This window comes from Actinoplanes sp. NPDC049118, assembly GCF_040648555.1.
Classification (GTDB): domain Bacteria; phylum Actinomycetota; class Actinomycetes; order Mycobacteriales; family Micromonosporaceae; genus Actinoplanes.
Window position 1 is genome coordinate 57,672 of the sequence record NZ_JBEZDY010000006.1, and the last position, 55,905, is coordinate 113,576.

A 55,905-nucleotide genomic window follows, 5' to 3' on the forward strand; every position below is an offset into this window, starting at 1 on the left:
CGCCGGTGGCCGGCATCGCCGCGATGGTCACCTACGGATTCGCCGGATTCATGTATTCCAGCCAGCAGTTCCCCTCTCCGGTCCTGCTGCGCCCGTTCCAGTGGGCGATTCTGCTGGCGACCCCGGTGGCGGCGTTCGCCGTGGCGGCCGCCGGGCTCAACCGCTGGGAGCGGCTCAGCGCGCTGGTCGAGCTGGGCCGCGGAGCCGAGAAGGCCTGACGGTTCAGTCGCCGTCCAGTTCCGGTCCAGTAGGCGTCGACACCGTTGCGGGGACGAACAACCTCGCAGAGGGGACGACATGCGATCACTGAGAACGTTGCGTATCGGCGGCACGCTGGCGCTGACGATGACTATCGCCGTGGCGCTCACGGGTGGTACGGCACAGGCCGGCGCGGCCGGTGACCAGGGCGCGCCGGCGCTGCCCGGCCGTGCCGCGAAGGCCACACCCGGAGTGTCCACCATGACTCCGGCGAAGGGCATGCGCACGAACAACGGGCGCTCGTTGGCCGGCCTGCCGGCCGGCCAGGGGATCACGCTCGGCAAGCAGCGCAACGGCCCCGCCCCGCGCATGGTCAACGCCGGGCCGGACGACCCTCCGGCCGGTCCGGTCTGTGTGCCCTACATCAGCCGGGTGGTCACCCCGAACGGCACCGCGTTGTCACGGGTCGACTACCTGGCCGAGATCCTGTGCAACTTCTATCTCGCGGGGGCCGGCCAGGCCTACCTGATCGACCGGACCGGCGGGGTGCGGTCCAGCAACCAGGTCATCGCCGCGGCGCCGGCGTTCTCCTTCTACAACTCCTACTACGGCGGCAGCCAGGGCGCTGTGTTGATCGACGGGCGGCTCTTCGACGGCGGCCGGGTGCTGGAGATCGGATTCGACCTGGTGCTGCAGACGCTGAACGGTGCGCCGTGGGGCGGTTGCTTCGCCCTTGCCGCGCCGCAGCGCTACCTGTCCGCGTGCAACGGTCTCGGCACTCCCACGCTGCAGGTCTCGGTGGGGTCGGGAGAGTTCGGCAGCGGCCTTCCGGCCTACAACCCGGCGGCCTTCATCCGGGACATCCCCGGGATCGGCCTGCTGACCTTCCACGTGGGCGGCCAACCCGATCCGCTGTCGACGGCCCGGCAGAACATCGTCGATGTCGCGAACGGCCTGCCCGCCAAGACCAGCGACTTCAGTGACGTCGGCCGGACGGACGTGACCCTGCGACCTGCCATGTTGAACGCCATCCTCAGCATCCACCTGATCAACGGCTTCAGTTTCCGGATCACCGCGATCGCCGGCAGTGACCACAGCTCGACCTCACCGCACTACTTCGGGAGAGCCTTCGACATCGACCGGATCAACAACATCCCGGTCAACACCTCCAACTCGCTCAACCAGGCCTTCCGGAACGCCTGTGCTTCGTACGGCGCGACCGATATCAGGGGCCCGGGCGACGACGCGGGCCACGCGACACACATTCACTGCGCCTGGAACTAGGCGGGGGAGTGCGGGCGTCCAGCCGGGCGCCCGCACTTCTAGGGGGTCCGGGCTCGATCCGAGGGTGGGTCAGGTCGTGAAGATGGTGAAGGCCACCTGGTGGACGGCGCCGCCGGCGCGGAACTGCAAAAACATCCGCTTGTCGCCGCGTTCGGCGAAGGCGGCGTGGAAGGCGAGGACGGCGTCGGCCGGCGGGTCGCCGGTGGCGTTGGCCGGCAGCGGGTGCAGGTGTTTGAGGCCCTGGGTGCGCACCTCGAAGTTGGACAGGTGGGCGTACGCGCCGAGGTACGGCTCGAGCGCCGCGGGGCGGCCGTCGCGCAACACCTGGAACCGCAGCGCCGTCTGGGTGCCGGAGGTCAGGTCGGCGGTGCCGTCGAGGCGGCGCACGGTGTACGGCCCGGACCGGGCCCGCGCCTGCGGGGCGGGGACCGGGATCATGGTGGTGTCCCCGGCGATGACGAACGGCACGCCGAGAACGGTGGGGTCGGCACCCGCGGGACGCCCGTGCGGGACGAACTCGAGGTACACCCGGTAGGCGCCGCCGTCGGTGATGGTCACCGGCGCGGTCCACGCGCCGTCGACGACCTCGGGGTGCAGGTGCTGGTAGCCGGACAGGTCGTCGCGCAGCACGTACATGTGTATCGGTCTGGTGTGGACGTGTTGGAAGTCGGTGACCGGCCCGGCGGTGCCGGTGACGCGCAGGGACACGAGGCCCGGGCCGCGGCCTGTGGGCAGCGCCAGCGGCTCCGCGCGGAAGCCGTCGTAGGCGTCGGAGAGCCCGTCGCTGTGGTAGCTGATCGGCGAGCGGGCCGCGGGCGGGGCCGCGGCCGGGCCGCGGCTGTCCGCGAACAGGTAGGCGGCACCGAGGAACCCCGCGAGCGTCGCCGCCGCCATCAGGCGGCGGCGACGAGGGTCGGGCCCGCCGCTCAGCGTACGGCCGCCGAGCCGGTGGGGCGGACGAGGAACAGGCCGACCCCGATGCTCTGAACGGCGACCACTCCGTTCTTCAGGTACGGCAGGACCATCCAGCTGCCGCTGTAGCCGCTGGCGTTGGAGGCCGGGTCGACGTCGAAGTAGCCCACCTCGGGCAGCCGGGCCGAGGCGGCGGAGGTGGTGTCGAGGATCCGCAGGCCGCCGCGGTAGGACGCCTGGAAGTGCCGGTTGCCGACCGTGTAGCCGTTGTGGTTGACGAACTCGCCGCGCGTGGAGACGTCCTTGCCCACGTACCGTGCGGCGTCGAGCCGTTCGATGTCGTAGACGAAGTCCGGGCTGCCGCCCCGGGTGCTGATCGTCTCGTCGTTGACGATCATGTGCTTGTAGTCGCTGGTGGCGAAGCCCTGGTGAATGAAGCTGGCACCCGGGTGGGTGACGCTGGACAGGACCCTGATGTTCGCCTTGTCGGTGACGTCGAGGATCTGGAATCTCCTGCCCTGTCCGGTGTAGTTGAACGCGATCTCCCGCCCGGTGAAACGGGTGTCCGGACCGGCGTAGTTCACCACGACGGACTCGTGCGAATAGACCTCGCGGTCGTAGCACGCCGCCAGTTTGAGGGACAGTGGCGTCTTGATGTCGTAGATGGTCAGGCCCTTGCGGCAGGTGTTCGCGCCGGAGACGTACAGGAAGCCGGTGCTCTGATTGATCCAGAGAGTGTGGCTGTTCGTCAGGCCGGTGAAGCGGGCGTCCGCGGTGAACGTCTGTGGGGTCGTCACGCCGCGCAATTTGTTGAGGTCGAAGACCTGGATACCGTGCGAGACCGAATCCTTGCCGATGTAGGCGTAATTGTTGTACGTGCGGATGTCGCACCAGGACGAGCTGAGGCCATTAGCGGCGGGCAGGTTCCCGAGGTATTTCGGGTCGACCGGGTCGGTGACGTTGACGAAGGAAACGCCGTTGGAGCGGCAGTACAGGATGTACTCGTTGCTGTCGCGGGCATCGGTCCAGTACCACATGCTCGACGAGCCGCCGCCGCCCAGCGCGGACTGTGGCAGGAAGCTGAGCAGGTCGACGTTCTTGCACGGGTACCTGTCGGCCATGCCGTTGACGCAGTTCAGCGGCGCGCCGGCGAGGCGTTCGCCGCTGCGCCAGGTGGGCTGGTAGATGCGGAGCAGCTCCGCCTGCTCGGTCCGGCCCTCCGGGGTGTCCGGGTCGTGCGCCGTTGCCGGCGGGCCCGCGAAGGCGAGCAGCAGCAGAAGCGTGGTGACGGCAAGCGTCGTGCGACGTACTCCTCGGAGCATGGTCAACGCCCTTTCGCGCGGAGGAGTCGGCGCGGGCAGGGTGTGGCACGCGCCGGGTGCGTGCCTGAACGCTAGGGACGAATATGACGTTCGTCAATATTTGGATGACGACTGAGCGTCATCCGAAACCGTATTCCCGGTCGAATGCACCGTCATATCGCGAGACAGATAGGAGCGGTGTTATGCGCCGATCCAGGCGCCACGACATCGATCCGTTACGCGAGGTGCCGGTTGCCGGGTGGTGTCCGTCTATCCTGTACGCACCGGCATGGATCCGCCACGAGGAGATCATGTGACTGAACGCACTGCGCACGGGTCGGCGGATCGCTCTCGGTCCTCCACGGGCGGGACGGTGACCGTCGAGTTGGGACGGTTGGGGCACGCGGCGGTGATCGCCGTGGCGCCGGACCAGCTCGACCTGTACACGGCGGCCACGGCGCGATGGGATGCCGGTGCCGGGCGCCGGCGCCGCGGCTGGACCGGCGGATCGGTCGGATCCGGGATCGAGCCGGTGTTGCTCGCCGAGGTGGTGGGACCGGTCCTGCTGGGTGCCGCGGCGGAGGTGCTGGGTGCCGCGACGGTCGCCGCGTGGGGCCGGCGGCGCCGGTGGTTTCGGCGCGGGTGGTGGTCGCGGCGCCGGCGCGATGCGGAGGCCCTGCCACGGACGCGTGTGACGCTCGACGCGGAACAGGCGGAAGCGCTGCGGTCGGCGTGCGTGCGGCACGGAACGACGCTCGGGCTCAGCCCGGCGGAGGCGGCGATGCTCGCCGACGCCGTGCACGGCGCCGTGTGCCAGGCGCTGGCGGAGGCCGAACGGGTCGATGAGTGACACGGCCGCACTCCCGCGGCCGTCGCCCGCCGTCACCGGTTCGCCGGCGGTCGCGGCGCCACGCCGCCTCGCGTCGATGTACGTTCTGGTGGCGGTCGCACTGGTGTTGCTCGGTGGCGGCGCCGCGTCGGCGTTGCGCGACTCGTACAGCGCGCAATACCCGGCCGCCGCGGTCCGCTGCCTGAGCGAGCAGGGTATCGACTGGAGGGCCCTGCAGCGGCTCGATTCGCCGTGGCAGCGCAGCCCTGAGATCAGAGAGCGGATTCGCACCTGCATCGCGCCGAACGACCGCGACCAGGGCCTCTTCATGCTGGCCGGTGGCGTCCTGCTGCCGGCGGCCGCCGTGCTGCTGATGATCGGCGGGGTGGTGCTGGTGCGGTTGCGGCTGTCGCGCGTCGCGGTGCCTCCGGCGCGCACCGCGGCGGCCGGGCTGGCGGCGGAACGCTTCGAGGCCTGGTGCGACCTGCTCGGCCTCACCGGCCGTCGGCGTCCCCGACTCGTTCTCACCGCACCGTACGCGTCCGGGCGGCAGGCGTTCACCACCGGCCTGCCCTTCGCGGCGCCGCGGGTCGTGCTGCCGCTGGGCCACGCGTACCTGGAGCCTGCCCGGTTCGACGTGCTGGTGCTGCACGAACTCGCCCACGTGCGGTCCCGGGACGTGTCCTGGGCCGCGGCGGTGTGGTGGACCGGTTGGCTGAGCGTGCCGGTTCTGCTGGTGGCGCTGAGCCCTCTGGCGCGGTGGCCTCAGCAGCGATCGGGGCTGCTGGTCGCGTACCTGCCGTCGCTCGTGCTGGCGGTCACGCTTTCGGTGCTGGCGCTCGGCCTGCGGGCGGCATTGCTGCGCCGGCGGGAGTTCGCGGCGGACCGCTACGCACGCGAGGTTCTCGGTGACCCGGACGCGCTGCCCGGGGTGCTCGGCGACGACGCCTCGGCGGGCGCGGCACCGGCCGGGCCCGGCCGGTGGCTCCGGCGGGTACGAGCGCTGCACCCGCCGCCGGAGGTGCGGGCCGGCCTCGACCCGACCGCGCCGGACCGGTGGGAAGGCGGGTTCGCCGTCAGCGCCGTCACCGGAGTGTTGGCGATGTCGACGGTGCAGACCGTCTACACCGCCCTGGGGGTCCCCGGCCTGGCCGGGCACGCCCGGCTGCCGCTGAACCTCGCGACGGCCGCCGGGAGTCTGCTGTGGGCGGGTGTGATCGTCCCGGCGTGGTGGCGCCGGGCGCGACAGGCCACCGCGGCGGGTGGCACGCCGACCTGGTGGGGCCCCGTGGCCGGCGCGGTGCTCGGCATCGTCGCGGGTTTCGTCGTCCAGGTTCCCGGACGATCGACCAGGGGCGCCCTCGGGGTATGGCAGGCCCAGTTCGCCGACGACTTCACCCTCGGCGTCGCGACCGTGGCCGTGGTCGCGGCCGGCGTAGCGGTTCTGACAGCCGGGCTCGCCGTATCGGCGGACCGGGCCGGCCGGGCGGTGGGTGCGGTCCTCGCCGTTGCGGCCGCGTGGACCACCGCGTTCACCGCCTCCATCTGGGTCCTGATCGGATATTCGCAGGGCGGCGGCCCGGGTCACATTCGGACCATGCTGATGGGCGCCGGACTGTGGGAGTGGCGGTGGGCCCCGCCGCTCGTCCTGGCCGGCTGCGTACTCGCCGCGCTCGGTCGCCGTGCCGTGCCGGTGCCGGTCGCGGTGCGGGTGATCGGTGCCGCGGCGGTCGCCGGCGGCGTCGCCGCCGGGTTGACCTGGCGACTCCGGATCGACTCCGCCGACTCCGACGACCTGCTGTTCGTACTGATGAGCCAGCGATCCATGATCTGCGCCTTCGCCGGGTGGGTGGTCCTGGCGGCCCTGCTGTCCGGCCGCGGAGGCGGTCCGGTGGTGCCCGCGATCCCTGGCGCGCTGGCCGGCGGGTTCGCCGCCGCGGCCGGGGCGGGCGTGGTGACGTTCGGGATCGCCGCCGCCGGTGGCCGCGGGCGCAGCGTGGACGTGCTGCTCGACGCGATCGCCTGGCCGGTGTGGCAGCTCTTCGTCGTGGCCGTCCTGGCCCTGCCGGCGCTGCTTGCCGGCGTGCTGCTCGTGGAACGGTATCGGCGGCGGGCGGAGCGGCGGGTCACCGGCCGCGCTGCCGCGCTCACCACGGGCGTGCTCGTCGGGCTCTTCAGCGTGGCGCTGGTCGGCGGCGCCCTGCCGCCGCTGGCCGTCGGCCCGCACGACTGGTCGGACTACGTGGCCGCCCTCGACACGACGCCCGTCCGCGACCCGGCCGCCGCTCTCGGGGTCCCGTCCGTGCCGTCCGTGCCCACCACCGAGGCCGGCGGCGACCCGGGCCGTCCCCTCGACGCCGCCGCGGCCGCCGCGGCGCTCGCCGTCGCCGACCAGCTGCTGCCGGCCGGCCATCGCCGCGTCGAGACGGACGCCGTCGGTGATGGCACGGTGCCGGACGTGCGGCCCGAGACCTGCCGCGCGGCGCTGGTCCGCCACGCGGACGCGGAGCGGGCGCGGCCCCGCGGCGCGGAAGCCGCGCGGAAGTACAAGATGTCCGTGGGCCCTCACCGGGAGGTGACCGTTACCCTCGGCATCAAGTCGTACGTGACGCCGGTCCGCGACTTCCGGATCGATCGGGAATTGACCGACCGGTGCAGGCACCTCACGATCCCGTCGCCGGTGAGCGACACCGGCGTGATGGATGGGGGATACGAGCAGGCGACGGCCCCGGCCGTGTCGTACCCGGCGTACCGCACCGACTTCACCCTCACCGGCCTGGTCCGCACCTTGCCCGTGGTGTCGACGGTGCTCTCGGAGCGGGTACTCGTCGGGCACAACGTGGTGTCCGTCGACATCCTGCTCAGCAGTTCCGGCGGGCCGCCCTCGGGGGAGGTGCTCGGCTACCGCGAACGCCTCGCCGAGGCGCTCTTGATCGCGGTCGTCGGCAGCCTCCGGCTCGATCGATGACCGCGCGTTACATCTCATGGTGACGATCCGTAGCTACTGGAACCTCGTTTACGCTACGTGATGTTCGCCATTCGAGTGAAGGTCCGCTTTCCCGGTACGAATGCCCGAACTTCCCCTTTTGCATGGCCATCTGTAACGCCAGCAGAGGGTGTGTCTTACCTTCTGTAGTCATATGCTTGGTTACGAGACTCGCACCCAGGCGGCGCTGTTGACTCAGAGTGATGTCTGTTCGTAGGCTCTGGCCGCCATCCAGCGATCCGCTTCGGTGGCGCAGGAGGTGCTGACGCCCAAGGGGGCAACGCAGACAACGGGAGATCGCCGCTTCATGTCCATGCACCGAGCCGGCTCGGCGAACTCCGCGGCAGCGGTGCTGGCCAGGGACGAACGAAAGCCCGCCGGGAGCACGGAATCGCCGGCCCGGCTGTCGGCCACCGTCATGCTGCCGGCCCCGGACCTCACCCTCCGGCACCCGGGCAGAGCCGCCGCCACGCCGCAGCGGCGCCCGCGCCGCCGGCTCACCTGGCTGCCGCTGCTCGTCGTCCTGGTCGCACAGAGCGCCTGCATGGTGGCGCTGCACAACACCACGCACGTCGACGAGGCCGCCTACCTCTACGCCGGCCACCAGCTGATCGGTGACGCGCTGGGCCGGACCGTCAACAACGACGACTATGCCGCGTACTTCTCCGGTGCGCCGTTCCTGTACCCGGTACTGGCCGGGGTCTTCGACAGCATCGGGGGGCTGGCCGCCGCCCGGGTGCTCAGCCTGCTCTGCATGCTCGGCGCCACCTCCCTGCTGTACGCCGCGGTGCGCAAGCTGTTCGACGACACCCGTGCCGGCTTCTTCGCGGCCGCGCTGTTCGGCCTCTGCGGACCGGCGTTGTTCATGAGTCACCTCGCCACCTTCGACGCTCCGGCGGTGACGGCGCTGGCCGGCAGCCTGTACTTCGCGGTCGGCTCGGCCGACCGGCGGGCTCTGCTGCTCGAGGTCGCGGCCGTCGCGGTCGCCGCGGTCGCCCTCAAGTACGCCGCCATGGTCTTCCTGTTGCCGGTCATCGCCGTTACCGTGCTCGTGGCGGTGCCGAAGGTGGGCTGGCGCTGGGCGCTGATGCGCGGCGCGGTGCTCAGCGCGGTGACCGTCCTGTTCGCAGTCGTCGCCCTGCTGCTCGCCGGTCCCGGCGTGCTCGCCGGCGTCACCTCCACCACCACGAGTCGCACCGAGGGCGCCGTCGCGACCCTCGACGTGCTGTCGCGTGCCGCGGTGTGGGTGGGACCCGTCCTCGTGCTGGCCTGCCTGGGAACCTTGGCCTACGCGATCTCGTCCGGTCGCTCCCCGGCCCGTGGCCCGCTGATCCGGCTGCTGCTCGGCTTGGTGCTCACGGGGGCGGCCCTGATCGCGCCGATGGGTTCGGCGCGCCTGCACACGCTGGTCTCGCTGCAGAAGCACGCCGGCTACGGCCTGCTGTTCGCGGCGGCGATGGCCGGCCTCGTGCTGAGCCGCCTCGCCGGCCGCTCGTCGTGGCGTACCGGGCTGGCCTGCCTGCTCGTCCTGCCGATCGCCGCGTCCGGGCTGAGGCAGGCCGTCGACATGTTCGTCTGGCCCGATTCGAGCCGGCTGGTGGCCACCCTGGACCGCCTGATCACCCGCGACGATCAGCTGATCATGGCCGAGGAAGCCCAGGTGCCGCGCTACTACCTGCAGGCGCGGGTGCGGCAGGCCCAGTGGCGGGACACGTACTACTTCGACTACGTCGACCGCGGCGGTAAGCACCTGGTCGGCCTGCCCGCGTACCAGGCGGCGATCCGCGAACGCCACTTCGCGCTGTTCGTCTTCACCCACGACGCCACCGCGGACCTGGACGCGCAGCTGGAGCCCCTGCTGCCCCGCAACGGCTATCGGCGCCTGCCGGCCGTGCCGGCCCCGTCCGGGGCCGACCCCGCGCACACCTACACGATTTGGCAGCTCACGCCTGACCGGCGCTGATCTCGAAGCACACAGAGACGAGACCGACCAGATGGCAGCCCATCCGACGCCACCCGGACACCATCCGCACTCCTTCCCGCGGCAGCGCCCGGTACCGCAGGAGCCGGAGACCGTCGTCCTGCGGCGCCCGTACCTCCCGGCCACCGGCTACGCCGGGCACCCCGGCCCCGCACCGCGTCGGGCGGCGCGCCCGGGTGCCGTTCCGCCGCGACCCGGCGCCCGGCTCGTACCGCCGCAGTCGCGGGCCGCCGCACCGCCTTCGCCCCAGGTGCCCGGTACACAGCATCACCCGCGGGCTTTACCGCCGGCACCACGGTCTGCGCACGGTCGCCCCCGGTCCCGGGCCGTGCCGACGGTCCCCGGCCAGCAGCGTCACCCGCGGATCGTGCCGCCGGCATCCCCGACGGTGCCCGGTCCGCAGCGTCAGTCGCGGGCCGTGCCGCCGGCTCCGCAGGCCCAGCCGGGAGCATGGGCCGTCCCGACGAGGGCGCCGGGCCCGCAGGCCCGCCCGCGTACCTGGCCAGCGCCATCACCTGGGCCGCGGCAGATGACGCGGCCCACCGCTCGCCCGCGACCCCAACACCCACGGATCGGATTCCCCGCCGCCCCGCCCCGGCCGCCGTCGGCGCCGGCAGCGCGCCGGCCGGCCGTGCCACCGATCGCGGCCTCCGGGATGCGGCTGCCGGAGCCACCCAGCCGCCGGCAGGAGAAGTTCAGCTACGCCAAGCGCAACCTGTGGATTCTGGTCGTCGGGTCGCTGGTGAGCCTGCCGTTCCTGATCGCCAGCCTCGTCGGCTTCGTGGCGATGTCGCCCCGGCTCTGGGTGCTGGCGCCGCTGCTGGCGCTCGGGCCGCTGCTGACCGTGATTCGGTTGCTGCTGGAGACCTTCACCCGCGGCTTCGACCTGGACGGGCACACCGAGCTGGTCGAGGCGTGGGCCCCGAGGACCTTTCCCAGCGTGGACGTCATGTTGCCGACCTGCGGCGAACCGCTGGAGGTGCTGCAGAACACCTGGCAGTACGTCGCGGACATGCGCGACCACTACCAGGGCACGGTCAACGGCTACGTACTGGACGACTCCAGCCGGCCCGAGGTCGCGGCGCTGGCCGCGGAGTTCGGTTTCCGCTGCTTCACCCGCCCGCACCGCGGCTGGTTCAAGAAGGCCGGCAACCTCTACCACGGCATCTGCAACTCCAGCGGCGACTTCGTGTTGATCCTGGACGCCGACTTCGTACCCCGTCACGACATGCTGAACGAGACACTGCCCTACTTCGGCGCCGACCCGCGGCTGGGCATCCTCCAGACACCGCAGCACTTCCGGGCCACCGAACACCAGACGTGGGTGGAGCGGGGCGCGGCGGCCGTACAGGAGCTGTTCTACCGCTCGATCCAGGTCGCCCGGGACCAGCACGGCGCCGTGGTGTGCTGCGGGACCAACGCCATCTACCGGCGGGCCGCGCTGGAGGACAACGGCGGCATCGCACTCATCGCCCACTCCGAGGACATCCACACCGGACTGGACCTGACCCGCCTCGGATGGCGGGTGCGCTACATCCCGGTGGTGCTCGCCTCCGGCATGTGCCCCGCCGAGGTGGAGCCGTTCTTCAACCAGCAGTACCGCTGGTGCATGGGCACGCTCAGCATCGTCGCCTCCCGCAAGTTCTGGGGGACGAAAATGTCGCCGGCCGCGCGGCTGTGCTACCTGTCCGGCTTCCTCTTCTACCTGGAGACCGCCGGGATGGTCTTCCTCGCCCCACTGATCCCGGTGGTGCTGTGCACCGGTGCCGTCGGCTCGGTCAACGCCCGCAACTACCTGCTGATCGTGCCCAGCCTGGTGTTCTCCTTCGTCATCACCCCGCTGTGGCACCGCACCCGGTATCGCGTCGAAACCTGGTCGATCTCACTGGCGTACGGCTGGGCCCACGTCTTCGCCGTCTGGGACTGGATTCGCGGCAAGGAGATGGGCTGGAACCCGACGGGCGGCGGCGCGGCGAAGAAGAAGAACGAACTGGCCCGGTTCTGGACGGGTCTGTGGATCGTCAGCGGCGGCGGCGCTGCCGCCTGGGTCGGACTGGCCGCCTGGCGAACCCTGACCTACGACACGCTGGCGTTCGCGCCGCTGCTGCTCTCCGGGCTGTTCTACGCCGTAACGGTGGCCCGGATCCTCCTCCCGTCGAGCCAGGAGCCTGCCGATGCGTGACCGGACCCGCACCCGGCTGCTGCACGGCACCGCCGTACTGAGCGCCGCGGTGTTCCTCACCTACGCCTTCACGCATCCGGTGAAGCAACTCGGCTCGCCGGAACCGGCCGTGGCCGCGCCGGGCCGGCCCGGCACGAGCGCCGTGGCGTCGAGCCACCCGGCGGCCCCGCCGACGTACGACCTGGCCGCATTGCGGAAACCGGCGAAGAAGTACCTCGGCGTGACGGTCGAGGGGGTGCCTCGGTCACTGGGCAGACTCACGGCGTTCTCCGAGTCCATCGAGAACAGCCCGAACCTGGTGGGCTACTTCCACCCGTACGGGGATCGCCTCGACGTCGCCGGCGTGGCGGCCGTGCACGCCACCGGCGCGCTGCCCTTCGTGCAGATCGAACCGCACCGGGACACGATCGCCGAGATCGCCGCCGGCAAGACCGACGACTTCCTGGCCGACTTCGCCGCGGACCTGCGCGCCGTCGACGCGCCGGTCGCGCTCTCCTTCGGGCACGAGATGAACGGCGACTGGTACCCGTGGGGGACCCAGGACACCTCCGCCGAGGAGTTCGTGGCCGCCTGGCGCCACATCCACAAGGCATTCCGGAAGGCCGGGGTCACCTCGGTGCTGTGGGTGTGGAACCCCAACGTCACCTATCCGAGGCCCAATGTGGACATCGCCGAGCTCTACCCCGGCGACAAGTACGTCGACTGGGTTGGCGTGACCGGTTACTACAACACCGGCCCCGGCGGGCGGGGGACCTTCGAGACTCTCTTCCAGCCCACCATCGCGAAGGTGCGCACCTTCACCGACAAACCGGTGCTGATCGCGGAGACCGGCGCCTCGCCGAGCGGCGAGAAGCCCACCCAGATCAAGAACCTGTTCACCGCGGTACGCGCCCGGCGCGACGTCGTGGGTTTCGTGTGGTTCAACTACCACAAGAGCGGCAAGCACGAGACCAACTGGAGAATCGACTCCGACACGCGTTCCAGGAGCACCTTCGCAACGCAGGCCCAGCACGACGCCTTCGACTTCCGGGTGCCGTAGCCAGTCGATCCCTATCGGCCGTTCACGTTCCCAACCTGGGAGGGGCCCGTGTCGGTCAGCCGTTGGGCCGGGACTCGATCGCCTGCAGCGACCAACTGTTGCCGTCCGGGTCACGGAAGTAGACGAAGGTCCCCCAGGGCTGCACGTCGATGTCGCTGGCCTGCACGCCGGCGTCCAGCAGCTGTTGCCGGGCGGCGTGGGCGTCGGCCACCACGACCTGGATCTCCTGGGTACCCGGAACCTTCGCGGTGATGCCGGCGCCGATCACGATCGAGCAGGCCGAACCGGGCGGCGTGAGTTGCACGAACCGCAGGCCGTCCTGCACCTGGTGGTCGTGGTCGGCGTTGAAGCCGATCTGCTGGTAGAACAGCTTGGCCCGGTCGACGTCGGTGACCGGCACGGGGATGAGTTCGATCTTCCATGTCGATGTCATGCGCCCATCCTTCCCGCCATTGCGGCCACAATCTGACCGTTGCCCGACGGAAAGCTTCCCGGCCTTCGTTGGTTCCTGCAGACCGGTATGGCTGATCTTGATGTGCCGGACTGTCGCTAGCATCGTCGGCATGGCAACGCGGCTTGTTCAAATCAACATGAAGGCCCGGAACGATTCCGCACTGGGCGGTTTCTGGGCGGAAGCGCTCGGCTGGGGACTCTCCAGCGAGGGACCCGGCGTGACCAACCTCGAACCCGAGGGCTTCGTCTACCCCGACCCGGTCGCCGTCTGCATCGACCTCGTCGCCTCCCAGGAACCCAAGACGGTGAAGAACCGCGTGCACGTCGACCTCGCCACCACCTCGGCGGCCCATCAGGCGCAGTTGGTGGCGCGCCTGAAGGATCTCGGCGCGACCCCCGCCGACGTGGGCCAGGGCGACGTCCCATGGACGGTCATGGCCGACCCGGAGGGCAACGAGTTCTGCGTGCTGGACTCGCTCTACCAGGACACCGGACCGATCGCCTCGGTAGTGGTCGACTGCGCGGATCCGCGCGCCACGGCCCGCTTCTGGGGCGAGGCCATGGACTGGACCCTGCACAAGGTGACCGACCACAACGCGGTACTGCGCTCCGCCAAGGGTGTCGGCCCATATCTGCGGTTCGTCCGCACCCCGGACGTGAAGACCGTGTGGAATCGAGTCCACCTCGACATCCGCCCGTACCCAGGCGACGACCTGGAGGCCGAGGCGGCCAGACTGCAGACTCTCGGCGCCACCGCCATCGACCTAGGCCCGGGCGACATTCCGTGGACGGTCCTCGCCGACCCGGAAGGCAACGAGTTCTGCCTCCTCACGCCAGGCTGACCCGAACCCTCTTCATCCGCCCGGTACCGCCCTGAACCGGGTTCTGCAACGCACGCGACTCGACGAAACCGCCCCGCTACCGCAAACTCGCCCAGACAGACCCGGAGGGAATCGGATGGCTCCGAGCGCTGTAGAGACGCTGGAGGAACCGGAGTATGGGCGCTTATGGGACCGATTCCGTCGGCAGTTCGCGTTCCGCCCGGGAATGACAAGGGCAACCTGGCCCGCCATCAAGGAGCCGGTCGCCTCGGTGACCTGGAGCCTCGGCGCGCTGGATGACGACGCGGGCTATCAGCGGCTCGACGCCATGGTGGCTGCCGTGAACGCCGGGCTGTGGGCGTGTACTCCGCCGGACGGCACACTGTTGGTCCTGGACTGGCACCATGTGTGCTACCGAATCCGGCCGCATCGCATCACCGCGGAACACTCGCCGGCATGGTCGGCGAGCATGATGCCCGATGGCGACTACAACATCCACCTGGCCGAGGATTTCAGCTTCGGTACCTTTGGGCACCCCTGGGAATACACAATCTGCGTCATGGGTAAGCCCCTGATCGCCGAAGTCGCCGACGCCCTGGACCGGACCTTACTGCGACGAGTCCGGGAGTCAGGAACGCCAGTGGTTCGACCCGAACAAACCCGGTAGAGGCGATCTCGTCTGCCGCAGCTGGAGCGGTTGCCGCGATCGTGGATCGTTCAGGATGATTGGCCGCTCTCGGCCCTGCCTGCGGACTCGACGGGCGGCCGGTGCGTCCGCAGCCCGGCGGGGTCCGGCCGGCCAACGGGCAGAGGCAGCGGCCACGTCGCGTCGGTTAGCCTGCCGTCATGGCGAGCGCCGAGCTGGATGAGTTGATCGTCGCGGACGCCGAGGCGCTGCGCGCGTGGTTGTCGGCCAACCACGCCACATCGCCCGGCGTCTGGCTGGCCCTGACCAAGAAGGGCGGCATGGTCACCACGCTGACCTGGCAGCAGGCGGTCGACGAGGCCCTGTGCTTCGGCTGGATCGACGGGCAGGCCCGGAAACGGGATCAGGAGACCTCTTGGATCCGGTTCACCCCTCGTCGACCCCACAGCTCCTGGTCGCAACGCAACACCGCCAACGTGGCCCGGCTCGAAGCACAGGGGCGAATGCTGCCCCCAGGCCGCGCCGCGGTAGACGCCGCGAAAGCGGACGGGCGGTGGGCGGCGGCCTACGCCCCGCCGTCGGAAGCCGAGGCACCGGCCGATCTCCTCGCCGCCATCGCCGCCGTCCCGGCCGCCCAAGCCATGTTCGACGTACTCACCAAGACCAACCGGTTCGCTCTCATCTACCGCGTCAATGCCGTCAAACGGGCGCAGACCCGCGAGCGGAAGATCGGCGAGTTCGTCGCCATGCTGGCCCGCCACGAGACGATCAACCCGCAGAAGGCCAAGCCTCCGAACTCGCCGTAATCGGCACCTTCACAAGTGCCATGCGGCCGGCGGCCGCGGCTCCTGGTACGCGTACTTCGCGGGGTTGGGGTTGGGGGAGTGGGTCAGGCAGGCTATAGACGATCTTGGTTGTGGGCAGTCACCATGCGCCCCTTGCCCGGCCGGGCCAGGCAGGGCTGGGCGGATGGCTTGCCGACGCGGGCGACGTCACGAACGGCGACATCGGGCGTCCCCGGGGGCCCACCGCAGTCCGCGCGTTAGCGAGGCGTGCCGCTGACCGAGCGGGGCAGCAGACGCCCATCTCGATACGGCTGACGCTAGGGAGCATCGGTGGTGGCCTGCCGCTCGTCGCCGGTGTCAAAGAACGCGTCGAGGTATGCACGCGGCTCGAGTGCGCTCTCGCGTAGCAGCGAGAACAGCTCAGCCCCATGGCCGGGCTGGTCGGACATGGAGTAGACCTGCACCAAGCCGAGGTATTCGCCGGCTACGTCGGCTGCGTACTCGCCCGCCTCGGTTTCGGCCAGGGCCACTGCCTCACCGGGCGATGACGCACGCCAGAGCGTAATCCGCTCCTCGTACGTCGCGCGCACCCCCTTTGCCAGCCTGAACAGGCACCGAGCCGAGAACCAGGTTTCCCGAGTATCCACACTCGAAGTGTGCCTTACCGACCGGGCAACGCATTCTGAGTGCGTCGTACGGTGCTGACAGCGAACCTCAGCCGTCATGTCCTCAAGGCTGCGCGGCAATGACCGAGGGTTCCGCCGCTCCTTCGATCAGCAGAAGGTCATCCAAGCCGCGGGTGTCCGGGACAACACCGGTCGACGTTGCGGCGGCCTGCGTTGTCGGTCTTACCTGAGGGCGGTTGCGGGAGGGTGTACCCGCAGGTCGCCGTGGCGGGACAACGCGCCGGGTAGGTCGACGGGTCGGTCGCGCAGCGTGGCGTCGAGAAACGCGGCGCAGGTCGCGGTGGTCATCCGTACGCTTTCGGTCCGGCCGAGGGAGCCCGCGACGGCGGGGACGGGTGGCAGATAGAGCGGGGCGTCGGTGAAGGTCAGGTGTGCGCTGCCGGGCACCGTGAGGCGGTAGCCGGTCGCGGTGCCGCGGTCCAGGAGCCTGGACAGGAGCGCCAGGTAGTCGGCGTCGGCACGGTCCTCGATGGTGTGTGTGAGGGCGAGCACCGGTTGGTGCAGCGGACCCTGGCCCGGATCGGGGCCGCCGTCGAGGTTGACGACGGCGGTGAATCGCGGGTCCTGCTGGGCGGCGCGCATGGCGGCGGCCCCGCCGAGGGAGTGGCCGGTCGCTGCCGACCTTGCGGTGTCGAGCCGCCCGGTGAGGGGCCCGGTGAGCTCGCCCCGGTCGAGGCGGCCGAGCTGGGTGAGGACGAAGCTGAGGTCCGCGGCCCGCACCGCGATCCAGCCGCTCCTCCTTCGCTCGTCCTCGTCCGGGTCACCGCTTGCGGCGACCCGGGTCCGAACGGTACGGCCGTCGGCGAGCACGACCGCTGCCGAGTCGTACGGGTGGTCGACGCCCGCGACGACGTAGCCGCGGCTGGCCAGGTCCTCGGCCCACGCGGTGTTCTGGGTGCGCACGCCGCCGAGTCCGGGGGAGAACAGCACGACCGGGAACCGGCCGGCCGCCGGCAACGCATCGAACGCCGCGTGGCTGCGGGCGCGCGGCGGGCCGGCCAGCAGCAAGGCCGGTGCTCCAAGGTAGTCGGCGGCCGCGGCGGCGACGGCGTCCGCCTCTTGCCGGTTACGGCCGAGGTACTGCGCCCGCGGCGTACCGGGGGTGACCGAACGCGCCGGGTACCAGAGTTGCACGACCACGGTACGGCGGTCGCCGGCCTCCGCCGTGGCCGTCTCGTCGCGGCCGGCGTCGGTCCACTGCAGTACCGTGGTGCCGACCGCGGACGGCCCGGACGGCCGCGGGAAGTCCGGCACCGGCAACGCCCAGGCCGCGCCCGTGCCCGCGGCGACGAGGCCGAGACACGTCAGGGAGCCGGGCAGGGCCAGCCACCAGGGGGCCCGCCGGCCGGCGGGACCGCCGCGCGGGCGTAGCAGCAGGCCCGCGCCGGCCAGCATGGCGGCAGCCAGCACCGGCAGCAGCTGCCAGCGAATTTCGCGTACGGTCAAGGCGGCGCCGACCGTCACCACGCCGACCGCGCCGAGGGCGGTACGGCGGCGAACGGGTGGCGGCAGCCACCGGCTCAGGACGAGGGCCACCGTGCCCAGCACGACAAGGAGTTCCCGCGCGGACAGGTGAAGGCCGGGGACCATGTCAGCCACGACAAGATCGTCCTATGCGCGCACTGAGAGCACGCTGAGGATTCCGCTGGATCGGGCGTCAGAGGCCTCGGCGGTAGGCGCTCGGGGTGAAGCCCAGCCGGTCGCGGAACTCGCGGGTCAGGTGGGCGTGGTCGGCGTACCCGAGCTCGGTGGCGATCTGCGCCAGGGAAGCGTCCGCGTCCAGGCGGACCCGCTCCGCGGCCTCCTGGAGGCGCCGGCGCCGGATCATCTCGACCGGGGCGAGGCCGATATGACGGATGGCCAGCCGCTGCAGCGTACGCGGGGAGACGTGCAGCCGGGTGGCCGCGTCGGGAAGGGTTCGCACGTCGGGGTCGCCGTCCATGAGGTCGGCCATGGCGTTGGCCAACAGGCCCTCGCCGGAGGCGGGCCGGACCCGTTTCGCCAGCCATCCGGCGAAGGCGTCGACGGCTTCGTGGTGGCGGGCGTCGCGCTCGGCGATCCGCATGGCCGCGACGACCGGCCGGTGCAGCTCCGGCGCGTCGAGGAGGCGCTCGGAGTCTCGAAGTTCGGCGGGCGCGTCGATCAACGAAGGCACCGCGGCCGGGCGCAGCAGCGCACCGACGGCCCAGCCGCGTCCGGTCAGGTCGCGGTATGACAGCCGGGTGGTGGGCCCGGAGAGGGTGACCCGCTCCGGCTCGACCACGAGATTGCAGGCGGGGTACGCGACCACATACTGGCGCGACGAGCGACCCGCGGCGATGTCCCACTCCGGGATCCAGAACCACCGGACCAGATCCTCCAGGTGTGCCGGCGCGGGTACCCGGCGAAACGACGGCAGCCGGGCCGGGTAGAGGATCCCTCGGCTGTCGGTGCTCATCCCGTGAGCCTACGGCCAGGATGGCGCGAATCTCCAAGCCCCGCGGCCGACGGCGGCCGTAGCGTCGAGCACATGAACAGCCAATACACCACCAACGGCGTACCGCACGGCTTCACGAGCCTCACCCCCTTCCTGGCGATCCCGAACGCGGCCCAGGCCGTCGACTTCTACCGGGACGTCTTCGGCGCCCGCGTTGTCGACGTGACCGAGATGGGTGGCGTCGTCGTCCACGCCGACCTCGACTTCGGTCAGGGACACCTGCAGATCGGCGAGCCCAGCCCCGCGTACCACCTCGTCGCGGCGGCGACCGGCGACGACGACTGCTACTCGGTGGGTCTGTACTGCGCCGACGCCGACGAGCTGGTCGCCCGGGCCGAGAAGGCCGGCGCGACCGTGCGCGAGCCCCTCGCCACGTTCGTGTCGGGCGACCGGTTCGCCTCGATCCGCGATCCGTTCGGCGTCCGCTGGACGATCATGACGAGGGTCGAGGACCTGTCACCCGAGGAAAGCGCCCGGCGGGTAGCCGAGTGGGCCGCTCAGCAGAGCTGACCACTCGGCCGGCGAAGGCCGCCAGGCGAGGTCCGGCGGCCCGGTCCCTCCAGCGCGGCTGTTGCATGCCGGAGGGACCAGGCCGCCGGACCGCCGCCCCTTCTGTGGCCGTTCAGGGTCGATGATCCGCTTTGAGCCGGTGAAAGTCGGTGCTGTTGCGGCCTGGAACGCAAATGACCAAGCGATTCTTCTCAGGTTCGCCGCCGGACTGCCGAGGTCAGGGGACCCGACGAAAGGCCCCGCAATGATCGAAGACGGCCGCAGCACCCTGCCCGGAAAGCCCTGGCGGGAACGCCGCCTGGCGCCGCAGAGTGCGGGCTCCCGCAACCGCCGCAGCACGCCGCGGGGCGCGCCCCGCCGGGCTCCGCTGGTCAGCGTGGTCATCCCGACCCTGAACGAGGCCCGGAACCTGCCGCACGTGTTCGGCGCGCTGCCGGAGACGCTGCACGAGGTCGTCCTGGTCGACGGCGGTTCGATCGATGACACCGTCGAGGTCGCCCGACGCCTTCGGCCCGACGTGGTTGTCGTGCGCCAGACGCGTACGGGAAAGGGGAACGCGCTCGCCAGCGGGTTCGACGCCTGCACCGGCGACGCGATCGTGATGATCGACGCGGACGGGTCGACCGACCCGGCCGAAATCACCAAGTTCGTCGCGGCGCTGACCAGCGGCGCCGAGTTCGCCAAGGGCTCGCGGTTCGCCCTGGGCGGCCACAGCAAGGACATCACCCCGTTGCGCCGGGTCGGCAACGAGGGGCTGAACCTGGTCGTCAACACGCTGTTCAAGACCAGGTTCACCGACCTCTGCTACGGCTACAACGCCTTCTGGCGGCGGGTGGTGCCGGTGATGGACCTGCCCTCGACCGAGCTGCCGGCCCGGCCCGACGGCAAGAAGCTGTGGGGCGACGGCTTCGAGATCGAGACCCTGATCAACATCCGGGTGGCCAGCAGCGGCATGCGGGTCAAGGAGGTCTCCAGCATCGAGCACCTGCGCATCCACGGAACCAGCAACCTCAACACGTTCCGCGACGGGATGCGGGTGCTGCGCACCATTCTCAGCGAGTTCCACCGCCGGACGGTGCAGCGGCGTGCCGCCGCGAACGCCGCCGCGCCGTCGAAGCGCCGCACGCTCAGCAAGACGGTGCCGGTGCTCGCCGTGCCCGGCGGCAAATGGTACGGGCAGGTGGACGCGCTGCTGACCGCGGAGCAGGCAGCGGAGCAGGCAGAAGCCGCCTGATGGCCGACACCGCCCAGGTCAGCGTCGTCATTCCGTGCCACACCGAGCGCAACTGGGACACCCTGGTCCGCGCCGTCGCGGCGGCGCTCGGCCAGCGCCCGCTCCCGCCGGCCGAGGTGGTCGTGGTGGTGGACCACAACCCGGCCCTCCTCGAACGCGCCCGCCGCCATCTGGCCGGCGTCACCGTGCTGGAGAACCGCTTCGAGCCGGGCGCCTCGGGCAACCGCAACACCGGCGCCCGGCACACCACCACCCCGCTGATCGCCTTCCTTGACGGCGACATCACGGCGGGCCCGGACTGGCTCGCCCAGCTCATCGACCCCTTCGCGGACCCGGAGGTGGTCGGCACCGGCGGCGCCATCGCGGCCGCGTGGAGCCGCTCACGCCCGAACTGGCTGCCCGACGAGCTGCTCTGGGCGTTCGGCGCGTCGTACACCGGCATGCCCACCACCACCGCTGCGGTGCGCAACGTCTGGTCGGCCAGCATGGCCGTACGCCGGGACGTGTTCACCGCCGTCGGCGGGTTCCGCGACGGCTTCGGCAAGATCGGCAACCGGAACCGGCCCGAGGACACCGAACTGTGCCTGCGGATGAGCGAGGGCGGTGGCCGCTGGATGTACGTGCCGGATGCCGTGGTCGAGCACGACGTGCCGCCGGAGCGGTCCACGTTCCGCTTCCTGATGCGGCGCTGCTACGCCGAGGGCCGCGGCAAGGTGCAGATGGCCCGGCTGCTCCGCGGGTCGCGCACCCTCGGCGCCGAGCGGTCGTATCTGACCCGTACCCTGCCGCGCGCGGTGCTGCGCGAGGTGTCCGGCACGGTGCGCGCCGGAGGGCCGGGCCGGGCACAGCACGCCTCCCGGGCCGGGACGGTGATGGCGGCGGTGGCCGCCGCCGCTGTCGGTGGCGCGGTGGAGACCCTCGGCGCGACCCGGCGGTAACGCCGTGTGGGCCGCCCACGCCCTCGACAAGGCTCTGCCCGGGCGCCGAAGCGCCCGGGCAGGGAAGATCAGACCTGGCCGGCCTTCTCCAGCGCGGTGCAGCAGGTGTCGACGAGCAGGCGGGTCACGACGTACGGATCGACGTTGGCGTTGGGGCGGCGGTCCTCGATGTAGCCCTTGCGGTCCTTCTCGACCTGCCACGGGATGCGAACCGATGCGCCGCGGTCCGAGACGCCGTAGCTGTACTCGTTCCACGGGGCGGTCTCGTGCAGGCCCGTCAGGCGGTCGTCGATGCCAGCGCCGTAGTTCTTGACGTGGTCCAGCGGCTTGGAGCCCTCACCGAGCGCCTCGCAGGCGGTGATGATCGCCTCGTAGCCCTCGCGCATCGCCTTGGTGGAGAAGTTGGTGTGCGCGCCGGCACCGTTCCAGTCACCCTTGACCGGCTTGGGGTTGAGGGTGGCGGAGATCTTGAAGTCCTCAGCGGTGCGGTAGAGCAGCCAGCGGGCCACCCAGAGCTGGTCGGCGACCTCCAGCGGGGCGAGCGGGCCGACCTGGAACTCCCACTGGCCGGGCATGACCTCGGCGTTGATGCCGGAGATGCCCAGGCCCGCCTTGAGGCAGTTGTCCAGGTGAGCCTCGACGATGTCGCGACCGAAGATCTCGTCGGCGCCGACGCCGCAGTAGTAGCCGCCCTGCGGGGCCGGGAAACCGCCCGCGGGGAAGCCGAGCGGGCGTACGCCGTCGAAGAAGGTGTACTCCTGCTCGATGCCGAAGATCGGCTCCTGCTCGGCGAACCTCTCCGCAAGCTCGGCCAGGGCGGCGCGGGTGTTGGACTCGTGCGGCGTCATGTCGATGTTGAGGACCTCGCACAGCACGAGGATGTCGTCACCGCCGCGGATCGGGTCGGGGCAGTTGAAGACCGGCTTGAGCACGCGGTCGGAGGAGTGCCCGACGGCCTGGTTCGTCGAGGACCCGTCGAAGCCCCAGATCGGCAGCTCGGCACCCTTGGCGCTGTCCTCCAGGATCTTCGTCTTGGAACGGAGCTTGGGCGTCGGCTCGGTGCCGTCGATCCAGATGTACTCAGCCTTGAAGCTCACGATCCACATCCTTCGGTGTTTCCAGACTGCGGCACTGGGACGCCGCGGTGACAACAGGGAGCCTGTCTACGGGCGGTTTCCCGGCCGTTGCCCGTGTGTGAACCCGGTGTTACTCGGGTGTGTCAGGTGTCACCGGCGGGAAGCGCCGGCACGACACGACACGGGCGGCGGCGCGTCCCGCCGAGCCCTGGCCGTGGACCTCCGACCGACGATTGGGACTCATCTCTTATCCAGCGGCCGCCAAGAAGTCCGAGTAGAACAGGCCCAGGCCTACCGCCACGCAGACGCCGGCGACGATCCAGAACCGGACCACGATGTTGACCTCGCTCCAACCGGCCAGCTCGAAGTGGTGGTGCAGCGGCACCATCCGGAAGACACGTCTCCCGGTGGTCCGGAACGAGACGATCTGGATCACCCAGGTCGTCGTGACGATGACGAAGAGCCCGCCGATCATGATCGAGAGCAGCGTGGTGCGGGTCGCCACCGCGAGCCCGCCGATCAGGGCGCCGAGCGCGAGCGCGCCCACGTCGCCCATGAAGATCCGCGCCGGGGAGGTGTTCCACCACAGGAAGCCCACGCAGGCGGCGGCCGCGGCGGCCGCGATCATGGCGATCTCCAGCGGATCCCGGACCTGGTAGCAGTAGTCGTTCACGCGGGCGTACGTTTCGTCGGCGCACCAGTGCCGGTACTGCCAGAACCCGATCAGCCCGTACGCGCCGAGCACCAGGATCGATGCGCCGGTGGCCAGGCCGTCGAGGCCGTCGGTGAGGTTCACGCCGTTCGACATCGCCGTGATGACGAGGACGAACACGATCACCGAGCCGACCTTGCCGACGTTCAGCCAGCTGATGTCGCGGATGAACGATATGTGCTCGCTGGCCACGGTCTGGCCGTTGGTGCTCGCCACATAGAGCGCGGCGATACCGAACCCGCTGCCGACAATCGCCTGGCCGAGCAGCTTGCCCCTGGCGGACAGGCCGTCGGAGTTACGCTTTCGGACCTTGAGGAAGTCGTCGAGGAACCCGACGGCGCCGCAGAACACGAAGAGGCCGAGCAGGACGAGGGCGGTCATGGTCGGCCGCTCCTGCGCGACCTGCCGATCGGGCAGCGTGGTCAGCGCCACGTGCCCGGCGACGTACCCGAAAAGGGTCGCCACGATGAACGCGACGCCGCCCATCGCGGGGGTGCCCGTCTTGCCCTGGTTCGAGGCAAGCCCGAGGGAGCGGATCGGCTGTCCGGCCTTGAGCGCGGTGAAGACACGGATCGCCACCGGCGTGCCGAAGAGGGAGATGATGAACGCGACCGCCGCCGCGACGATGACCGCCCTCACGGGCGAGCGTCCAAAGGATCCGGTTCTCTCACAGCGCGATCCCCACTGCGCAATGCGTTCCGGCAGCTCGGCATGATGCGAACCGCCGGCCGCCTCCTGCGCCGCCCGCTCGATCTTCGCCGCGCAAGGCGTCCTTGACGAGATCATCGATCATGGGACACGAGCTTGCCATCCGACAGCAAGCGGGCAGCCTGTGGACCCAGGCTGGGTCCCGAAGACATGACCACAGAACCGGCGAACGCGGCCTGGGCCCGAAACTCGCGCCTTACGGGACCATCCCTCGTGCTCAGAACCACTTCCAAGGGCAAGCGGCGGGCGTGCTCAATCGCAGATCGCGCCTCGCCCTCAGCGCGCAGACCAGAGCGACCAGCGGTGCACCTCGATGCGCAGGAACGGCCCGGCCGGCGGTACGGCCGTGTACTGCGGGTACCGGGCCGTGAGGGCCGCGAGCCCCTCAGCCGAGTCGGGCAGTACGGCGGCGGTGCCGTCGGCACGGACCCACCACAGTCGGGTCCAGTCGTCGTCGTAGTGGTCGGCGAGCACGCTGACCCGCGGCTCGTGCGCGACGTTGGCGAGCCGACGCAGCCGGCGATGCCGTTTCGGCTTGTCGTCGACCGCGCTGTAGATGACGTCGCCGACCAGGGCGAAGACGATCGGCACCAGGTGCGGCGCGCCGGTGTCGTCGACCGTGGCCAGGCGGGCGACCCGCGCGCCGGCGAACAGCTCGGCGGGCGTCACCGACCGGTGAACTTCGTGATCGCCGGCACCGTGTTCCCGCCGGCCCAGGCCGGCACCACCATCGCCCGCGGTAATCGGATCGGTGAACCAGAGCCTCGACGGGTGACACGTGGCGGCTGCTGACCTTCCTGGTCATGAAGCCGCCGTACGCGAACGGGATCTGCCACCGTCACAGCCTGAAGCCCGTACCGCCGCCCACCCGACAAGCCAGACGGCGTGTCGACCAACACCGTGAACATTCGTGGTCAGTCAGCCGCCCCCTTAGACGGAGACCGTCGACGTAGCTGCCGTCAATCTCGGCGCCCCGCCAGGCCGTAGGAGTGTGGGCCCTGCAGCCATCGACTGAGATATTCGGAGCGAATCGTGCCGGTGAGCAGACCCGTGAGGGCTGCGGCGAATCCACCGGCGAAGCGTTCGAAGTAGGGCCCACGTTCACGAAGGACCACTGGATGGTCTGCGGGAGCGGCGCCGGGCTTTATGTGCCAGAAGAGAAAGTCGCCGTTAGGGGTTCCGCCCCAGGAAATCAGGTCGTCGCCAGGCTGGAACCAGTCGGGAACGTCGTCACCTTCCCAGCGGGAGGAGTCACCCAGCAGCCAAGGCTGTTGCGCATGGCTGAAGGGGCCGTCATCGACACCGCCGAACCAGATCCGGCATGTTTCCTGTGCCATCTCATTGTTGTCCAGTAGGTCAGTCCAACCGATTGAGGCGTCTGGTGCGCAGACAAGCACGTGGTCGTCGATCGCGCCGGGCCCGTACGCGTCGATGAAGCGTTTGAAGTCGCCGGGCAGTTCAGCGCCGAGTGCCGTTTCGATGGCCGGCCAGTCGGATGAACGCCAATGCGCCTCATCCATGGGTGGTAACCGCAGCAAGTCGACCAACTCGGCAAGATCATCCACGTGCCGATCGTGCCTTCGTCCTCCCGCTTTGGCAAGAAGCGGCACTAGGCCACCGTCGAGAAGCGCCGACGTTGACCGCCGCATCAGAGGCAATCTGGACGTTGGCATGTTGCATGATCGCGTGCAGAGGAGGCTTACGTGGATAGGGTTGTCGAGGCGTTATTGTCGGCCGTGGCGGTCCTGGAGGACTTTGTCCAGCTGTACCCACACGAACACCAGGCGATCAACGCGCTGGAGGAGATCGCCGACAAGCTCGGCGAGATGGCTCCCGAGGAGCGACTCCTGTTCGATGCGGCGATTGCACGCATCGCGGATGCGCACGATCGTGATGCGCCTGGCAGTGGCGCCTGGATCCGCGATGTCCCGGTCAAGCTGAGGCTTGTATGAAGGCCGCTCGGACGGGTGGTTCGCGTCCGGTCTATCGCGATTCGCAGGCTGGCCGCAGTCGCCCGGCAACGGCCTCGATCCGCCGGCGCCCCACCGCGCCGCGGCACCAGGCCATCACGACCTCGCGGCGCTCCGGCTCATACGTCACGCGCCAACCATGTGCCGCGACCTGGCTTGCCCGCGGGTTCGCCGGAGCCGCGCTCCGATGCCGCGTCCGGGTGGCCGATGCCGAGCCTCAGCACAGCTCCCGTCTGATCTCCTCAGCCCAACTTCGCCCCTCAACAATCCGGGGTATCGCAACGGTCCTCTCCTGCCCGTTGACCAGGATGGTCATCTCGTCGTGACTGATCATCGGGGTGCCGCAAGCGACTCGTCCGGCGATCGCCAGCTGTGCCGGCTCCTCCCAGCCGAGCATCGTCGGCGTCCGAGCCGCCTTTTCGAGCGCTTCGCCGGCTGGCGCCTGTGAGTCGTAGTGACCCGGCAGTACCGCCACGACCAGCCGGTCGAAGCCGGGGTGTTCCGGCGTTTCTGCAGCCTGCACCTGCACCGGGGCGTGGTTGAAGTTGGTCAGCTCGACCTGTAGCACGAAGTCTTTGGTGACAGGACTCGATTGGTAGGCGTATCCGGTTCCGGTCTCTACCAGTCCGGCCCTGATCGGTGTAGGGGTAGGGCCTCTGGCCTGGCGCACCGCGTTGACGGCAGTCACCACCAGCAGAGCCACCACGAACGCGCCGATCACGAACCGGCCGCGGCGCCCGGTGAAGAATCCACCGGAGGACTCACCGGCCGGGCCGTTCTCAAGAATGTCCGTAATGTTGGCAATGTAGCAGCGCTTACCGCCTCGCACTGCTCATACCGCGCTACGGGGAGCGAATGGGAGCCTTGGTCTGCGCTTCGGCACTCTCTCGTTCGGCGATGGCAGCCTTGATGCGACGGAGCGTGCGCAGGGCCTTCTTCGCTGCGGTGCGAACCTCCCCGTCGAACACGGTCACGCCCCGGTCGCCGGCCATCAGTCGCTCCAGCGTCGGTGCCACCCGATCATCGCCTGTCGAACCGAGCGCGACGGCGGCCCAGTACCGCTGGTCCGGATCCGTGCTGTCGGCCGCGGCCAGCAGCCGGGGTACCACCTCCGGCGTGAACAAGGCCAGCGCGCTGGCGAGATAGCCGATCCGGGGGAACCGCCGATGCTCGAACTCGTGCCAGAGTGCCTCCAGCGCCGCGTCGCCGCCGATGCGGGCCAGGGCGTCGGCGGTTCGCTGGCGTAGCCAGTCGGCCCGGTCGCCGAGCAGCGGTTGCAGCGCGGGTACGACCGAGGCGTCGCCGAGCCGGCCGAGCGCGGTCACCGTTTCGCTCCGGACGATCCACTGCGGGTGGTCGAGGAGCGTGATGAGCTGTGGCACGGCGGCCCGGACATCCATTGCCGCGCAACCCATCGCGGCCCATGCCTGACAGTTGTACCGGGTGTCGCCGAGCGCTGCGAGCAACGGCTCCTGCAGGCCGGGGTCCGCGAAGACGGCCGCCTGGTTCATCGCCCGCGAATACAACGACCTGTGGAAGTCCCGGTAGTCGCGGACCAGCACGTGCAGCGCCGCGATGGCCGACTCGTCATCGTCGGTCCTGGCCCGGTCGAGCAGGTGGTGCACGTGTGCTTCGCGGGTCTCGAGGTCTCCCGACCGAAGGCCCTGCAGGTCAGCGGGATTCACCGCCTGAACATACGCGCCACCGTCCCCGCGGCTGGACTCGGCCGTCGGCACCGGCTCAGAGAACACACACCGCGACGACCGGGCGATCGCAGAGCTTGCGAGCCGCCTTCATGATCAGTGCGTGAAACGACGGCCCGCTCCTCTTGTCGCGCTGCTACTTCTCGCCGGGTGCGCCGCTCCCGGCGAGCCTGCGCCGAAACCGGCCGGGTGCACGTCGGGACAGGCCACGTTCGGTACGCCGTCGACCGGCGCACTGTTGACCGGCGTGACGCCGGTGCTGGAGGCCACCACCAAGGGTATGACCCTCGACGGGGCATATGCGCAGATCAACACCAGGACGGCCGGGGTACGGGCGGGCGCCGAGGTGCCGGCGGAAGAGGTCTACCGTCAGCTGGCGACCAGGTACGCGGAGAAACGGCCGTTGGTCGACTACGGCACCGTGCACCACCCCGCCACCGGCGAATCCGCGACCTTCCACGGGACCGGACGTTTCGTGAGCTACGAATGGATCCGGACTGTCGGCGTGCAGTTCAGCTACACCTGCGACGGCGTCACCAGCGAGGGCTCGGTGACCTCGTGGGAGTCGGGCGGCATGGGTGGTTCCATCGACTGCGACAAGCCGGACGTCGGTGTGAAGCTCACCGTTGACGAGGCTGCGATGATCCGCCAGGTCCGCGAACTGCGCTGCGACGAAAGCTGACCGATCTCGTCGACCCACTTCCGCACGGTCCCGGCCGAAGCGATCGGCAGCGGGCCGGCGCCGCGCGATCCCCTCGTCCGATTCCATTCCCCGGACGAGGGTCAGACCGATGCTCAGGTCTACCGGCGGTGGTTGCGGGGATGGTTTTTGGCCGTTCGCTCGTTGCCGCGTCGGTAGTTGCCGGTGATGCGTGCCATCAGCTCCTGCGGATCGCCGCTGCCCACGTCGATCAGGAACCGGGCGGCGGCTGCGCCGCGAAGCACAGCGGCAGGGCGGCCGTGGTGGAGCAGTTCCACGTCCCCGTTCTTGCGACGACGATAGGTGAATCCCTCAGGTGTACCGGACATCGCCGCATCCTCCCCACGGGCGGAGCCGCCCGCCACCGAGTTACACGGCCCACGGCAGTCGCGGCCCGGAGTCGGCGGCGTCCTCACCCGCCACGGTCCGCTCGGCGGTGCGCTGGGGCGATCGTGTGCTGCGGAAGCGGCCGCGCGCTCATCCAAGCCGCCGCCCAGCTCCGACAGGGCGCTGACGGCGAACGCGCCACGCTGATCGGCATCGACCTGGTCGACGCGTTCGTGGCCGCCCCGGCCGTTCCCGGGCCGACCCTTGTCGCGGCACCGGTCGAGACCTGATGCCGCCGCGGGCGTTCGACCTCATCACCTGTGTGCACGGGCTGCACTACGTCGGAGACAAGCTCGCCGTGCTCACCCGCATCGTGCGGTGGCTGACACCCACCGGCAGGTTCGTAGCCGATCTCGATCTGTCCAGCATCCGGCTCGCCGACGGCCGCCCTGCCGGCCGCCGCCTGACCGCCCTGCTACGCACCGCCGGCATCGTCTACGACGCCCGCCGCCGCCGGATCAGCTGCACCGGCCCCCGCGACCTCAGCCTGCCCTGCGCCTATCTCGGCGCCGGCGACCACGCCGGAGCCAACTACACCGGCCAACCTGCCGTCCATTCCTACTACCGATCGGCATGACCGGTCGCCACGACCCGGCACCGCCGTCGACGAGCCGGACATCGACTCATGATCCACTACCTCGCCGGCTGACGGGTACGCCGGAAGCGTGACGGTCCGGAGCGGCGCCGCCGGCCCGGAAGCCGGCCGTGAGACCGTTCGGGGAAGCCGATCTTACGAGCGGGGAGATCCGATGGTCACGGTCCCGGCGGGCAGCACGCTCCTGCTGCGGTGCCCGGGTGAGCAGCCGCTCGCGCTGATCGTGCTGGCCGAGGTCGGCGCGGCGTTCGTGGCCGAGCTGCCACCGATCCCGGTGCTCAGCCCGGACGGCCCGGGCACCCGGCGCTTCGGCATCCTCGAGCTGGTGAGCAGCGCCGGGGTCACCTGGGTCGAGGCGGAGCTGCGCGACGGCACCCTCACGCTCATCGGTGACACACCCACCGACGTGGTCCAGCGACGCGGTGCGGCCCGGCGCCCCGGCGCGTACGCCGCGACGGGCACCGCCCAGCTCGACTCCGAGCCGGGTCGCCGGCTGGTGGCGGTGTCCGGCCAGGTCGAGGACGTGTCCACCAGCGGCCTGCTGCTGCGTGCCGCGCCCACAGGCGGTGTCCACCTGCCGCCCGGCATCGTGCGAACTCTGCTGCACATCAGCATGCCGTGGGGCGACATGGCGGCGACGGTCACGACGGTCGACCAGCGGGCCGACCAGTTGCGCGGCACGTACGAATGGATGGGCCCGGACGACGAGGTGGCCCTGCGCGCCTTCTGCTCGGCGCGCTGAGACGGCTTGACCGGTGCGGTCCGCGGGCCGGGTGTGATCGCCACGGCGGACCGGATCTGGGAAGCAAGCAAGGCTCGAATGTTACGGATGCCTTCCGTTATATTCAAGTCCATCCATGTCTGATTCTCCCCTGGTAAAAGATCTGCATAGAGGGGCAAAAGAAGGACTGCGGCCGAGGTGGGCCGATTATGTGCGCCAGGGAAGGGCCGGTAGTTTCGGAGATCTTCCGGAAGACATTGGCCGCGGCGAATGGCTCGGTGGTCATCAGGAAGCAGGGCTACAACGCTATCGAGCCGACCGAGGCCGGTGGCGGCGCCTGGTCGAGATCCAGCCTTGCCCGAGTAGAGGAGTGCCCATCCATGACGTCCACCCGCTTCGCCGCCCCGGTCTGGTCCGCCTTCCGCTTCATCATCGGCCTGCTCTTCGCCTGCCACGGTCTGGCCGGCGTCTTCGGCGTCCTCGGCGGCAGCCGCGGCACCGGCGAACCCATCCCCGTCGGCACCTGGCCCAACTGGTACGCCGGTGTCATCCAGCTCGTCTGCGGGCTCCTGGTACTCGCCGGCCTGTTCACCCGTCCGGCGGCCGTGCTCGCGTCGGGCTCGATGGCGTACGCGTACTTCGTCGTCCACCAGAAGTCGGGCCTCATGCCGATCGAGAACGGCGGGGTGACGGCGGCCCTCTACGCGTGGTCGTTCCTGGTCATCGCGGTCCTCGGCGCGGGCCCCTGGTCGGTGGATGCCCTGCTCGCCAGGCGCAAGGGCCGCGCCTCGTCGACACCGGCGGCCACAACGAGGGCCCCGGCAAACGCCTGAGCGGTCGTCCCGGCACGTGGGGCGCACCGTCGATGCGTCCCACGTGCGGTTTGAAGTGCCTAGGGCAGGCAGGAGACGGTGACCTGGGCGCGGAAGACGTGCCCGAAATAGGGGTCGTCGAACGTCTCGAAGATCTGTGGCTCCCCGGCGAGGGTGCATGTGCCGTAGAAGCCCTCGGACTGTGCCGAGTTCTGCGCGTCGTCAAGCGCGCCCTGGATGGCGTTCTGCGCGGTCAGGCCGCGTCCGGCGCCACAGAACAACGGGCCGGCCGTCGCCGGTGAGGCGACCAGCATGACCAGCGCCGTAGCGCCGGCCGCCGCGGCGAGCCCCGCGCCGGCGCGGTGTCCCCAGCGAAGGTTCATCGATGTGCTCCTCTCTGGATTGTGCACTGCCAGCTGGGAATACACCGCGGCGGCCCGAACCGTTCAGCCGTCACCCGGGTTCGGACTCGTGTCCGGCCGGGTGGGTACGCAGCAGGCCGTCATAGGCCCGCTCGGCGGTGATGTCGCCGGTGATGACACGGTGGATCGTGCGGGTGATGGGCATGGCCAATCCGTGCTGATCGGCCAGCCGAACCGCGGCGTGCACCGTCTTGACCCCCTCGGCGACCTGCCCCATCTGGGCGAGGATCTCGTCCAGGCTCCGCCCGCGGCCGAGTTGCTCGCCGACGTACCGGTTGCGGCTGTGCGGGCTGATGCACGTCGCCACGAGGTCGCCCATCCCGGCCAACCCGGCGAGCGTGTTCGGCTCGCCGCCCATCGCGACCGCCAGCGTGGTCAGCTCGGCGAGTCCGCGGGAGATCACCCCGGCCCGGGTGTTGTCACCGACGCCCAGGCCCTGTGCGATGCCCGTGGCGATCGCCACGACGTTCTTCAGCGCTCCACCGACCTCGCAGCCGATCACGTCGTGGTTGGTGTACACGCGAAGCAGACCCCGCCGGAACACCCGTTGAATCTCCGTCGCGACGGTCAGATCCTCCGTTGCGATCACCGTGGCCGCCGCCATGCCCGCCATGATCTCCTTGGCCAGGTTGGGGCCGGTGAGCGCGGCGGCCGGATGTCCCGGTAGCACGTCCTTGATCACCTCGGTCATCCGCAGCAATGAGTCACGCTCCAGACCCTTGCTGAGGCTCACCACGGGAATCCACGGGTGCAGGTCCGGCCGGACACGCTCCAGGGTGGCGCGGAACGCTCCCGTCGGCACGCCGGCGACGAGCAACTCCGCGTGGGCCGCCGCCTCGGCGAGGTCCGAGGTGGCGCGAAGCCGATCCGGGAGCCGGAAGCCTTCGAGATAGCGGTCGTTGCTGTGCTTGTCGTTGATCTCGTCCGCCGTGGCCGGATTACGCGCCCAGATCAGCGATTCGTGATCCCGGCGGGAAAGAACGGACGCGACCGTGGTACCCCACGAACCCGCGCCCAGTACGGTGATCCGCATGATTTCCTTTCCTTAGGCGCGCACTCGCCTGACCCGCTCGGCTCGACACACCTCGATGGACGCGCCACCCCCGGCGCGGGTAAAGAATACGGCGGCAAGGACCCTCAACAGGTGTCGTCCATGCGCCACCATCGGTGGATGGGCGGGTCGCTGACGCCTGGCCCGTCGCGTGCGACAGAATCGGCGCATGGCTGAAGTCTTCCAGGTCCGCATCGGAGTCCGCGGATACGAGCTGGACATCCAGGGCCACGTGAACCAGGCCGTCTACGTCCAGTACGGCGAGCACGCCCGCTGGAGGAGCTTCCACGCCGCCGGGATCAACACCGCGGTGCTGCTGGCCGCCGGGTTCGGCCCGGTGGTGCTGGAGACCACCGTCCGCTACCTGAAGGAGCTGCGCGACGGCGACGAGGTCGACGTGACCTGCCAGTTCCACTGGGGCGACGGCAAGACCTTCCAGGTGGAGCAGGACTACAGCCGCGCCGACGGGGTGCCGGTGGCCAGGCTGACCAGCGTCTGCGGGCTGCTCGACCGGGAGACCCGGCGCCTGCTCGCCGACCCGGCCGCACGGCTGCGTGAGATCGCCGCCGACCCGGCGGTGCTCGGGCTGTGACCGGAGGACCAACTTCGGCTGTCGAACGGCGCTTTCCTCGGTGGGGCCGTTCGACGCGGACTGTGCAGCACCGGTAGCCGCGAACCTGCAGGACTTCCTGAGGTCTTTGCGCCGCGAGGTCGCCGAGTTCGTGGTTCTTTGCGTCCTGTCAGGGCGTCCCGGCGATGGTCGCCTGGGGCGTCCGTCGCGCCGCCGGTGTTAGGTTCGCCGGCATGACTGTGCGGATCACGGCCGGGCAGTTCCACGCGGCCGAGGGCGTGGAGGACTGGCGCTCCCTCTACCACGTGGTCTCGGCCCACTTCCGGACCGGCTCGCTGGCCGAGGGCGCCGCGCTCGTCGATGAGATCGGCCGGCTCGCCGGGGAGGCGGAGCAGCGTTACCTCAACATCGACCTGCGCCACGCCGGCGTCACGGTGACCCTGGGTCAGCGCGACATCGCGCTGGCCCGGCGGATCTCGGCCGCCGCCCGGAAGCTCGGCCTTCCCGCCTGTTTGACCAGGCCGAGGAGGTTGGTCCCGGTCGTTGTCAGGGGGCGCAGGATGTCGTATTCGGAGAGACCTTCGAGCTTCCAGAGCAGCGCCTGACGTGTGAACCGCAGTTCGTCGTTCAGGTAGTCCTTCGCGAAATCATCGATCACGGAGCGAGCCTGCCACGGCACGGCAAGGAGAGGCCCTATGGTGGTGGCATGGGTTGCTGCGCTGCCATGCAGATTCGCACCGCCGCTTAGCGGCGGTATCGCGGTTGTCGTGACCGCGGCCTCATTGCCTGCCCCACCGGGGCGGGTGCCAGGCGTACCGCCGGATCGGTGTCCCGCCGGCAGCCACTCGCATGTCCCGTTGTGCTGCCGGGTCGTCCCGCGTGATCCGGGGAGCAGCTCTGTGTCGCAGCGTTTCCATGCATCGCATCAACCCGCCGAGCTCCTGTTGATGGTCGGGCTACCCGGCGCCGGAAAGACCACCCGGGCCGGGGAGCTTGCCGCGGCGCACCGGGCGCTGCGGCTCACCCCGGACGAGTGGATGATCTCCCTGTTCGACGGGTCGCAGCCCGATGGCAAGCGTGACCTGCTGGAAGGCCGGCTCATCGCGCTGGCCCTGCAGGCGCTGCGGCTGGGCATCGACGTCGTGCTCGACTTCGGGCTCTGGAGCCGCGACGAACGGTCGGCGCTGCGGTGGCTGGCGGCGTCCGCCGGGGCATCCTGCCAAGTGATCTACCTGCCGGTCGACAGGGACGTCCAGCGTGCCCGGATCGCATACCGCCAGGCGACGGCACCGCACACGACGTTCCCGATGACCGAAGCCGACCTCGACAGCTGGCAGACGCGGTTCCAGGCGCCCGACGCCGCCGAACTCGACGGGGGCGGAACCGTTCCCGGGCCGCCACCAGGTTGGCCCGGCTGGCCGGCTTGGGTCGCGGACCGCTGGCCCTCGCTAGACTCGGCACGGCCAGCTAGGTGATCATCCAATGAACGGTCAGGTGGCCGCTTTCAGGCATTCCAGGACGGCGGCGTCGACGTCGGCGCTTTCGTTGGCGGGCGGCTCGCTGCCCTCGACGAATGCCTCTCGCGCGGCCGTGGACGCGGACTCCATATACCAGTCCGCGAGGCAATTGACGACTGTCGCCGGGGTGTCGGCCGTGCGCGGATCGGACTTGATCTTTGCGACCACCTCGTCCCGGGTCGGCCCGTCGTCGGCGCAGGCGGCGAGCGTCAAGGCCAGGACGAATGCGGCCGACAGGCGGATTCCGCGCCGGTAGGGCATGGGCCGAAGCCTAGCGGGGGAGCGGCTTGCGGCGCTGCCCCGCCCGTCCTGTGCCGGCCTCGGTTGTCAAATAACTGATCCTTGTATACGTATCCGCTGGTCAGCGGAAATTGATCTCGACAGCGTCGGGTTAAGGGGTCCCGCGCAGCGGTTCCTTTCGGATACAGTGGCGGCACTCAATTGATGATCGTGGATCGGCCGATTGTGTGAGCTACGGGGGTAGCAATGCGTTCGCCACGCCATTTTTCCGTGCCATCTCGCCTGCTTGCCCTGCTGGCCGCGGTCGCCGTGGTCCTCGGTGGCCTGCCGGCGCAGGCGGCCGCGCACGCGGCCCAGCCGCCCGGGCGGCAGCAGGCCCCGGCCGCCGCGGCCGGGCCGCGGGAGTTCTTCTACGACGCGGCGGGCCAGCTCGCCGGCGTCACCGACCCGGCGACCGGCTCCGCGGCCTACCGCTACGACAAGGCCGGCAACCTGCTGCGCACCGAGCGGCTCGACGCCGGCGCGCTCGCCGTCTTCGCCCTGGTGCCGGCGCGCGGGCCGGTCGGCTCGTCGGTCGAGATCGGCGGCGCCGGGTTCAGCGCGACCGCCGGCGACAACAAGGTGACCGTCGACGGCATCGCCGCGACCGTCTCCCTGGCCACCACCGGCCGCCTCAAGGTGCAGATCCCGCAAGGTGCCACCGAGGGCGCGGTGCGGGTCGAGGTCGGCGGCAGGTCGGCCACCGCACCGCAGCCGTTCCGGATCGAGGCGGGCACCCCCGCGCCCGGCATCACCGCGCTCTCCACCGATCGCGGCAACAAGAACGACCTGGTCACCATCACCGGCACCGGCTTCGACCCGGAGCCGGCCCGCAACGTGGTCCGGTTCCACCGCACGGTCGCCCGGGTGTCCGAGGCCGACGTCACCACGCTCAAGGTGCGCGTACCGGCGGCGGCGCAGTCCGGGAAGATCTCGGTGCGCACGCCCGGCGGCACCGCGGAGAGCCCGGCCGACTTCTTCGTGGCGCCGCGCGGCTTCGTGATGCGCGACCTGGTGCCCAGCGGGCGGATCAAGGCCGGCAGCGCGGCCCTGACCGTGACCGTGCCGGCGGGGAAGTCGGCGCTGGTGCTGCTCGACGGGGTGGCCGGCGAGCGGGTCAACCTCAAGTTCGACAACAACACCGTCCCGGTGCGCTCGGCGCTGTGGTTCTACCAGCCGCAGGGCGGCAATTTCGCGCGCGGCGTGCTCGGCGACCCGCTCGACCTGTGGGCCGGCGGGCCGCTCAGCCAGGACCTGCCCAAGCTCACCATGACCGGCACCTACGCGCTGGTGCTCAAGCCCAACAACGGCGCGGCCGGCAGCGTGCGGATCACCGCCTCCAACACGCTGACCGGGGCGGCGCTGACTGCGGACGGCTCCGGCGTGCCGTTCCAGATCACCACGCCGCGGCAGCCGTTCGAGACCACCTTCGCGGCCACCGCCAACCAGTGGGTGAGCTTCGGCCTCACCGAGCTGAGCGAGCCGGCGAACACGTACGTGGTGAAGGTGACCGCGCCGGACAACACGGTGTACACCTGGCAGGCGTCGCTGACCCGGTACATCCCGACGATGGTCTACAAGCCCAAGCAGACCGGCACCTACCGGCTGTCCATCACCTTCGGCGCCAACGAGCTCGGCTTCGGCCGGGTCTGGCTGTCCACAGTGATCAACGGCAGCGCGATGGTGATCAACGGCGCCGGCGCGGACGTGTCCATCCAGCGGCCGGGCCAGTCTGTGCGGCTGCCGTTCAACGGCACCACCGGCCAGGTGCTCCAGCTCGGCTACACCGAGAACACCCTGCAGCAGAACGACCGCCCGGCCTACCCCGCGGCGATCATGATCGAGCCCGACGAAGTGCAGGTGACCCTCGAGACCGGCTGGGCCGAGTCGCGCGACATACCGACCCTGCGCAAGACCGGCCAGCACAGCATCTTCGTCACCGGCTGGCAGTCCGTCGGCGGCCTCAAGGCCTGGCTCTCCACCCGCGCCGAGGGCGGCGAGCTGCTTGTCAACTCCAGGAAGACGGTCACCGTCGACCGCCCCGGCCGGGACGTGTGGCTCGACTTCAACGGCGTACAGGGCCGCCCGCTCTACCTGGGCACCACCGACCGGTCGCTGCCCGGCGAGGTGAACCTGCGGCTTTACAAGCCGGACGGCTTCCCGGTCTCGCTCGGCTCCGGCCGCAGCGTCGACCTCACGTCGTTGCCGGTCACCGGCCGGTACCGGCTCCAGGTCGACCCCGAGTCGGCCGGGCAGGGCTCGTTGTCGGTGGTCGCCGCCGAGCCGCGCAACGTCGGCGCGCTCACCCCGGACGCACCGGCCACCGAGGCCGGCGTGTCGCTGCCGGGCCAGCGCATCGTGGCGACCTTCGCCGGTACGCAGGGTCAGCGGCTGTCGTTCGGTGCCACCGGCGACATCGACTTCGTGCTGACCCGCATCTACAAGCCCGACAACGCCCAGCTCGACTTCTGGGGCACCATCGACCTGCGGTACGGCATCGATCTGCCGGTCCTGCCGGCCACCGGCACCTACCGCATCGAGCTCACCCCCAACAACGCCGGGACCGGCGCATACAACCTGCTGCTCTCCAGCGAGCTCAACGTCGGCAAGGCCGAGCTGGGCGGCGCGCCGAAGAACTTCGTGATCACCCGGCCCGGCCAGAACGGGCTGATGACCTTCGACGGCGCGGCGGCGCAGCGGACCCAGATCACGCTGACCAACCTCAACCTCGGCGGCAACACGATCTACTTCACGGTGATCGACCCGGCCGGCACGGTGCTCGCCCGCCGATGGCGGATGTACTACTTCACCGAGCTGCTACCGACGCTCACCACGGCCGGCACCTACACGCTGATCTTCGACCCGGGCAACGGCGCCACCGGCTCGTTCGACATGGCCGTTCAGCCGCGGGTGACCGGTGCCGCACAGCGCAAGGCGCCGTTCAAGGCCGAGGCCGGCTCGCCCGGCACCGCCGTGCCCAGCTGCGCCACCGGCACCGAGCAGAAGCCGGCGCTCAGCGCCGCGGCGATGGTTCAGGCCGGCCGGCCCGCGCCCGCGCCGGCCGCGGAGCCGGCGGCGCAGCCGTCCTGCGAGGACACCGGCTGGACGCCGGACGCGCGCAACCTGGCCGGCGTCGACTGGTCGACCCGGCGGCAGCCCGCACCCACCCGCGCCCGGGCGCTGCAGTTCCCGGTCGGCGTGACCGGCGTGGTCGGCCGGGTGCTCGACACCGACGGCACGCCGTTGCGTGACGTGACCGTCAGCGGCCGCGGCAAGAGCGCCAGGACCGGCGCGGACGGCCGTTTCGCGCTCTCCGGGGTGCCGGCCGGTCACCTGGCCATGCGCGTCGACGGCCGCTCGGCCGGTGGTGCGAAGGGCACCTACGGCGTCTTCGACATCGGCGTGGACGTCGCCAAGGGCGAGGTGCTCGTCCTGCCGTACACCGTCTTCCTCCCGAAGATCGACACCGCGAACGCGGTGTCCGTGCCGAGCCCGACCACCCGCGAGATCGTGCTCACCACCAAGGCCATCCCGGGCCTCGAGGTGCACATCCCCAAGGGCACGGTGATCCGCGACGCGGACGGCGAGGTGGCGCACGAGCTGAGCCTCACGCCCGTCCCGATCGACCGGCCGCCTTTTCCGCTGCCGCCGACCCGGGTGCCGGTCTACTTCTCGGTGCAGCCCGGCGGCGGGGTGCTGTTCCCCGAGGGCGCGCGGATCATCTACCCCAACTACACCAAGGAGCCGCCGGGCACCCGCACCCAGTTCTGGAACTACGACCCGGACGTCAAGGGCTGGCACCTGTACGGGCTGGGCACGGTCACGAAGGACGGCCGGCAGATCGTCCCCGACCCGGACGTCAGGTTCTACCGGCTGACCGGCGCGATGACCGCCGTACCCGGAATGAACCCGGCGTTGCGGGCGCCGATCGCCAACGCCACCCGGGTCGCCGACCCGGTCGACCCGGCCACCGGCCTGCTCGTCGACGAGACCGTCGACCTGGTCGTCGACGACGTGGTGCCGATCGAGATCAAGCGGACCTACCAGCAGGGCGACGTCGACACCCGGGCCTTCGGCGTGGGCACCAACTTCGAGTACGGGATGTTCCCGTGGTCGCCGGGCCAGATCGGCAGCTTCGACTTCCAGCAGTTCGACCTGGTCCAGCCGGACGGCAGCAAGGTGCACTACACCCGCACCTCGCCGGGCAACGACTACGCCGGCGCGATCTTCAAGGCCGACCCGACGCCCACGCGGTACGACGGGTCCACGGTGGCCTGGAACGGCGACGGCTGGGACGTCACGCTGCGCGACGGCACGGTCTACGTGCTCGGCGACGAATCGCCGATCCAGGAGATCCGCGACAAGTTCGGCAACACCACCACGATCACCCGCGCCACCGCGGCCCCGGGCACCGACGGCAAGGTCCGGCAGAACGGCGCGATCACGCAGATCACCTCGCCCAGCGGCCGCTGGGTGAAGTTCGGCTACGACCAGGCCAACCCGCCGAAGATCACCTCGATCGAGGACAACATCGGCCGCAGGGTCGGCTACACCTACGACGGTACCGGCCGGCTGAGCACGGTCACCGACGTGCGTGGCGGCGTCACCCGGTACACCTGGGAGAACGGGCTGCTCAAGAGCATCAGGAACGCGAAGGACATCGAGTTCCTGGTCAACACCTACGACGCCGACAGGCGGGTGAAGACGCAGACCTTCCCCGACGGCGGCGTCATCACCTTCGACTACGTCACCGCGGGCGGCGCCGTCACCGAGACCACGATGACCGACGCCAAGGGCTACCGGGAGCGCTTCACCTTCAACGCCAAGGGCTCGGTGGTCACCGACACCAGGGCGCACGGCACGGCCCTGGCGAAGAACACCACCTACGAGTACGACGCGGCCGGGGTGCGCAAGTCCGCGGAGATCGACGCGCTGAACCGCCGCACGGAGTACGTGTACGACGCGCGCGGCAACATCAGCCAGCGCACCGTGCTGGCCGGTACGGCGCAGGCGCGCGTCGAGCGGCTGGAGTACACCGGCCCGTACGGCGAGCTGACCAGGTACACCGACGCCTACGGCAGGTCGACGGTCTACGAGGTCGACGCCCGCGGGTACACCAGGAGCGTCACCGACCGGGCCAACCGCAAGACCCTCATCACCCAGGACGGCAGCGGGCAGGTCACGAAGGTCACCGACCCGGCCGGGAAGTTCGTCACCACCGACTACGCGGGCGCCGACCCGGTCCGGGTCACCGACGCGGACGGCCAGGTCAGCCGCAGCGGATTCGACGGAATCGGCCGGGAGGTCTGGACCGCCGACGGCCGGGGTGCGATCGCCGAGACCACGTTCGACGCCGCCGGCCACGTCAGGTCGGTCACCGACCCGCTCGGCCGCACCACCGGCTTCGCCTATGACGGCAACGGCAACCGGACCGAGGTCACCGACGCACGCGAGCACACCACGGTGCTGCGCTACAACGCGATGGACCGGGTCGACCAGGTCACCGACCCGGCCGGCGCGACCGAGAGTTTCACCTACGACAGGAACGGCAACCTCGACACGCACACCAGCCGGCGCGGCGTGGTCACCGACAACGACTACGACGAGCTGAACCGCCGCAAAGAGGCGCGGATCGCGGGCGGCGGCACCGTGGTCTACACCTACGACCTCGGTGACCGGCTGCGCAAGACCGAGGACACCGAGTCCGGCGTCGTCTCGGCCGACTACGACGACCTCGACCGGATCGCCGCCGAGACCACGCCCAACGGCACGGTGTCGTTCGCCTACGGCGCGACCGTGCGCGACCGCACCATGACCATCGCCGGGCGCACGCCCACCCGGCACGTCTACGACGGCAACGGCGAGCTCGCCGAGATCCAGCAGAACGGGACCACGGTCAGCGTGGTGACCCGGAACGCGACCGGCCGGGTGCAGCGGGTCGGCGCGCCGGGCACCGGCCTGGGGCAGACCTACGCGTACACCGACGCCGGAGACGTCAGGTCGATCACCTATCAGGCCGGCACGACGGTGCTCGGCACCCTGGCCTACGAGTACGACGCCGCCGGGCATCCGGTGCGCACCACTGGCACCTACTCCCGCACCGAGCTCCCGGCCGTGTTCGGGCCGGCGACCTACGACGACGCCAACCGGCTCGCCACCATCGGGGACACCGCCGTCGAATACGACGCCGACGGCAACCTGTGCACCGACGGCACCACCACCTACACCTGGAACGCGCGCGGCGAGCTCTCCGCGCTCGCCCGCGACGGCCTGTCCGCGAGCTTCACCTACGCGGCGGACGGCCGGCGGCTGAGCCGGACGGTCGGCACGGTCCGGACCGACTACCTGTACGACGGCGTCAACGTCGTGCAGGAGAAGGCCGGCGGCGCGGTCACCGCCACCATGACGGCCGACGGCGTCGACGGCTGGCAGCTGCGGGAGGCCGGCGGGGCCACGAGGCGCTACCTGACCGACGCGCAGGGCAGCGTGCTCGGCCTGGTCGACAACGCCGGTGCGGGCGCGTCGTACTCGTACACCCCGTACGGCGGCACCACGGTCACCGGGGACGACGGCGGCAATCCGGCCCGGTTCACCGGGCGCGAGGACGACGGCACCGGCCTCTACTTCGCCCGGGAGCGCTACTACAGCCCGGTGCTGCAGCGGTTCCTCAGCGAGGACCCGACCGGCTTCGAGGGCGGCGTCAACCTGCACTCGTACGTCGACAACCAGCCGACCGAGATGATCGACCCGTACGGCACCACGCCGCAGACGATCAACGGCGCGCTGCGCGGGCCCAACGGGCGGTTCGCGCCCAACCCCAACACGATCCGCCCGCCGCCCAGCAGCGGCGGCCACGGCAACTCGCTGAACAGCCCCCGCAAGACCTACCTCTATGCGCTCTACGACAACAAGGGCACGTTCCAGAAGTGGGGCGTCACCAGCAACCCGAACCCGCCGAACCGCTACGGGCCGGGAATCCGCAAGAAGATGCGGATGGAGATCATCGCGACGGGGAGCCGCCGGGACATGGTGGCGCACGAGCGGTTCCTGACCGAGCGCTGGCCCGGTCCGCTGAACAAGGAAAAATGGGCCGGCACGAAGCCGCCGTTCTCGCCCGGACCGTTCGACAACCCGTAGGGCTGTTACCTTGCCCCGACGGCGCTCCGGGCCCTTGACGAGGAGAAACACATGACGACCGAGGACGAGAACGACTGGGGCCCGCTCTTCGTGGGCTCGGTCATCGGGGGGCGGACCCCGGGCAACACCGGAATCGCCACGGCGATCGACCGGCTGTCGCAGATCGTCGACGGCGTCGGGTGGACCGACCACGGGGACGAGTCGGGCGTGGACGTCGTGTTCCACGTCGCCGGACCCCTGCTCGCCACCGAGTTCACCGGCGTGCGGACCGGGCGGTACGCACGGCCGGTCCGGCTCGTCGCCGTGCAGATCGCGGTGCCGGCCGAGCTGGAGAACCGGCCGCCGGAGGAGGTGCTGCCGATGCTCGCCGACGACCTCGTCGAGGCCACCGAGCTGGCGGCCGCGACCCTGGCCAAACGCAGGAACGCGCTGCCCGTCCGGCTGGCGGTCGACGTCGCCCGGCGGGCGCGGGAGGTCGCCCGCACCTGACGGCGGGCTGCTCACGGAGCGGTACACAAGCACGGGGAGGAAGAGATGGGCAAGGTCGAGCGCCGGCGGGCGACGATCGCCGGCATCGCGGCCGCGTTGCTGGTCGCCACGATGACGGGGGCCGCCCCGCCGCCGGCGGACAAGGCGACGCCGGAGCGGTACATCGTGACGCTCAGGCCGGCCGAGCGTCCGGCGACCCTGGCGGCCGGATCGCTGGCCACCGAGTACGGCGGCGCGGTGCTGCACACGTACCGGCGGGCGCTGAACGGCTTCGTGCTGCGCGCCACCGAGGCGGAGGCCCGCCGCCTGGCGGCCGACCCGCGGGTCGCGGCGGTCGAGCCCGACGCGGTCATGTACGGCTCGGCGGCCCGTTACTACCCACTGTGGAACCTTGACCTCGTCGACCAGCGCTCCTCGGTTCTCGACGACGTCTACCAGTATCCCGACTCGGCCGGCGCGGGCGTGACGGCGTACGTCATGGACACCGGCATCCGCACCACGCACACCCAGTTCGCCGGCCGCGCGTCGGTCGGCGTCGACACCGTGCAGGACGGGTGGAACGGCCAGGACTGCAACACCGAGGGCCACGGCACGCACGTGGCGGGCACTATCGGCGGCGCCACCTTCGGGCTGGCCGACCAGGCCGGCCTCGTCTCGGTGCGCGTCCTGGGCTGCGACAACCAGGGGCTCAACAGCGAGATCATCGCGGGTGTCGACTGGATCACCCAGAACGGTGTCAAGCCCGCGGTGGTCAACATGAGCCTCGGCGGTGGCCGGTCGACGGCGCTCGACACGGCGGTCACCAACTCGATCAACGCCGGCTTCACCTACGTGGTGTCGGCCGGCAACTGGAACGCGGACGCCTGCAACTTCAGCCCGGCGGCGGTGCCCGCGGCGATCACGGTGGCGGCCAGCAACTCGATCAACGAGCGGGCCACCGGCTGGGGCGGCACGCAGTCCGGCTCCAACTACGGCACCTGCGTCGACATCTTCGCGCCCGGCCAGGAGATCAGGTCGGCGCACAACGCCACCGATACCGCCGTCCGCGTGCTCCGGGGCACGTCGATGGCGTCGCCGCACGTGGCAGGCGCCGCCGCGCTGCTGCTGGCCGACCAGCCGGCGCTGACCCCCGCCGAGGTGGCCAGCAGGCTGACCGGCTCGGCCACGCTCAACGCCATCCGGGCCGACACGCTGCTCGGCACGCCGAACCGGCTGCTCTACGTGGAACACCCGGCGGAATGAGACGTCGCACGCTGCTGGCGGCCACCGGACTCGCGGCGGCCGCCGGCTGTGCCCCGTCGCCACCGGCGCCCACCGTCCCGGCCGCCACCGTCTCGACCGGCAACGGGGTGGTGGTCGCGCCGGTGCGCCAGGCGGCGATGCTGACCGCGTACGACGTGACCGCCACCGACCTGCCCGCCACGCTGTCCGCCCTGGAGCAGGGCCTGGCCGGCAGCGCCGCGACCATCGGGGTCGGTGCGTCGCTGTTCGACGGCCGGTTCACCGGGCTGACGAAGCCGCGCCTGCTCATCGACATGCCGGCGTTCCGCGCCGATGTGCTCGACCCGCAGTGGTGCCACGGCGACCTGCTGGTGCAGGTCGTCGGAGACGACACCGCGGCGCTGCGCCGCCTGGCCGGAGCGCCGGTGGCGGGCCTGCGCCGGCGGTGGCGGATCGAGGGCTTCCATCCCGCCGGGCTGGGTCAGGGCGTGCGCAACCTGTTCGGCTTCCGGGAGGGCACCGCCAACCCCGACGCCGCCGACCGCGACCTGATGAGCCGCCTCGTCTGGGTGCAGCCCGGCGACGGCGAGCCGGCGTGGTGCGCCGGCGGGACGTACCAGGTGGTCCGCCTCATCCGGATGGCGCTGCCGACGTGGGACTCCGACCCGGTCGCCGACCAGGAGCGGGTGATCGGCCGCCGCAGGGACAACGGCGCCCCGCTGAGCGGCGACCGCCTCGACGACGAGCCCGACCTGGCCGGCGACCGGATCGCGGTCGACGCGCACATCCGGCTGGCCAACCCGCGCACCCCGGAGGCGATGGCACACCGCATCCTGCGGCACGGCTACTCGTACCGCCTGCCGTCCGCTGCATCCGGTGTGGACGATGCCGGTCAGATCTTCATCTGCTACCAGCGCGATGTCGAGCTCGGATTCGCCGCCATCCAGCGCCGCCTCGCCGGCGAGGCGATGGAGAAGTACCTGCTGCCCTTCGGCGGCGGCTACTACTTCGTGCTGCCGCCCGCCGGGGCGGCTGCCCTGATCGGCTAAGTGCGACCGGCCATCCAGATCGTCAGGTCCCCGGCGATCCGGGAGAGGTCGTCCGTCGTGTAGACCGCGTGCTCGCCGCGGGCGGGATCACCGCGCTCGACCCGGAAGCCGCCGTCGTCGAGCAGCGAGACCGAGACGGACCAGCCGGCTCCGTCGGCGGGCCGGACGGTGAGGAACGTGTTGCCGTCCGGCTCGAGGTCGTCCAGCAGCATGAACAAGGCATCCTCGGACGGGTCGTCGAGGTGGTCGCCGTTCTCGGTGTCGGCGTAGTAGTAGTCGGCCGCCATGCCGCGAGCCTCCCACACGGGTCATGACGTGGTGACGCGCAGGCCGCGGCGGGTGAAGTGCCCGGCGGCCGCGGCGAGCTGGTCCGCGGTCGCCGGCGCGGTGTCCGCCAGCGGATACGGCAGATCGATCTCGCCGTACTTGGCGACGCCGAGCCGGTGGTAGCCGAGGATGTCGACCTGCTCGACGATGCCGCCCTGTTCGGCCGGGCCCCAGCCGGCGGCGATGTCGGCGACGCCGGCGACGTTGTCCGGGTCGTCGGTCAGGCCGGGCACGAGCACGTACCGGATCCGGATGCGGTTGCCCCGGGCGGCGAGCCGGTCACCGAAGGCGACGGTCGGCTCCAGGCCGACGCCGGTCACCTTCCGGTACGTCTCCGGGTTGCTGGACTTGACGTCGAGCAGGACCAGGTCGGTGTCGTCGAGCAGCCGGTCGCTGGCCCGGACGCCGAGGAACCCGGCGGTATCCAGGGCGGTGTGCATCCCTTCCTGCTTGCAGCGGCGCAGGTACGCCTCGATGAAGCTGCTCTGCAGCAGCGGCTCGCCGCCGGAGACCGTCACGCCCCCACCGGATGCCACGATGAACGCCTTGAAGGTGAGCATCTTGGCGACCAGGTCGTCGAGGGTGACGCGCTGGCCGTTGCGGCCCTCCCAGGTGTCCGGGTTCTGGCAGTACAGGCAGCGCAGGGGACAGCCGGCGAAGAACGTGACGAACCGGGTGCCGGGCCCGTCGGCGGCGGTCACGACGTCCCACGAGTGCACCAGCGCGACGGGTTCACCGCGCGGCGAGCGCGCACCGACCGGGGCGATTCCCAGGTCGGGACGCTGGATGACGGTCGCGTTCACAGTGAGCCGTGGAAGGTGCGGGAGATGACGTCGCGCTGCTGCTCGGGCGTCAGGCGCACGAAGTTGACCGCGTACCCGGAGACCCGGATGGTCAGCTGCGGATAGTTCTCCGGGTGCGCCATCGCGTCCTCCAGGGTGGCCCGGTTGAGCACGTTGATGTTCATGTGGAAACCGTGGACCGTGGTGTAGCCGTCGAGGACGCCGACCAGGTTGCGGACCTGCTCGTCGCGGGTGTTGCCGAGCCCGTTCGGGGTGACCGTGGTGGTCAGCGAGATCCCGTCCTGTGCGTGCTCGTACGGCAGTTTCGCCACCGACAGCGCCGCCGCGACCATGCCGTGTCTGTCGCGGCCGTTCATCGGGTTCGCGCCCGGCGCGAACGGCTGCCCGGCGCGGCGGCCGTCCGGGGTGTTGCCGGTGTGCTTGCCGTAGACGACGTTCGAGGTGATCGTCAGCACCGACTGGGTGTGCACCGCCTGCCGGTACGTCGGGTGCTTGCGGATCTTGGACATGAACGTCTCGACGAGCCCGACGGCGATGGCGTCGACGCGGTCGTCGTTGTTGCCGTACGTCGGGAAGTCGCCGTCGACCACGTAGTCGACGATCAGGCCCTCGTCGCGGACCGGCCGGACGGTGGCGTGCTTGATCGCCGACAGCGAGTCGGCGGCGACCGACAGGCCGGCGATGCCGCATGCCAGCGTGCGCAGGATGTCGGTGTCGTGCAGGGCCATCTCGATGCGCTCGTAGGCGTACTTGTCATGCATGTAGTGGATGATGTTGAGCGCGTTGACGTAGGTGGCGGCCAGCCAGTCCATCATCGTGTCGAACCGCGCGACGACCTGTTCGTAGTCGAGCACGTCGCCTTCCAGCGGGGGCAGGGCCGGGGCGACCTGTACGCCGGTGATCTCGTCGCGGCCGCCGTTGATCGCGTACAGCAGGGTCTTGGCGAGGTTGACCCGGGCGCCGAAGAACTGCATCTGCTTGCCGACGGCCATCGCGGACACGCAGCAGGCGATCGCGGTGTCGTCGCCGAAGCGGGGACGCATCAGGTCGTCGGACTCGTACTGGATGGCGCTGGTGTCGATCGAGACCTGCGCGCAGAAGTCCTTGAAGCCCTGCGGCAGCGCGGGTGACCAGAGCACGGTCAGGTTCGGCTCCGGCGCCGGGCCCAGATTGTAGAGGGTCTGCAGGTACCGGAAGCTGCTCCGGGTGACCAGCGGTCGGCGGTCGGCGCCGATCCCGCCGATCGCCTCGGTGACCCAGGTCGGGTCGCCGGAGAACAACTCGTCGTACTCCGGCGTGCGCAGGAATCGCACGATCCGCAGCTTGATCACGAAGTCGTCGACCAGCTCCTGCGCCTGCGACTCGGTCAGCCGTCGCTCGGCGATGTCGCGCTGCAGGTAGACGTCGACGAACGTGGAGGTGCGGCCCAGCGACATCGCGGCGCCGTTCTGCTCCTTCACCGCGGCGAGGTAGGCGAAGTACAGCCACTGGACGGCCTCCCGGCCGGTGCGGGCGGGTCCCGCGATGTCGTAGCCGTAGGAGGCCGCCATCTGCTTGAGCTCGGCCAGGGCACGGATCTGCTCGGACAGCTCCTCGCGGCGGCGTATGGTGTCCTCGGTCATCGACCGCGCCGCGCAGGCGTCCTTGTCGGCCTGTTTCGCGGTGATCAGCCGGTCGACGCCGTACAGGGCGACGCGCCGGTAGTCGCCGATGATCCGGCCCCGCCCGTACGCGTCGGGCAGTCCGGTGATGATGTGCGACCTGCGGGCGGCGAGGATGTCCGGGGTGTACGCGTCGAACACGCCGGCGTTGTGGGTCTTGCGGTACTTGGTGAAGATCTCCGCGACGGCCGGGTCGGGCGCGTACCCGTACGCCTTGAGCCCGCCCTCGACCATCCGCCAGCCGCCGTTCGGGATGATCGCGCGGCGCAGCGGCGCGTCGGTCTGCAGACCGACGATCAGCTCGCTGTCCCGGTCGATGTAGCCGGGCTCGTGGCTGGTGATCGTCGACGGGGTGACCGCGTCGACGTCGTAGATGCCGCGCTCCCGCTCGACCGGGAACATCGCCGACAGCTTCTCCCAGATGCCGCGGGTCCGGTCGGTCGGGCCGGCCAGGAACGACGAGTCCCCGGTGTACGGCTCGTAGTTGGCCTGGATGAAGTCGCGTAGGGATATGCCGGCCCGCCAGTCCTCACCGGTGAACCCCCGCCACGGATCCAGGCCGGTGGCGGTCGTGTCGAGAACGGTCGCGCTCATGTCGATCCCCCAGGTCGTCACCTCCCATGGTGGTCCCGTCACCGCGGGATTTCCGGCGAACGCCATCGGTCAGACATCGCCGCGGGACACCGGGGCGTGGTCGGGCCTCGCGCACGGGTGATTTTCGCGACGCCCGCGGCGGGCGAGCCGTTGCGCGAAGATCCATCGCACGATCGGGGCGATGCCTATAAAAGCCGCGAAGTGAACAATGTTAATGGGATCAAACTCCCTTTTCTCACCTGCTCTCCTTCCTTTCGATAAGCGTTTCCGCAACGGTTGCGGCTTGGTGCGGTGTACCGAAAGAGATCGAGATCTGCCAAGACGGCCTCCGCCAGTGCCCATCCGGACAGTTCGATCGACTCGACAGGCAACGTTTCCAGCCCCCGCCTCGTCTTGTCTCGTACGGCCCACGGATGGCGCCGACCGGGACCCCTCGATTGCGAGAGTCATGATTCAGCGACGTAACGTCATCATCGGCGCATTGGGCATGGCCGCTGCCGCCGCGGCCGCAGGGTGTTCCTCACCCCGCACGGCCGCACCCGGCACCGGCAACTGGATCGAACCGGTGGCCAACACCGAGGTGCCGGTCCGGCTGAGCGTGACGCCGGCGAGCGGGGCCACCGGGGTGTCACCGGCGGGGCCGATCGTCGTCACCGCCGAGCACGGCACGCTCCAGTCGGTCGTCGTCACCGCCGGCAAGACGAAGGTCAGCGGCTCGGTGCAGGCCGACGGGACCTGGCGCTCGACCGACGAGCTCGCCTACGGCAAGGCCTACAAGGTGGTCGCGACCGCCACCGACAAGCTGGGTGCGACGAGCGAGCACGCCTCCACCTTCAGCACGGTGAAGCCGGACAGCCTCGCGAGGATCACGTTCCAGGCCAACGCGTCGAGCACGCTCAAGACCGGGCGCACGTACGGCGCGGGGCAGCCGGTGATCATCGCGTTCAGCCGGGCCGTCAACAAGGCCGCGGCGGAGAAGGCCATCCAGATCGAGACCTCGCCCGCCGTCAAGGGCAAGTTCCACTGGGCGAACGACCGGACCGTGCACTGGCGTCCGGCGAAGTACTGGGCCGCCGGCACGACGATCAAGGTGAACGTCGACGCGTTCGGCGTCAAGCTCGGCAAGTCCGTGTACGGCGCGAAGAACGCGTCGACCCACTTCCGGATCGGACGTCAGCTGGTCGCGATCAGCGACTACCGGAAGCGCCAGACGAAGGTCTACATCAACGGCAAGCTCGTCCGCACCATGAAGTGCAGCCTCGGTAAGGGCGGCTCCACCACGGGCGCGAACGGCGAGCACATCAGCTACTGGACGACGGGCGGTCCCCACGTCGTGCTGTCCAAGGAGCGGGTGCACAGCATGAGCTCGGCGAGTTACGGGATCACCGACCCGAAGGACCCGAACTACTACGGCGCCGAGGACATCGAGTACTGCACCCGGATCACCTATTCCGGCGAGTTCCTGCACGCCGCCCCGTGGAACCGCTCGCTGGGCCGGGCGAATCTGTCGCACGGCTGCATCAACCTCAGCGTCGCCGACGCCAAATGGGTCTACGAGAACTTCCTCGTCGGCGACATCGTCGACGTCAAGAACAGCCCGAGACCGGTCCAGATCTGGAACGGTCTCGGCGACTGGTCGGTGCCCTTCTCCAAATACGGCCGCTGACCGTCGGTTCAGACCTCGTGCCGATACGTCGGATAGGTGATGTAGCCCGTGTCGCCGCCCGCGTACCAGGTGGCCTTGTCGTCCTCCGCGATCGGGAGCTCCTGACGCAGCCGTTCCACCAGGTCGGGGTTGGCGATGAAGGCGCGGCCGAAGCTGATCAGGTCGGCGCCCAGCCCCAGCCACCGCTCGGCGGCCGCGGCGTCCGTCTTCGCCGGGCCCATCGGGAACGCCGGGTTGACGATGAGGGTGCCGGGCCACGCCCGGCGGAGCCCGACCAGCACCTCCTCGGCGGTGGTCAGCTCCAGGTGAAGGTAGGCCAGCCCGAGGGGCGCCAGCTCGGCGAGCAGCGCGGCGTACATCTCGGGCACGTCGGTCTCCGCGGCGCCCCAGATCCCGGCGCCCGGCGACAGGCGGATGCCGGTACGGTGAGCGCCCACCGCCTCGACCGTCGCTGACACCGCCTCCACGGCGAACCGGATCCGGTTGGTGATCGACCCGCCGTAGCCGTCGGTGCGCACGTTGGCCGTGCTGGAGAGGAACTGCGAGATCAGGTATCCGTTCGCGCCGTGCAGCTCCACCCCGTCGAACCCGGCGTCGAGCGCGTGCCGGGCCGCCTCGGCGTACGAACGCGCATGCTCGGGCACCTCCGCGGTCTCCAGCGCCCGCGGCACCGGCGCGGGCTTGGGGCCGGTCGGCGTGAAGAGATCGCCGACCGCCGGTACGGCGGACGGGCCGACCGGCTGCATTCCCGTCGTCTCCGGGTGCGACACCCGGCCGCCGTGCATGAGCTGTGCGAAGACGCGCCCGCCGTTGGTGTGCACCGCGTCGGTGACCTGCTGCCACGACTTGGCCTGCTCGGCGGTGTGCAGACCCGGGGTTCCGGGGTTGGACTGCCCCACGACGCTGGGCTGAACGCCCTCGGTCACGATGAGGCCCGCGGTGGCCCGCTGGGCGTAGTAGGTCGCCATCGACGGCGTAGCCAGGCCGCCCTCGGCGGCGCGGACCCGGGTCAGCGGGGCCATCACCACGCGGTTGGGCAGGACCAATTCGCCGAGCTGGTACCGGTCGAACAGGGTCGTCATCAGGCACTGCCTTCCAGGAGGGTCACGATCATCGCGCCCGCCGACCGGACGCGCCGCTACGCTAAGACCTGACACTGACGTCAGATGCAAGCTTTGCGGAGCGGATCACATTCAGGAGGCCACGATGCGGATCGGCGATCTCGCGGCGCAGACCGGCGTGAGCGTGCGTTCGCTGCGCTACTACGAGGAGCAGGGCCTGCTGGTCAGCACCCGCAGCCAGAGCGGGCAGCGCCGGTACACCGACAATGAGATCGCGCGGGTGCGGTTCATTCAGCGCCTGTACGCCGCCGGGCTCTCCAGCCGTACGATCGCCGAGCTGCTGCCGTGCGTCGACTCGCCGACCGCGCAGAACGCCGACGCCGCCTGGGAACAGCTGCACGAGGAGCGGGACCGCATTACGCAACGCATCGATGAGCTCGCCCGGGCCCGGGACGCGCTCGACAAGCTGATCGACATCAACCGGGAGCATCGAGCCCGGCTCGGCCGGCACACCGACATCCCATCGGCCGCGTCGATCAGCCGTTGAGCGCCGGTATCCGGGCCGGGCCGGATACCGGCAGCTCCAGATCCGCCGCGGCGACGGTGCGGGTCGCGACGCCGCGTCGCCGGGCGAGCCATGCGATCACCCCCGCGTACCCGAGCAGCACCGGCAGATCGATCAGCACGTACCTCCAGGGCATGTCGGCCGCGGTCTGGTCCACACCGAGGTCGCCGAACGCCGCGCCCAGCAGGCTGCCGAGCAGGTTGTTCGCGAGATGCAGGGCGATCGCCGCCTCCAGACCGCCGGTGCGCACCGTCAACCAGCCCGTGACCAGGCCGAACACGACAAGATCGGCGAAACCCCACGGGGTACCCCAGCCGTGCAGGGCCGCGAAGACGACGGCCTGGAAGGCGATCGGCAGCCACGGGCCACGACACCACGCGCCGAGGCCCTGCAACAGCCAGCCGCGGGTGAGGTACTCCTCCGCCGCGACCTGCGGCGGCACCACGAGCAGGAGCACGAGCGCCGACGCCGCGAACGGACCCCACCCGGCGAGGCTGCCGGTGAGTCCGCCGTCCTCGCCGGTCGCCGTGTCCAGCGCCGCGCCCGCACCCAGGAACAGGGCGATGGCGGCGCCCGCGATCGGCAGGCAGGTGAGCAGCCAGCGCAGCCGCAGCCGCCCGGTCACCGACGACAGCGTTCCGGCCGGGCGGCACTGGATCCACCGGGCCGCCATCAGCACGACCGGCAGCAGCGCCGCGACCGTCAGGAAGGCCAGGGCCAGGTCGGCGCGGGCACCGAAGCTCGGCACCCCGTCCGCGCCGACCGGCCGGCCCGTGATCGCGGCCACCGTGGCGCCGGCGAGGAACACGCCGATGGCCGTCACGACGCCGCCGGCGACGATGAAGAGGGTGCCCAGGACCGTACGCCACCAGCGATGGGCGGGGGTACGTGCCAGGCGGTGGTAGGGCTCCAGTGGCCCCGCGACGTTCAGCATGCAGGAATTGTGGCGGCGGACGCACCGCGCGCGAATCCCTCCGAGGCCGGAAACCGTCCTCTGCCTCAGGTTATAGGTCCCTCCGCGCCGGGCAATGCCGGTTGCGGCCGCCGCCCGAAACTGGCACCGTCGCGATGAGACGAAGGCGATCCTGTCATCCGTTGACCCCGGCCGCCGCCTCGCCGACGGCCCTGCGCACCGCCGCGGAGTTGCTACGGCGCTACCACGACGCGTCCGTCGGCTACGACGGTGGTGACCTGTCCGGGCCGATGTTGCCGGCCCGCTCGCCCGCCGAGGTTGTGTGCCACGGCGACTACGCGCCGCACAACTGTGTCCTCGACGGCGAACGCGTCGTCGGAATCATCGACTTCGACACGGCACATCCGGCACCCCGCGTCTGGGATGTCGCCTATGCCGTGTACCGATGGGCACCGATTACCGCTCCGAGCAACAGCGACGGGTTCGGCACTCCGAGGCAGCAGGCCGAGAGGGCCCGTAGGTTCTGTGACCACTATGGACTCGAAGAGGTCGACCGTGGCCGCCTGATGGACACGATCGTCGCCCGGTTGACCGCGCTCGTCGACCACATGCAGGCCCGCGCGGAGGCCGGCGACGCCGCGTTCGCCGGCCACCTTGCCGCCGGCCACCACCTGTTGTACCTGAACGACGCGGCCTACATCCGCGACAACAAGGCAGCCTTCGACCGGATCGTTCTCAGTCCGTAGGCGTCACGGTGCGGCCGCGCGCCACGCCGCGGTGACACACAGCTCGTCGACGGTCCAGCGGCCGTCGCGCTCACCGTCGCGCAGGAGCCGGCGCACCGCAGCCAGATCCGCCGAAGGCGGAACCTCGAGGACGACGAGTCCGAACATGCCGTTCCCGACCACCTGTAGCGAAGCGAAGTCGGCGAGGACGAGGCGCTCGGGGCGGCAAGGAAGGCATCGACGAGGTGCATGACTGGCGCGCAGGCAGGTTCGTCGACACCTCTTGAGCAGGTGCGGGTGCCCCGTCGTCCGCTGCGGGGCACCCGCCGGGCGGAACCTGCTCCGCTCAGAGAGTGCCGGTCTCCCCGCCTCTGCTGACCGTCCCGGTGCCGGCGAGGAGTTCTGCGCTCCGCCCGAATCCGCCGCCGCCTACGATGACGCCGGAAATGAGGTCCGTTTTCGACCCGCTCCCGAAGCCACCTATCGAGCCGCCGGCGAGGCTGACCGTGTCCGATGCGGACCCCCCGGTGCTACCGCCGATCGCGCCGCCGGCGATGACCACGGTGTTCGATCGGCTGAACCCGCCGCCACCCATTCCGCTGCCGGCGAGGAACACGGTGTTCGAGCCGCTGGCCGCCGTCGTCGTCGGCGCGGCCGCGCCGAGCAGCGCGGCGATCGCCGTACCGGCCACGGCAGCGCCGGCCAGCAACGTCTTTCCTGACTTCATTGATCGTCTCCCTACGGTGTCGGGCAGCGCCGATGCGGCCCTGCCCGAATATAGAGCGGTCGATCTTGGCTCCCTCGGCGCCACAATTGACAGTGATCGTGATCTCCCCGCCGCCGGACTGAGATCCCGGAGGCGGGACTCTCGAGACAGGCGGTGATGCCCCAGCCGTCGGCCGTGACATCACCGCCTGCGACGCGGCGACCGTAGCGAGGGTTACGGGCGCTTGCCGGCCTTGTCGACGATGGCGACCCGCAGCAGCGCGGACTTGTAGATGACATCGCCCGCCTTCGGATTGGGTCCCAGCCGGGTGATCCGGGTGGCTCCCTTACGCCTGTCGGGCGAGGAGAGCACCTGCTCGCCGGCCGGATCGAACTCGGCCCCGATGATGTTGTGGCCGAGATAGGTGTAGGTGATCGGGTCGAAGAGCAGCTCTTCGCGGGTGCCCGCCTCGGTGCGGGTCACCGCGACGCCGGCGCGCCCCGCGGCGTCGGTCACGTCGCGGCGCACCTGAACTCCGGGGATCCGACCGGCGGCCCGGAAGGCGGCCTCCTGCACGGCCGGCAGGTGATTCTTGTACAGGATCTCGGCGATCCCGGTGAACGCGCGCTGGTCGGCGGAGAGCCGCACGAATCCGCGTGGTCTGCCGTCCGGCCCCGAGCCGACGGACACCAGCACCGGCCGGTCGGCGGCGAGCGTGTACACGTACGCCAGGAGGCGGTCCGCATCGGTGGGGACGCGGCCCGGCTGGTAGGCCGGCTCAGGCGTGCAGGCGACCTTGGGCGTGGTCTCCGGCCGGTCGATCGTCTGTGCCTGCCGCCCCTTCGTGCAGCCGTCGATGTGGGTGCGCACGGGCGACTTCGCCGCCTCCTGGATGACCAGCCCGTCACGGGTGCCGTCTACCGACAGCCACGTCCGCGTGCGCAGCGGCCGGGAGACCGTGGTCTTGCCGGAGACGATCTCACCGTTGCGATTCTCGTGGAGGTCGGTCCTCGACTCGACCTCGAAGGAGTCGATGAACAGGAACTGGTTCGGCCGGGCGTCCATCGCCGGGGTCTCGGCGCTGTGCTGGGCCGCCAGCAGCAACACCTGCCCGGCGTCCGGCAGGGCCGGCGGCACGGCGTCCGGCCTCGCCGCGACGCCCGTTGCGCCGGGCGGTGCCGGCCGGCCCCGCGTGTCGTCGGGCAGGTTCAGGGCCACCAGGGCCACGGCGACGGTCGCGGCGGCGACCGCGGGCGTGCCGATCCGCCAGGCCAGGCGTACGCCGCGCAGCGATGACAGCAGCCGTGGTGGACGGGCCGGCGGCCGCATGGCGTTCATCACCCGGTGGCGGACCTCGGCCGGTGGTTGATCCTGCATCGGGGCCAGGCTCGCCCCGAACTCCTCGAGGACGGACAGGTCAGACTTCATGACTCTCCTCTGTGTTCATGGTCGGATCGAAGCCGCGCAGTGCCAGGCGGACCTTTCGCCGGGCCCGGCTGAGCCGGGAACCCACGGTGCCCGCAGGGATGTTCAAGGAGTCGGCGACCTCGTCGTAGCTGAGCTGCCCCCACGCCACCAGCAGCAGCACGTCGCGGTCGCCCGGCGCCAGGTCGGCGAGGGCGGCGGCCAGCGGGCCCCGCGCCGCATCGGCGACCACCCTGGCCGTCACCTGATCGGCGGGGCCGTCCTGCACCGTGTCGTGCGTCGTGCGGGCCATGGCGCGGTAGCGCGCCCGTTCCCGCCGGTGGTGGGTGGCCAGCTCCCGGGTGAGGATGCCGAACAGCCACGGCCGGGCGTCCTGGCGGTCGAGGTCGTAGGACGCCCGCCCGCGAAATGCCGCCAGGAACGTCTCCGCCACCACGTCGTCGGCGATCTCCGGACCCACCCGTTGATACGCGTACCGGTACAGCATTGCGGCGTACCGGTCATAGATGGCCGCGAACCGGTCCGGGTCCGCCAGCGACGCGCGAATCACCGCGGCGTCGGAGTCGGCGTGGGTGTCGGCGGCTGCCTGCGTTACCGCAGCCATGAGTGATCGGGCCGTTGCATAAGGTCGAGCTCCTGTCCTTTGGGCTTACCTTCCACCTAGGTGTATGCACGAGGCCCGATCCGTCTTCACGATTCTCCAGAAGGGCTCTGTCGCGTTGACAGAGCGTCGACGAACGATCGATCAGCCTCCCGTGATCGGCGCCGCGCGGGTACGGTATGGGTGATCAGGGCATTCTTCATAAAGTACGCAAAGCGGGCTAGGCCGTGCAGAACGGTCAGGAGTTGGCTGCGTGGGGGTCCCGTCATGATCCACATTTCAACGTATCGGCACCGCTTGGGACCCGCGCTGGCCCACGCCGGTCGCGGCCTGAAGTCGTCGACGGCCCTGGTGGCCGTGGCCGCGTTGGGCGTCACCCTGTCGGCCGTCTACGCCACCGTGTCGTCTACGCCGATGGTGGCGCTCGGCATGATGGCGGCCGGACCGTGCCTGGCCGTCGGCTCCTCCCGGCCCCGC

Annotated in this window: 54 protein-coding genes and 1 pseudogene (2 of these 55 running past the window's edge); 29 read left to right on the top strand and 26 right to left on the bottom strand. The window is 70.5% G+C overall.

Going from position 1 to position 55,905, the window contains the following annotated elements:
• Together AB0B58_RS10900 and AB0B58_RS10905 are read left to right on the top strand one after the other, a co-directional pair.
• Positions 1–218 carry the end of a hypothetical protein gene (locus AB0B58_RS10900; RefSeq protein WP_360221091.1) on the top strand. 625 nt of this gene lie to the left of the window's left edge, so 218 of the gene's 843 nt are visible here — the last part of the coding sequence; its start codon lies off the left edge, out of view; its stop codon occupies positions 216–218.
• Between the two features lie 79 nt (positions 219–297).
• Positions 298–1,482 (top strand): hypothetical protein, encoded by a 1,185-nt coding sequence (locus tag AB0B58_RS10905; protein ID WP_360221094.1) that lies wholly within the window; start codon positions 298–300, stop codon positions 1,480–1,482.
• A gap of 69 nt (positions 1,483–1,551) precedes the next feature.
• On the opposite strand, the gene AB0B58_RS10910 is transcribed toward AB0B58_RS10905, so the two are convergent.
• Positions 1,552–2,376: a hypothetical protein gene (locus AB0B58_RS10910; RefSeq protein ID WP_360221097.1), complete on the bottom strand. Its 825-nt coding sequence runs from the start codon at positions 2,374–2,376 to the stop codon at positions 1,552–1,554.
• A gap of 32 nt (positions 2,377–2,408) precedes the next feature.
• Entirely contained in the window at positions 2,409–3,716 is a 1,308-nt protein-coding gene (locus tag AB0B58_RS10915; RefSeq protein ID WP_360221100.1) for a choice-of-anchor B family protein, read from the bottom strand.
• Positions 3,717–4,068: 352 nt separating this feature from the next.
• Here AB0B58_RS10915 and AB0B58_RS10920 point away from each other — a divergent pair, with 352 nt between their 5' ends.
• The 5 genes from AB0B58_RS10920 to AB0B58_RS10940 all read left to right on the top strand — a co-directional run bounded on the left by AB0B58_RS10920 (position 4,069) and on the right by AB0B58_RS10940 (position 12,712).
• Entirely contained in the window at positions 4,069–4,545 is a 477-nt protein-coding gene (locus AB0B58_RS10920; RefSeq protein ID WP_360221103.1) for a hypothetical protein, read from the top strand.
• Positions 4,538–7,492, top strand: a complete 2,955-nt coding sequence (locus AB0B58_RS10925) for a hypothetical protein (RefSeq protein ID WP_360221106.1) — start codon at positions 4,538–4,540, stop codon at positions 7,490–7,492. Before AB0B58_RS10920 ends, AB0B58_RS10925 begins: the two co-directional genes overlap by 8 nt.
• A gap of 325 nt (positions 7,493–7,817) precedes the next feature.
• A complete protein-coding gene (locus tag AB0B58_RS10930) occupies positions 7,818–9,473 on the top strand; it encodes a glycosyltransferase family 39 protein (RefSeq protein ID WP_360221109.1) in 1,656 nt (551 codons plus the stop codon).
• A gap of 649 nt (positions 9,474–10,122) precedes the next feature.
• Positions 10,123–11,673: a glycosyltransferase family 2 protein gene (locus tag AB0B58_RS10935; RefSeq protein WP_360221112.1), complete on the top strand. Its 1,551-nt coding sequence runs from the start codon at positions 10,123–10,125 to the stop codon at positions 11,671–11,673.
• Positions 11,666–12,712 carry a glycosyl hydrolase gene (locus tag AB0B58_RS10940; protein WP_360221115.1) on the top strand — a complete coding sequence of 349 codons (1,047 nt, stop codon included), beginning with the start codon at positions 11,666–11,668 and terminating at the stop codon, positions 12,710–12,712. The genes AB0B58_RS10935 and AB0B58_RS10940 overlap by 8 nt, the downstream gene beginning before the upstream one ends.
• A gap of 55 nt (positions 12,713–12,767) precedes the next feature.
• Here AB0B58_RS10940 and AB0B58_RS10945 read toward each other — a convergent pair whose 3' ends face one another.
• Entirely contained in the window at positions 12,768–13,145 is a 378-nt protein-coding gene (locus tag AB0B58_RS10945; RefSeq protein ID WP_360221118.1) for a VOC family protein, read from the bottom strand.
• Between the two features lie 130 nt (positions 13,146–13,275).
• Here AB0B58_RS10945 and AB0B58_RS10950 point away from each other — a divergent pair, with 130 nt between their 5' ends.
• The 3 genes from AB0B58_RS10950 (at position 13,276) to AB0B58_RS10960 (ending at position 15,438) form a co-directional block, all read left to right on the top strand.
• Positions 13,276–14,007 (top strand): VOC family protein, encoded by a 732-nt coding sequence (locus AB0B58_RS10950; protein WP_360221121.1) that lies wholly within the window; start codon positions 13,276–13,278, stop codon positions 14,005–14,007.
• A gap of 115 nt (positions 14,008–14,122) precedes the next feature.
• On the top strand, positions 14,123–14,653 hold the full coding sequence (locus AB0B58_RS10955; RefSeq protein ID WP_360221124.1) for a DUF2716 domain-containing protein: 531 nt from the start codon (positions 14,123–14,125) through the stop codon (positions 14,651–14,653).
• A gap of 179 nt (positions 14,654–14,832) precedes the next feature.
• A complete protein-coding gene (locus AB0B58_RS10960; RefSeq protein ID WP_360221127.1) occupies positions 14,833–15,438 on the top strand; it encodes a YdeI/OmpD-associated family protein in 606 nt (201 codons plus the stop codon).
• Between the two features lie 296 nt (positions 15,439–15,734).
• Here AB0B58_RS10960 and AB0B58_RS10965 read toward each other — a convergent pair whose 3' ends face one another.
• The 3 genes from AB0B58_RS10965 to AB0B58_RS10975 form a co-directional block, all read right to left on the bottom strand.
• A complete protein-coding gene (locus tag AB0B58_RS10965; protein WP_360221130.1) occupies positions 15,735–16,064 on the bottom strand; it encodes a hypothetical protein in 330 nt (109 codons plus the stop codon).
• 201 nt (positions 16,065–16,265) lie between these two features.
• Positions 16,266–17,693 carry a hypothetical protein gene (locus AB0B58_RS10970; protein WP_360221815.1) on the bottom strand — a complete coding sequence of 476 codons (1,428 nt, stop codon included), beginning with the start codon at positions 17,691–17,693 and terminating at the stop codon, positions 16,266–16,268.
• A 67-nt stretch (positions 17,694–17,760) separates the two neighbouring features.
• Positions 17,761–18,540, bottom strand: coding sequence for a helix-turn-helix domain-containing protein (locus AB0B58_RS10975; protein WP_360221133.1), 780 nt, complete (start codon positions 18,538–18,540; stop codon positions 17,761–17,763).
• 72 nt (positions 18,541–18,612) lie between these two features.
• Here AB0B58_RS10975 and AB0B58_RS10980 point away from each other — a divergent pair, with 72 nt between their 5' ends.
• From AB0B58_RS10980 to AB0B58_RS10990, 3 genes are all read left to right on the top strand, one after another.
• Positions 18,613–19,089: a VOC family protein gene (locus tag AB0B58_RS10980; protein ID WP_360221136.1), complete on the top strand. Its 477-nt coding sequence runs from the start codon at positions 18,613–18,615 to the stop codon at positions 19,087–19,089.
• 244 nt (positions 19,090–19,333) lie between these two features.
• Positions 19,334–20,323 (top strand): glycosyltransferase family 2 protein, encoded by a 990-nt coding sequence (locus AB0B58_RS10985; protein ID WP_360221139.1) that lies wholly within the window; start codon positions 19,334–19,336, stop codon positions 20,321–20,323.
• On the top strand, positions 20,323–21,261 hold the full coding sequence (locus tag AB0B58_RS10990) for a glycosyltransferase family 2 protein (protein ID WP_360221142.1): 939 nt from the start codon (positions 20,323–20,325) through the stop codon (positions 21,259–21,261). The genes AB0B58_RS10985 and AB0B58_RS10990 overlap by 1 nt, the downstream gene beginning before the upstream one ends.
• Positions 21,262–21,329: 68 nt before the next feature.
• On the opposite strand, the gene glnII is transcribed toward AB0B58_RS10990, so the two are convergent.
• The 4 genes from glnII to AB0B58_RS11010 form a co-directional block, all read right to left on the bottom strand.
• Entirely contained in the window at positions 21,330–22,358 is a 1,029-nt protein-coding gene (gene glnII, locus AB0B58_RS10995) for a glutamine synthetase (RefSeq protein ID WP_360221145.1), read from the bottom strand.
• A gap of 226 nt (positions 22,359–22,584) precedes the next feature.
• Complete coding sequence (gene mraY, locus AB0B58_RS11000) at positions 22,585–23,688, bottom strand: phospho-N-acetylmuramoyl-pentapeptide-transferase (RefSeq protein WP_360221148.1); 1,104 nt, start codon at positions 23,686–23,688, stop codon at positions 22,585–22,587.
• A gap of 345 nt (positions 23,689–24,033) precedes the next feature.
• The gene (locus AB0B58_RS11005; protein WP_360221151.1) at positions 24,034–24,426 is read right to left on the bottom strand and encodes a TIGR03668 family PPOX class F420-dependent oxidoreductase; all 393 of its coding nucleotides are present in this window, start codon (positions 24,424–24,426) and stop codon (positions 24,034–24,036) included.
• Between the two features lie 290 nt (positions 24,427–24,716).
• Complete coding sequence (locus AB0B58_RS11010; RefSeq protein WP_360221154.1) at positions 24,717–25,322, bottom strand: hypothetical protein; 606 nt, start codon at positions 25,320–25,322, stop codon at positions 24,717–24,719.
• A gap of 138 nt (positions 25,323–25,460) precedes the next feature.
• Here AB0B58_RS11010 and AB0B58_RS11015 point away from each other — a divergent pair, with 138 nt between their 5' ends.
• Positions 25,461–25,709, top strand: coding sequence for a hypothetical protein (locus tag AB0B58_RS11015; protein WP_360221157.1), 249 nt, complete (start codon positions 25,461–25,463; stop codon positions 25,707–25,709).
• 235 nt (positions 25,710–25,944) lie between these two features.
• Here AB0B58_RS11015 and AB0B58_RS11020 read toward each other — a convergent pair whose 3' ends face one another.
• Positions 25,945–26,556 carry a hypothetical protein gene (locus AB0B58_RS11020; RefSeq protein ID WP_360221161.1) on the bottom strand — a complete coding sequence of 204 codons (612 nt, stop codon included), beginning with the start codon at positions 26,554–26,556 and terminating at the stop codon, positions 25,945–25,947.
• A gap of 13 nt (positions 26,557–26,569) precedes the next feature.
• Positions 26,570–27,412 (bottom strand): HEAT repeat domain-containing protein, encoded by an 843-nt coding sequence (locus AB0B58_RS11025; protein WP_360221164.1) that lies wholly within the window; start codon positions 27,410–27,412, stop codon positions 26,570–26,572.
• Positions 27,413–27,533: 121 nt separating this feature from the next.
• Here AB0B58_RS11025 and AB0B58_RS11030 point away from each other — a divergent pair, with 121 nt between their 5' ends.
• Complete coding sequence (locus AB0B58_RS11030) at positions 27,534–28,112, top strand: hypothetical protein (protein ID WP_360221167.1); 579 nt, start codon at positions 27,534–27,536, stop codon at positions 28,110–28,112.
• Positions 28,113–28,231: 119 nt separating this feature from the next.
• Here the strand turns inward: AB0B58_RS11030 and AB0B58_RS11035 are convergent, their stop codons facing one another.
• Positions 28,232–28,459 (bottom strand): hypothetical protein, encoded by a 228-nt coding sequence (locus AB0B58_RS11035; RefSeq protein ID WP_360221170.1) that lies wholly within the window; start codon positions 28,457–28,459, stop codon positions 28,232–28,234.
• A gap of 123 nt (positions 28,460–28,582) precedes the next feature.
• Between AB0B58_RS11035 and AB0B58_RS11040 the strand changes: the two genes are divergently transcribed.
• The 4 genes from AB0B58_RS11040 (at position 28,583) to AB0B58_RS11055 (ending at position 30,666) form a co-directional block, all read left to right on the top strand.
• Positions 28,583–28,747, top strand: a complete 165-nt coding sequence (locus AB0B58_RS11040; RefSeq protein WP_360221173.1) for a hypothetical protein — start codon at positions 28,583–28,585, stop codon at positions 28,745–28,747.
• On the top strand, positions 28,747–29,094 hold the full coding sequence (locus tag AB0B58_RS11045; RefSeq protein ID WP_360221176.1) for a class I SAM-dependent methyltransferase: 348 nt from the start codon (positions 28,747–28,749) through the stop codon (positions 29,092–29,094). Before AB0B58_RS11040 ends, AB0B58_RS11045 begins: the two co-directional genes overlap by 1 nt.
• Positions 29,095–29,266: 172 nt before the next feature.
• Complete coding sequence (locus AB0B58_RS11050; RefSeq protein ID WP_360221179.1) at positions 29,267–29,854, top strand: hypothetical protein; 588 nt, start codon at positions 29,267–29,269, stop codon at positions 29,852–29,854.
• Positions 29,855–30,213: 359 nt separating this feature from the next.
• Positions 30,214–30,666 (top strand): DoxX family protein, encoded by a 453-nt coding sequence (locus tag AB0B58_RS11055; protein WP_360221182.1) that lies wholly within the window; start codon positions 30,214–30,216, stop codon positions 30,664–30,666.
• A 59-nt stretch (positions 30,667–30,725) separates the two neighbouring features.
• On the opposite strand, the gene AB0B58_RS11060 is transcribed toward AB0B58_RS11055, so the two are convergent.
• Entirely contained in the window at positions 30,726–31,028 is a 303-nt protein-coding gene (locus tag AB0B58_RS11060; protein ID WP_360221185.1) for a hypothetical protein, read from the bottom strand.
• Between the two features lie 70 nt (positions 31,029–31,098).
• Positions 31,099–32,100: an NAD(P)H-dependent glycerol-3-phosphate dehydrogenase gene (locus AB0B58_RS11065; protein WP_360221188.1), complete on the bottom strand. Its 1,002-nt coding sequence runs from the start codon at positions 32,098–32,100 to the stop codon at positions 31,099–31,101.
• Positions 32,101–32,287: 187 nt separating this feature from the next.
• Here AB0B58_RS11065 and AB0B58_RS11070 point away from each other — a divergent pair, with 187 nt between their 5' ends.
• Positions 32,288–32,710: an acyl-CoA thioesterase gene (locus AB0B58_RS11070; RefSeq protein WP_360221191.1), complete on the top strand. Its 423-nt coding sequence runs from the start codon at positions 32,288–32,290 to the stop codon at positions 32,708–32,710.
• Positions 32,711–33,200: 490 nt separating this feature from the next.
• On the opposite strand, the pseudogene AB0B58_RS11075 reads toward AB0B58_RS11070, so the two are convergent.
• Positions 33,201–33,347 (bottom strand): annotated as a pseudogene (locus tag AB0B58_RS11075) (DUF664 domain-containing protein); the annotation flags it as partial.
• Positions 33,348–33,588: 241 nt separating this feature from the next.
• On the opposite strand from AB0B58_RS11075, the gene AB0B58_RS11080 reads away from it, so the two are divergent.
• Entirely contained in the window at positions 33,589–34,164 is a 576-nt protein-coding gene (locus tag AB0B58_RS11080) for an ATP-binding protein (protein ID WP_360221194.1), read from the top strand.
• Between the two features lie 15 nt (positions 34,165–34,179).
• Here the strand turns inward: AB0B58_RS11080 and AB0B58_RS11085 are convergent, their stop codons facing one another.
• Entirely contained in the window at positions 34,180–34,467 is a 288-nt protein-coding gene (locus AB0B58_RS11085; protein ID WP_360221197.1) for a hypothetical protein, read from the bottom strand.
• Positions 34,468–34,716: 249 nt separating this feature from the next.
• Here AB0B58_RS11085 and AB0B58_RS11090 point away from each other — a divergent pair, with 249 nt between their 5' ends.
• The 4 genes from AB0B58_RS11090 to AB0B58_RS11105 are packed head-to-tail and all read left to right on the top strand — an operon-like array spanning position 34,717 to position 44,381.
• Positions 34,717–41,622 carry an RHS repeat-associated core domain-containing protein gene (locus AB0B58_RS11090; protein WP_360221200.1) on the top strand — a complete coding sequence of 2,302 codons (6,906 nt, stop codon included), beginning with the start codon at positions 34,717–34,719 and terminating at the stop codon, positions 41,620–41,622.
• 51 nt (positions 41,623–41,673) lie between these two features.
• Positions 41,674–42,111 carry a hypothetical protein gene (locus AB0B58_RS11095; protein WP_360221203.1) on the top strand — a complete coding sequence of 146 codons (438 nt, stop codon included), beginning with the start codon at positions 41,674–41,676 and terminating at the stop codon, positions 42,109–42,111.
• A gap of 45 nt (positions 42,112–42,156) precedes the next feature.
• Positions 42,157–43,353, top strand: coding sequence for a S8 family peptidase (locus AB0B58_RS11100; RefSeq protein WP_360221206.1), 1,197 nt, complete (start codon positions 42,157–42,159; stop codon positions 43,351–43,353).
• Entirely contained in the window at positions 43,350–44,381 is a 1,032-nt protein-coding gene (locus tag AB0B58_RS11105) for a Dyp-type peroxidase (RefSeq protein ID WP_360221209.1), read from the top strand. The genes AB0B58_RS11100 and AB0B58_RS11105 overlap by 4 nt, the downstream gene beginning before the upstream one ends.
• On the opposite strand, the gene AB0B58_RS11110 is transcribed toward AB0B58_RS11105, so the two are convergent.
• The 3 genes from AB0B58_RS11110 to pflB are packed head-to-tail and all read right to left on the bottom strand — an operon-like array spanning position 44,378 to position 47,766.
• A complete protein-coding gene (locus AB0B58_RS11110; protein ID WP_360221212.1) occupies positions 44,378–44,668 on the bottom strand; it encodes a hypothetical protein in 291 nt (96 codons plus the stop codon). The genes AB0B58_RS11105 and AB0B58_RS11110 overlap by 4 nt on opposite strands.
• A 21-nt stretch (positions 44,669–44,689) precedes the next feature.
• A complete protein-coding gene (gene pflA, locus AB0B58_RS11115) occupies positions 44,690–45,511 on the bottom strand; it encodes a pyruvate formate-lyase-activating protein (RefSeq protein ID WP_360221215.1) in 822 nt (273 codons plus the stop codon).
• Complete coding sequence (gene pflB, locus AB0B58_RS11120; RefSeq protein WP_360221218.1) at positions 45,508–47,766, bottom strand: formate C-acetyltransferase; 2,259 nt, start codon at positions 47,764–47,766, stop codon at positions 45,508–45,510. Before pflB ends, pflA begins: the two co-directional genes overlap by 4 nt.
• Positions 47,767–48,214: 448 nt before the next feature.
• On the opposite strand from pflB, the gene AB0B58_RS11125 reads away from it, so the two are divergent.
• Positions 48,215–49,432 carry an Ig-like domain-containing protein gene (locus AB0B58_RS11125; protein WP_360221221.1) on the top strand — a complete coding sequence of 406 codons (1,218 nt, stop codon included), beginning with the start codon at positions 48,215–48,217 and terminating at the stop codon, positions 49,430–49,432.
• An 8-nt stretch (positions 49,433–49,440) separates the two neighbouring features.
• Here the strand turns inward: AB0B58_RS11125 and AB0B58_RS11130 are convergent, their stop codons facing one another.
• Positions 49,441–50,514 (bottom strand): alkene reductase, encoded by a 1,074-nt coding sequence (locus AB0B58_RS11130; protein ID WP_360221224.1) that lies wholly within the window; start codon positions 50,512–50,514, stop codon positions 49,441–49,443.
• 124 nt (positions 50,515–50,638) lie between these two features.
• On the opposite strand from AB0B58_RS11130, the gene AB0B58_RS11135 reads away from it, so the two are divergent.
• Positions 50,639–51,040 carry a MerR family transcriptional regulator gene (locus AB0B58_RS11135; protein ID WP_360221227.1) on the top strand — a complete coding sequence of 134 codons (402 nt, stop codon included), beginning with the start codon at positions 50,639–50,641 and terminating at the stop codon, positions 51,038–51,040.
• Here the strand turns inward: AB0B58_RS11135 and AB0B58_RS11140 are convergent.
• Positions 51,030–51,992 (bottom strand): CPBP family intramembrane glutamic endopeptidase, encoded by a 963-nt coding sequence (locus AB0B58_RS11140; protein WP_360221230.1) that lies wholly within the window; start codon positions 51,990–51,992, stop codon positions 51,030–51,032. The genes AB0B58_RS11135 and AB0B58_RS11140 overlap by 11 nt on opposite strands.
• 161 nt (positions 51,993–52,153) lie before the next feature.
• On the opposite strand from AB0B58_RS11140, the gene AB0B58_RS11145 reads away from it, so the two are divergent.
• On the top strand, positions 52,154–52,717 hold the full coding sequence (locus AB0B58_RS11145; protein WP_360221233.1) for a phosphotransferase: 564 nt from the start codon (positions 52,154–52,156) through the stop codon (positions 52,715–52,717).
• A gap of 3 nt (positions 52,718–52,720) precedes the next feature.
• Here AB0B58_RS11145 and AB0B58_RS11150 read toward each other — a convergent pair whose 3' ends face one another.
• The 4 genes from AB0B58_RS11150 to AB0B58_RS11165 form a co-directional block, all read right to left on the bottom strand.
• Positions 52,721–52,864, bottom strand: a complete 144-nt coding sequence (locus AB0B58_RS11150; RefSeq protein WP_360221236.1) for a hypothetical protein — start codon at positions 52,862–52,864, stop codon at positions 52,721–52,723.
• Positions 52,865–53,042: 178 nt separating this feature from the next.
• Complete coding sequence (locus AB0B58_RS11155; RefSeq protein WP_360221239.1) at positions 53,043–53,423, bottom strand: hypothetical protein; 381 nt, start codon at positions 53,421–53,423, stop codon at positions 53,043–53,045.
• Positions 53,424–53,636: 213 nt separating this feature from the next.
• Positions 53,637–54,830 carry a CU044_5270 family protein gene (locus tag AB0B58_RS11160; protein ID WP_360221242.1) on the bottom strand — a complete coding sequence of 398 codons (1,194 nt, stop codon included), beginning with the start codon at positions 54,828–54,830 and terminating at the stop codon, positions 53,637–53,639.
• Complete coding sequence (locus AB0B58_RS11165; protein WP_360221245.1) at positions 54,820–55,431, bottom strand: RNA polymerase sigma factor; 612 nt, start codon at positions 55,429–55,431, stop codon at positions 54,820–54,822. The genes AB0B58_RS11160 and AB0B58_RS11165 overlap by 11 nt, the downstream gene beginning before the upstream one ends.
• Positions 55,432–55,725: 294 nt before the next feature.
• Between AB0B58_RS11165 and AB0B58_RS11170 the strand changes: the two genes are divergently transcribed.
• A protein-coding gene (locus AB0B58_RS11170; protein WP_360221248.1) for a response regulator crosses the window boundary here: on the top strand, positions 55,726–55,905 show its start. Its footprint extends 1,746 nt past the window's final position; the window shows 180 of its 1,926 coding nt (coding positions 1–180); the start codon lies at positions 55,726–55,728; its stop codon lies beyond the right edge, outside the window.

Coding starts and splice junctions, on each gene's coding strand:
- AB0B58_RS10905 (WP_360221094.1), top strand. CDS start 298: ATGCGATCACTGAGAACGTTGCGTATCGGCGGCACGCTGGCGCTGACG.
- AB0B58_RS10910 (WP_360221097.1), bottom strand. CDS start 2,376: ATGGCGGCGGCGACGCTCGCGGGGTTCCTCGGTGCCGCCTACCTGTTC.
- AB0B58_RS10915 (WP_360221100.1), bottom strand. CDS start 3,716: ATGCTCCGAGGAGTACGTCGCACGACGCTTGCCGTCACCACGCTTCTG.
- AB0B58_RS10925 (WP_360221106.1), top strand. CDS start 4,538: ATGAGTGACACGGCCGCACTCCCGCGGCCGTCGCCCGCCGTCACCGGT.
- AB0B58_RS10930 (WP_360221109.1), top strand. CDS start 7,818: ATGTCCATGCACCGAGCCGGCTCGGCGAACTCCGCGGCAGCGGTGCTG.
- AB0B58_RS10940 (WP_360221115.1), top strand. CDS start 11,666: ATGCGTGACCGGACCCGCACCCGGCTGCTGCACGGCACCGCCGTACTG.
- AB0B58_RS10945 (WP_360221118.1), bottom strand. CDS start 13,145: ATGACATCGACATGGAAGATCGAACTCATCCCCGTGCCGGTCACCGAC.
- AB0B58_RS10950 (WP_360221121.1), top strand. CDS start 13,276: ATGGCAACGCGGCTTGTTCAAATCAACATGAAGGCCCGGAACGATTCC.
- AB0B58_RS10955 (WP_360221124.1), top strand. CDS start 14,123: ATGGCTCCGAGCGCTGTAGAGACGCTGGAGGAACCGGAGTATGGGCGC.
- AB0B58_RS10960 (WP_360221127.1), top strand. CDS start 14,833: ATGGCGAGCGCCGAGCTGGATGAGTTGATCGTCGCGGACGCCGAGGCG.
- AB0B58_RS10970 (WP_360221815.1), bottom strand. CDS start 17,693: ATGGTCCCCGGCCTTCACCTGTCCGCGCGGGAACTCCTTGTCGTGCTG.
- AB0B58_RS10975 (WP_360221133.1), bottom strand. CDS start 18,540: ATGAGCACCGACAGCCGAGGGATCCTCTACCCGGCCCGGCTGCCGTCG.
- AB0B58_RS10980 (WP_360221136.1), top strand. CDS start 18,613: ATGAACAGCCAATACACCACCAACGGCGTACCGCACGGCTTCACGAGC.
- AB0B58_RS10985 (WP_360221139.1), top strand. CDS start 19,334: ATGATCGAAGACGGCCGCAGCACCCTGCCCGGAAAGCCCTGGCGGGAA.
- AB0B58_RS10990 (WP_360221142.1), top strand. CDS start 20,323: ATGGCCGACACCGCCCAGGTCAGCGTCGTCATTCCGTGCCACACCGAG.
- AB0B58_RS11035 (WP_360221170.1), bottom strand. CDS start 28,459: ATGTCCGGTACACCTGAGGGATTCACCTATCGTCGTCGCAAGAACGGG.
- AB0B58_RS11045 (WP_360221176.1), top strand. CDS start 28,747: ATGCCGCCGCGGGCGTTCGACCTCATCACCTGTGTGCACGGGCTGCAC.
- AB0B58_RS11050 (WP_360221179.1), top strand. CDS start 29,267: ATGGTCACGGTCCCGGCGGGCAGCACGCTCCTGCTGCGGTGCCCGGGT.
- AB0B58_RS11055 (WP_360221182.1), top strand. CDS start 30,214: ATGACGTCCACCCGCTTCGCCGCCCCGGTCTGGTCCGCCTTCCGCTTC.
- AB0B58_RS11060 (WP_360221185.1), bottom strand. CDS start 31,028: ATGAACCTTCGCTGGGGACACCGCGCCGGCGCGGGGCTCGCCGCGGCG.
- AB0B58_RS11065 (WP_360221188.1), bottom strand. CDS start 32,100: ATGCGGATCACCGTACTGGGCGCGGGTTCGTGGGGTACCACGGTCGCG.
- AB0B58_RS11070 (WP_360221191.1), top strand. CDS start 32,288: ATGGCTGAAGTCTTCCAGGTCCGCATCGGAGTCCGCGGATACGAGCTG.
- AB0B58_RS11085 (WP_360221197.1), bottom strand. CDS start 34,467: ATGCCCTACCGGCGCGGAATCCGCCTGTCGGCCGCATTCGTCCTGGCC.
- AB0B58_RS11095 (WP_360221203.1), top strand. CDS start 41,674: ATGACGACCGAGGACGAGAACGACTGGGGCCCGCTCTTCGTGGGCTCG.
- AB0B58_RS11100 (WP_360221206.1), top strand. CDS start 42,157: ATGGGCAAGGTCGAGCGCCGGCGGGCGACGATCGCCGGCATCGCGGCC.
- AB0B58_RS11105 (WP_360221209.1), top strand. CDS start 43,350: ATGAGACGTCGCACGCTGCTGGCGGCCACCGGACTCGCGGCGGCCGCC.
- AB0B58_RS11110 (WP_360221212.1), bottom strand. CDS start 44,668: ATGGCGGCCGACTACTACTACGCCGACACCGAGAACGGCGACCACCTC.
- pflB (WP_360221218.1), bottom strand. CDS start 47,766: ATGAGCGCGACCGTTCTCGACACGACCGCCACCGGCCTGGATCCGTGG.
- AB0B58_RS11125 (WP_360221221.1), top strand. CDS start 48,215: ATGATTCAGCGACGTAACGTCATCATCGGCGCATTGGGCATGGCCGCT.
- AB0B58_RS11130 (WP_360221224.1), bottom strand. CDS start 50,514: ATGACGACCCTGTTCGACCGGTACCAGCTCGGCGAATTGGTCCTGCCC.
- AB0B58_RS11135 (WP_360221227.1), top strand. CDS start 50,639: ATGCGGATCGGCGATCTCGCGGCGCAGACCGGCGTGAGCGTGCGTTCG.
- AB0B58_RS11140 (WP_360221230.1), bottom strand. CDS start 51,992: ATGCTGAACGTCGCGGGGCCACTGGAGCCCTACCACCGCCTGGCACGT.
- AB0B58_RS11150 (WP_360221236.1), bottom strand. CDS start 52,864: ATGTTCGGACTCGTCGTCCTCGAGGTTCCGCCTTCGGCGGATCTGGCT.
- AB0B58_RS11155 (WP_360221239.1), bottom strand. CDS start 53,423: ATGAAGTCAGGAAAGACGTTGCTGGCCGGCGCTGCCGTGGCCGGTACG.
- AB0B58_RS11160 (WP_360221242.1), bottom strand. CDS start 54,830: ATGAAGTCTGACCTGTCCGTCCTCGAGGAGTTCGGGGCGAGCCTGGCC.
- AB0B58_RS11165 (WP_360221245.1), bottom strand. CDS start 55,431: ATGGCTGCGGTAACGCAGGCAGCCGCCGACACCCACGCCGACTCCGAC.